This is a genomic window from Mesorhizobium onobrychidis (assembly GCF_024707545.1).
Classification (GTDB): domain Bacteria; phylum Pseudomonadota; class Alphaproteobacteria; order Rhizobiales; family Rhizobiaceae; genus Mesorhizobium; species Mesorhizobium onobrychidis.
Map to the genome: position 1 here is coordinate 173,015 of NZ_CP062230.1, position 54,213 is coordinate 227,227.

Genomic DNA, 54,213 nt, shown 5'->3' on the forward strand with positions numbered 1-54,213 from the left:
GACGGAGCAGCTCAAGATACCGTTGTGCCGGTTCCATGAATGCTCCCTCTCCTCGTCCAGAGATCGCTCGACCCGCCTGAACCGCGCGACGCGAACGGTTTGTGGTTGATATGTTTCGGCGGGATTGCTCCACCTGCTCAACCGCCTGGCGCACCGTGCGCTCTGGAATTCCGATTTCAGCTGCGAGCTTGGCTGCATTGAATTCTCGTTGACGACGGCTATTCCGTTCCGTTTCGTCCTCGATCAGATTGAGCAGCCAGTCGGGCAAACTGGCTTCTTGCCCCGCCACGTTCACCGCTTCGGCTCCAGGCTGTTCGCTCGCCCCGGTCCGTTGATCCGAGCCGGAAAATGTCCAGTGCGTTTCCCCAGCCAAGAAAGGGTCGCCACTGGCGTCCCATTGCGTCCACACGGCATCGCCGAAGAGCTTCGTCCCAAACCGATCGAGCAGGCTTCCGGCCGGCACCACACTTGCCTTCGATGCGGCGGCTCGCAATATCGCCTCGGATCCCATGCGGAACATCGGCGGCATCTCGACAGGCATGTCGGGAGCGGCGGTTCCGAATCTCGACGCGCTCAAGATCTTAAGTGCCGTAACATCCGACGAGTCTGGCAGCAGGCGTTCGAGATTTCCCAGCACTTCGTTTCGCAGTGGCTGCTCACCGCTTGGGTCCGCAAACAGAGAATAAGCTCCGATCAACCCGAGCATCGGGTTCTGAAATTTTCCGGAGAGCGCCTCCCTGCGCAGGTCGCGCGGCAGAAGGTCCAGCCCGCCTTCAAGTCCGGCAAGTGCCGCATCCATGGCAGCGGTAAGACGGCTCTCCGGATCAAAGCCATTTCCTCTAGGCGCAAGGAAAAAACTCGCCGCCGCAAGATTTGGGGTCCCGCCGGACGGAATGAACAGTTGGCTGTCCCACCGGCCGAAGACGTGGATCGGCATCACACGGTCGATATTGCCTCGATGCGCGAGCAAATAGCAGCCGGGCTGAACTCGCGCCGAGAATGCCACCCAGCCGTCGCTCACGTTCCTCGCAGTTACCCCCGCACCAAAGGAGGTAACCAAACTGCCGTCGCTGCGATGGAGCGTCATCTGTTGAGACGGATCCTTCAGATTACTCCGCTCTCTGCTCTCGGTTCTAAAGAAAATAAACAAGCGAGATGCGTTGGCCCCGGCATTGAAGATTTTGTCGGCGGCGCCAGTGGCCTTCTTGCTGAATTCAGCGGCCGTGTACGAATAGTATTCATGAGCCGTACTTGTATCAAACGTTGGCACCGCGGAGGTACGCAAAGGCTCTTCATAGAGTTCTTCTGACGCGCCAGTGTGGCGAATAACCCTTTCAAAGCTTTCGCCGCCCCGGAGAACCCGCGCGGTATAGAGGCCGGCCGGGACATTAGCCCTCACTTCCCCGTACCCTTCGGCGTTCACATTGTCCCATCCGTCGAGGAGGATGATCTTGCTGTGCCCGGACGGTGTGTTCAGGTCGCCCTGCACATGCACCGTCACGACCAGAGGAAACGATTGCGGTTGCGATACCCGCCGGGAGCGTGACGTGCGGCGCGTCGAGACGCGAGCGCCAGAGCGTGGCTTAGAAGGTGACATCGTTGAAACCTGGCACTGGCTGAAATCGAAAGTTGTACTGAGTCCCCGTTCCGATTTCTGTGAGGCAGTAGAGCCCAGGCCGGAGCCCAAGCGTCCACGGAGCCGTCGTCACATCCGCTTGATGCACGGGCGTGAGATCGGGATCCTCCAGCAGAATCTGGCCCTGGCGCGCTGCAGAAAATCGGATGGTGCAATTGGCGATCGGCTTTGCCGACCCGAACAACGTGTGGCCGGGCAAATCGGACGGAACCTGCGCAATTTGTTTGTGATTACTTGCTTTTGCCACTAGCTGTACATTTTTCTCCAAGTACTCTTGGAGGGCCGCAGCAGTAACACCGCCGGCAGGTCGCGCAGCCGCGCCTGACAGCGCCGCAAGCAGGACCTCAGTGAAATGTCCGCGCACCTCGTCATCTGTCGTGTCGGGTGCTTCAAACGCCGTGTCTCCAAACTCGGTAGCGTAGCCGATTAGGTGGCGTTTGGCGCCGGCGCCATCGACCGGTACTGCACAGCCGAGTTCGGACGCGCGTCCGATCACGCCGCCCTGCCGGATCCGGCAGCAGTCAAGAAAGACGATGACCTCCCGAAACGGGGAGCATTGCTTCAAGTATTCTAGGTATTGGTGCGAGCTTAGCGCGGCGTGCCGCCGCATGCCTGACCAGTTGGCAAGACAAAGCGCTACATTGTGGGTATCCATAGACAGACCGTGACCGCTAAAATAGAAGTACAAGCGTTCGGCGGGGCCGCCTGCTGCTGCTGCCGCTGTCACGATCCGCTCCAGCGCGTTGTCTATTTCTTCGTGGATTGGACGAACAGGATTGTCGCTTGAGACGATAAGCTCGCAGTTGGCAGGATCGAGCCCGCCGCCAATAGTTGTGTCACATAGCCAGTCCTTGAATCGTGTCGCGTCCCTGACGGCCCCCTGCAACGTTCGGCGGGAGCCGTAGCCAGGATAGTCGTTGATCCCGATCACTAGCGCGTAGTGAGTTGGCCGCTTAGGCATCGATCATCAAGCCGCAATAATCGCCTTCAGGCTTTCCAACGTTGGAACATCGTCGTCGAAATCCCCATGCGAGGTTGAAGTGCTCGTGAGCCCCCCCACGGTGTCGTCCGTAACTGAAAGGACTCTGTGATTGCTTCCCTCAGCGCTTAGCCACGTTGCAATTTCCACGAGGTCAGCCGCGCCGTACGGCGGTTGTCCCGTAAGATGCCGCGCAAGGCCTGCCAGCGGAGCGTCGGCCTCCCCCTCCAGCACCCCGGAAATGAAATACAGCAGGGAGCGCGTGTAGACGCCGGGCACGAGTTGATCCTTGACTTCAAACGCATCCGCCATGGTGAACATGCGGAACGCCGCGTAGCGCTCGGGCTGGGAAACAATCTCCTGGAGAAACAGCCCGGTCGTACATGCGGGTGCGAGGAATATGACGTTTCGAATCGATATTGTGACGTGACGTTGCGCCGCCGCGCGGAACATATGGCAGATGGCAATTGCGCCGGCGCTGTGGCCGACGACGTCGACCGTCAGTTCTGAATGGGCCGCCTGGTACGCGGCAAGCTTGTCGAGAAAATATGCCCCAACATGTGAGTCTTCGTTGATCGGAGTCTGGTTGGCGGCCCACATTCCAGCACCGACATCTTTCATGCCGGACCAGACCCATGCGCCGAAATCAGCGAGGTAAAGCTCACGCAAGACTTCTTCCACCACAGTTGGATAGAGACCGTGATCGCGTTCGCGCACAAACCGCATGATTGAGGCGTAGGCCACTTTCGCGAGCAGTTTCACGAACACCCCCAGCTCGAGCAAACCTTTGGCCCGCCCGGTGCCTTGCTGACCGATATCCGGCGCCAGGAACTCCGTTTCGGCCTGACCACTTTCGATGAATTCCGGGAAGTTGTCAGCCTCGAGCGTCTCCTCGAGGCTCAGCTCAATGTCGCCCCTCTCCGCCTCGACATCAGCCTCCGTCATGAGGCGCGCATTCCCACGTGCTCCTGGATCGAAACGGTCGAACTTGTCGATGCGTGCAAGCTCCACTTCGATTTCCGACATCGCCATCGCTTCGCCAGGACCCTTGCCTCCGATCCCGCCGCCGAGCCGTTTCGACACTTCACGCAGGACGTAAGCGACGAGCTTCTGGAACAGCTTTGTCTTGTGAATTCTGGTCAGATTGCGCGTGATTGTTTCCACCAATCCGGTTTCCCAGATGATGGTCACCGGGTGGCTCCCAGCTGCCTCATAGACAGGCGCAAGCTTGCGGGCGATTGCCAGCCCTGAACCCTCATCGATCAAGCCGCCATGAAAATGAATCGCGAGCTTGTTACGGGGATCGCGGCTAAGTTGCGCAAAAATGGCGTCAATGTCGGCGGATCGCGTTTGAATGTTTCCGCTACGTCGAAATGTTCCGCCAGGGCCGACATTTGCGTAGTTAAGCGCGCTGAATGACGCCACGTTTGCTCACTCCGGAAACGCCGCGCCTGCCGCGGACCATTGTGCAAGCTTAGATCAGAACAAATCCCCCGGACCAATGAGTGAACAGTAATGCACTCTTTGCGTCCGCTTCACAATGCAGTCACTATTTTAATTTTTGTTATAATTTGTCGATGTCTAAATCGTCGAAAGATAGTGCGTCAGAACGTTCCATAACTTAGCTGGCGAATAGCATCGGCCGCGCATCCCAGGGAAAAGCCAACAAATACAATAACGTACCACCATATTATGCTTTCGGCAGGCTACGTCGGCGGGACGCATGAGCGCTTACGAAATGAGCCCGGAGTCTCGATCGCGGCCCGAACGCGTCAGTTATCTGCCGGTGGACATCAGACGAAGATTGCAGCCGGCTGTCGAGGGACATGTCGATCGCAAGCGCGGCAACTGGAGAAGGTTGGTTTCCAGCGCCCTTCCCTCTGCCAGTGCAGCCGCGCAACTGGTCTCCAAATCTTGGCGTAGCCGCTGAGACAAACGCTAGAGCACGTCCTGTGATCGATGAATCGATTGTGATGTGACGACGGCGTTCGGTACTGATTCAACATCCACTTCGATGGAGGTGGATGATGGGAAAAGCACTGAGCGGGGATCTTCGGTCGCGGGTCTTGAAGGCTTCGGAGGAGGGCATGTCGGCGCGGCAAGCGGCGGCGCGGTTCGGCGTGGGAGTGTCCAGCGCGATCCGCTGGATTGCGCGGGCGAAGATCGGTGAACTGGGGCCACGCCCGCAGGGTGTCGATACCGGATCAATACTCCCCAGAAGTGCCGTTTGAATCTTCCCCAGTTTAGCGTTGCCGCCGGTCTTCCGGGGCGCGCCCCGGAGGACCGGCGGCACGTCATCACCGATACTGCTCTCGATGGTCGAGAGGGGAATGGCGGTGATCAAACTCGGGGAGATAGTCATGATCTTGGATATGCACCGGCAGGGGCTGTCGGTGTCAGCGATCGCCAGGCAGACCGGTGTCGATCGAAAGACAATCCGCAAATACATCAAGCGTGGCCTTGAGGCCCCTGCCTACGGACCAAGGAAGCCGCGGGCGACGGTGATTGATCCATTCACCGCCTATCTGCGTGAACGGGTTGCTGCCTATCCCGGCCTTAGCGGTCGGCGGCTCCTGCGAGAACTGAAGGATCGTGGGTACGCCGGTGGCTACACTACCGTCACGGACTTTCTCAGAGACGTTCGTCCGACCTCAGAACCCGGCTTTGAAGTTCGGTTCGAAACAGCTCCCGGCGAACAGGCCCAGGTGGATTTCGCCCAATTCCATGTCGTCTTCACCGACGAGCCGGCAACCCCCAGGATCGTCTGGCTGTTTTCTATGGTGCTGGGCTATAGCCGTCTCATCTGGGCGCGCTTTGCTATGCATCAGGATCTGCCGACGGTGCTGCGATGCCACGCCGCGGCGTTCGATGCGATCGGCGGCGTTCCGCGCGAGATCCTTTACGACCGAATGAAGACTGCCGTCATCGGCGAAGGCGAAACGGGCGGCATTGTTTATAACCGCGCTCTGCTCGATCTCGCCCGCCATTTCGGCTTTCATCCAAAGGCCTGCAAACCATATCGGGCCAAGACGAAGGGAAAGGTCGAGCGACCATTCCGCTATATTCGTGAAGACTTCTTCCTGGCGCGCTCGTTTCGCAACCTTGATGATCTTAACACCCAACTGCGGCAATGGCTGGATGTCGTTGCCAACCCGCGCGTGCACGCCACAACGCAGCGCGTCGTCGTCGAGGCCTTCGCGGAAGAGCGCCTTCATCTGCGTCCCTTGCCACTGGCTCCGTTCCGATCGGTTCTGCGGCTTGAGCGCAGGATATCCCGAGAGGGCATGGTGAGCGTTGGTGGAAACGCCTACAGCGTGCCCGACGCCACCAGAAGGCGGCTCGTCGAGGTTCACACCTTGGCCAATGAGGTTCGAATCTTCGAAGACGGCGCGCTGATTGCTGTGCATCCGGTGTTGGAAGGTCGCCATCAGCGCCGCGTCGAACCAGGACACAGAACCCTTCGCTCACCGCCGCGATCGCGATCGCGCGTCAACAATGACGAGATCATTCTTCATGGATCCGGAGACCGGGTCACACAGCGGCCGCTCGCCTTCTACGACGCCGTTGCCAGAGCCATGGCCCAGGAGAACCGCCCATGAGCGCCGCTCTCGATGCCGTGCCGTCGATGATCGACCGCATTCGCCATGACCTTGTCGGCTTGAAGATGCCACGTGCCCTTGAAGCACTCGACCATATTGTCCGCCGCCTGGAGCATGGCGAGCTGTCGGCGCTCGAAGCGATCGACATTCTCCTTTCCGAAGAGCTGACCCTGCGCGAGAACAGCCGCATAAAAACGGCGTTGAGGATGGCTCGGCTGGCAACCATCAAAACGCTCGCCGGCTTCGATTTCTCTTTCCAGCCCTCCCTCGATCGCGATCGGATCTTCACGCTCGCGCAACTGGGTTTCGTCGAAAGGCACGAGGCCGCCCATTTCCTCGGGCCGCCAGGAACTGGCAAAAGCCATCTGGCTATCGCGCTCGGCGTCGAAGCTGTCAAAGCGGGCAAGAGCGTCTACTTCTGCACCTTGGCCGATCTCATTGCAGCGCTGTCCAGGGCCGAGCGCGAGGGACGGCTGCAAGAACGCATCCGCTTCTTCTGTAGGCCAAGTCTGCTGATCGTCGACGAGATCGGTTATCTCCCGGTCATCGCCGGCGGCGGCAATCTGTTCTTCCAGCTCGTCAACGCCCGCTACGAGAAAGGGGCAATGATCTTGACGTCCAATCGCGGCTTTGCAGAGTGGGGCGATGTTTTTGGAGACGCCGTGGTCGCTACCGCGCTTCTCGACAGGCTTTTGCATCATGCCGTCGTCGTTCAGATCGAAGGATCAAGCTACAGGCTGCGACAGCATGCCGAATTGATGCCTGAACACGTCCGTTCGAAAGCCCTGATTACTCCCCCGTCCTTCGCGCCACCATCACGGCCGCGCGGTCGGCCACCGAAAAATACCCAATTCTCAATGCCGTCCGAGACGGCATAATTGGGGAATTTTACTTCGGCACTTTTGGGGAAATTTCACCCGGTATTGACACAGGGCCGCCGCCGCGCCTCCAGCCTCGATGCGCATGAAGCCTTCATCTTCGGGCTGATCGAGGAGCGCAAGGACATCACGCTGAACGAGATGGTGGAGCGGCTCGTCGCCGAGCAGTTGGTGCGGATCAGCCGCAGCGCCTTGAGCGCCTGGCTTCGCGGCCACGGCTGGACATTCAAAAAAAGTCCGCGCACGCACTGGAGCAGGATCGCCCCGACGTCCTGAAGCGGCGCCGGGACTGGTTCGACGGCCAGCGCGATTTCGATCCGGCGAAGCTCGTGTTCATCGACGAGACCGGCTTGTCGACCAAGATGGCCCGCTTGCGCGGAAGGGCGCCGCGCGGCGAGCGCTGCCGGGCCGGCGTGCCGCACGGCCACTGGAAGACCACGACCTTCACCGGAGCGCTGCGGCTGACAGGCATGACCGCCCCCTTCGTCTATGACGGCGCCATGAACGGCAACGTCTTCCTCGCTTATGTCGAACAGGTGCTGGTCCCGACGCTCACGCGGGGCGATGTCGTCGTGATGGACAACCTACCGGCGCACAAGGCCGCCGGCATTCGCAACGCGATCGAGGCTGCAGGCGCGAGCCTGCTCTACCTGCCGCCCTACAGTCCCGACTTCAATCCCATCGAAAACGCCTTCGCCAAGCTCAAGGCACTACTGCGGGCAAAGGCCGAAAGGACAATCGCCGCACTGTGGGACACAGTCGGCGCGCTTCTCGACCTCTTTACCCCAGCCGAATGCGCCAACTACTTCAAGGCCGCAGGATATGACCCGGATTAAACAGGACGTGCTCTAGATGCTCCTTTGGCCTCTATCTCTCCCAAAGGCATGCAATACAAGTCCCGGTCTGGTTCGAACATTGAGGCCGGAAATCTGCCTGACAACGAGTGCGTAGAAGAGGAGGGATGATGCCGATCCAGCCCATCTGCCTCTCGCCAATTGCACCAATCCTAGGCCGCCGAACACAAGCGCAATGTATGGATTGTTGAGAATTCGAAGGGCGCCGAAGGCATTCCAGAAATTTTCGGTGGCAGGACCGAATACATTGCCCTGCGTTGCCCTATAGGCGCCGAGACCGATCAAGCCAATTGCGGCGGCTCTGCTGCGTTCGCCAATCCTGATCGTATCGACATCGATGTGGCCGAGGGTCAGCGTTCCCGTCTTGTCGAAGCAAACGACCCGCGCTGCCGCAAGCGTCTCGACAGCATCCAGCTTGCGGATCAGAACACCTTCACGACGCAGTTTCTCGATGCCAAGAGCAAAGGTGGTCGTCGCCACCATCGGCAGACCTTCAGGGACTGCTGCGACGGCAACAGACATCGCCGAGCGGGCCATCTGGAGGAGACCGATGCCGCGCAGCCAGCCTAAAGAGAAAAGGACTGCGCAAGTGCCCAATGTCAGCCAGCCGAGCCGCTGTCCGAGGTTCTTGAGCTCCCTTTGGAGCGGCGTTTCAGGGGCGAAAGTTGCGCCGACCAGCCGCTGTATTCGTCCCGCTTGCGTGAGCGAACCTGTTGCCACCACGATCGCGCGCCCGCCGCCTCCAGTCACGATAGTTCCGCGATAGATCATGTTTGAACGGGACCCAAGAGGCACGTTCACCCGTTCGATAGCACCCACAGTCTTCTGAATGGGTGGGCTTTCGCCCGTCAGCAGGGCTTCACTAATTGTTAAAGCCTCCTCATTCAGCAGACGCGCATCGGCCGGAACAACGTCTCCCCGTTGCACCGTAAGAACGTCCCCGGGAACGATCTGCTGAACTGGGACAGTGGCAATGACGCCTTCGCGCATAATCTGGGCGGTTTGGGGCCCCTTCGCTCCCAAACTTTGGATCGTCCGTTCCGCACGGCTTTCGGTTTGGTAGCCGATGACGGCATTCAAGCCGACAACTGCGAGAATCACGGCGGCTTCGAATGCGCCGCCGGTGAGAATGGAGACCGATGCGGCACCAAGAAGCATCGCGACCGGCAAGCTTTGAAATTGGTCCGCAAGAATGCTCGCGCGCGACCGTGGCTGAATGTTTTCGAGGATGTTGGGGCCGGTGCTTGCCAACCGCCGCCGAGCTTCATCTCCTGGCAGGCCGGCGTCTGCCGAAGCCTCCAGCTTGAAACACGATTGTTTTGGCGAAAGCGTATGCCACTCCGGCCCGGCATCGGGCATCTCGCCCGGTGTAATGATCTCACCTCGCAATAAAGCTGCGAGATAGTCGATGATGGAATCAAGGCCTGACGTTGCGTCAAATTGGACGACGACATTTCCGGTCAGATCGCTGGCGGTGATGCTGGACACGCCAGGCGCCGCGTGGCCTCCCCGCTCCAGCAGAGTCTTGACTGAAACTGAGCCTTGCAATCCGCCGATTTTCAGCCTGGCCCGACCCGGGACTGATGTATGGATCCGGGTAATGGACACGGCGCTGCGACTATTGGACGACTCGGGATTCCCCGACTCGGCATGCATCGCGCGGTACCCTCGAGCTGACCGTTATATCCAACTCCACCGCGTGGGCTGGCGGGGGCAGAACGACTCTGCCCGCGGTGGATTCATCTAGACTAAAGAAGAGAGTATTTACCCCGGCGTTGCTGGCGTCGCGATAGGCCTTGTAGGGTTTGATGTCGTCGGCCCACACCGATGCGCGGATGAAGGTTTAGCGGTCGACGTCCTCGCGTGTACCATCCGGCTTTTTGGGCTCCGCAGCGAGCCATGTGCCATAGTCGGGATTGAGCTTGATCAGCCGGCTTGCCTCTGCTCTGGCTCCCGGCGTGGTTTGCTCCCAGGCCATGGCCGCGATGCGCATATGGCCGCCGTCCCACAAAGCCGCGGCCGGGGCCGACCAGATGGTCAGAATCATTAAGACAGCAAGCAAATTGCGCATGATCGCCTGCCATTCCAATCCAATCAAAGCACCGAAATGCCAAGGTCACTCAGCTCGGCATCGATGAAATATTTTCGATGCCACTGTCGTTGGAGAGGCCGATCGCAACAAGTGGAATTTCGACGTCGGAGCAAAACATTCATACGACGACGCGACACTCGACGATCACAAAACCCATATCAACTTTGCAGCGACCGCGTAGCGTCCTCGCCCGATGATGTACATTGACGAGCACGGCATGATCACACGGGGCGGGCCGGCGTGGCCAAGCAGCTCCACATGCCGGCGACCAAGTGAGCTGACGCTAGGCGTTCGATGCGGATTGGTCCATCGTCATCAAGATCGGCACGGCCGAGTATGCCGCTGTCTCGGGTCGACGGGCCGCGGCTTGCACCGTCCTTCAGATCGGCAAAGGCTCCCTGCACGGTATGTCCGATTCACGTTCCGGTAATTGGCCGCCTCCCGCGCGATCAATTTTCACTAACGTCGCGGAATCCGGCGCCAGTGCTGGCAGGTTGCTCGTCGGCCAGACGAACATCGCCTGGCGGCGAATATGACCAATGGCGAGATCATCGAGGAGAGCCAGAAATTCGACGCGCTGCGGCAGTGGCGCGGTGGCATGCAACATCACGCGCGCAGTGTTGGCCTTACCCGGAACGACCAGGCTGTAGACCGCCGGCGGCGGCGCGATGATCGGGCGTGGCACAACCTTGGCCCTGCAGGACAACGTGCGCGTCACGAGCTTGAGGACGGCGGTATTGTTCGGGTCCGGCTCCTCCCGCTCAAACGAAACCGATACGATAATCTCATCGCCATCGGCGAACGAGACCGGCTGGCCGCTGCGGCGCAACTGGTCAAAAGAGATTCCGTAGGCGTTGATCTCCTTTATCGAATAGGTTGGGATAAGGGCGTTTTGGTCCTCTGGCGTTACACCCGCGATGGAGAGCGCCTCGACCGGAGCCTCGAATTTATCGTTCTTGAACGGCTTGCGCTGAAGCTGCACCGAACCGTCAGACCTCGAGCTTGCTTTGAAGCCCCCGGTGGAGGGTTCGATCGCGCCAAACGCGAAATACAATGGCGTGTCAGCGCCGTATTCGAAACGATCAAGCGCGAGCTTCCAGAACACACCGGCGTTGTCGCGCTGCGGATCGGACGGGCCGGGTCCGGAGAGCTCGCGGTCATATGATGGATCGGCGAACACCAGCGTCGACATATCGATGTGCAGGCTGGGCCGCGCCGTCGGGCGAACCGGAAGCCGGAGCGCAATCTGACGCCGCGTCTCGGGTTCGAGGCTTTTTTTCGTCGAATTCCCGGGCTGCGTCGCCAGATCGAAGATTTTATTTTCGTCGGGAGATCCGATCGATTCGTTCTCCAGCCCGCATCGCAACTGAAGAACCACTTCAGAGTCGCCATCGACGGCGTCCAGACGCGACCGTGCACCGGTGATATCTCCGGCGTGCAACGTCAGCCTTATGCCGCCGCCCTTCGGACTTTTCGACCAAAGAGCCTTGTTGAAGGGCACGATGAATCGATCGATCGACAGCGCTGCGTCCAGCCCCGTAAGCCCCTCGCGCAATAAACCCAATGCGGCGAGAGCCTGCGCAAGCTCACCCTCCTTGCCTGGGGGATAACTCGGCGACGTGAGGTCGAGCGTCATATTGCCCTGCTTCCAATCGGCCAAAACCGGTCGATTCCAGTCAGGTGTGAGCGGCATGTCCAGCACGCGAATTCGATAGCTCTTCGCGCTCCTGCGCAGCACGCTGGCGACGCCTTCGAACAGACGGAAGGGTGCGGGGAACCGTCCGTCGACTTCGAGGTCATCGACTTCGACGAATGTACGCCGGCCGTGGCTCTTGACGAACGCCGACGGCACCCGCGGCAAGGCCGGTCCTCTCGGCGGTCGCAACTGGCGCATCAGCCGCGGTCCCCCGTGCCCGGGACGCCCGTACCGCGCCACATCCGCGCTCATGTCTTCCTGTCGCCGGTCTTCCGGCCTGACGTTCTCGGTATTCAAGCCATCGGTAAACATCAGCATGTCGAATTCCGCCTGGATGGCGCCGGGCCGCAACCCGAATGTGATGCGCTCCAAATGCGGTGGTATGATCGGAGCCGCTTTGCCCTTAACGACACGCGACAGCACGGTGTGCAGCTCGAGCGCCACCGGCACCACCGCACGCGCCTCGGAAGACGTCAAATAGCGCGCGGGCGGGGACACCAGAGGCAAATCGGCCGAGGCAGGCCGGTCAAAGATTATCTTGCGGCCAAGCGTATAAAACGGTGGCGAGACCGTATCGATCTCTGCTGCGAGACTGGCGAGCCGGTCGGCGCGTGCCGGCAGGGAAATGCTTGTGGCGCATCCCGACAGGCCCGAACCATACTCCTTGACGTCGTCGGGATTTTGCGGCTGTGCATCGGGGCTGGGGCCGATATCCTGGAACGGCCAATCCCCACCCATGCCCAGCGCACCCGAAGCGGCAGCGCGCGTGCCTTGCGCCGTGGGCCAACCCAGCGCCGGAGAGGCATAAAGGCGATCCGAAGGATCGGTCTTGATCGGCAAATCCAGCGCGGAGTCGTCGAGATCACGCGGGACCTCGATATCGATCCACAATTCCTTCGAGCTGCTCTCGGGTTTCTGGCCCTCGGCTACGACGACGATGGCGACGGCGTCGTCCACCAGCCGGTCGGCGCGTGCCACCTGTCGCATCCGGCTCAGGGCGACCTGCGTACCCCCCGACGGCTCTGCGATGATCGATTCGCCGGATGGTATTGTCTCGAATTGGGTGATGTGTCGGTCAATCGCCACCAGCTGACCGTGGAGAGCCAGCAGAAAAGAGGGTTTCTGGTCGGTACCGACGATGTCCGGCAGGAGCCTGACTCGGGCGATCTTGCCATCGGGCTTCCCCGAGGGCACCACCACCATGACGCGGTCGCCGAGCGCCTCGTTGTCCTTCAAGGTGATATTCCAGAGCGTGCGCAACGCGAGCAGACTGCGTAACCAAATCGGCCGCTCCTTCAGCGTGGTGCCGCCGCTGAACCGGCGCAGAAACAATTGCTCAGCGGCGGCAAGTGCCCGGTTCGCATCCGGTTCGATAACATTCTGCGCGACGCGCTTCAGCAGCGCGGCGATCTCGCTGCTACTGTTGCCGACTGCTTGAGCCGGAACGGCCTTGCGGCCGAGCGGCGTTGGCGATCCGGCCGCCCAGTCGACGTCGGGCGCGTCCCATTCGGCCGTGCCGCTCGCCGGCACCTGATCGAATTCCTTCAGCACATCGTGAAGCGTGAACGAATCGTCCACGGCACCCAGCCAGGGAAGCGCGAGGAAAATGCCTTGGGAATCCTTGGTGATGTAACGCGGGCTCGACGGATCAGGCCAGAACGGTCCCTCCAATTCTTCTGCGGTTTTGATAACCGACGGCCCGGCGCCGCAGACCACAATGCCTTCACCGACGTCCGTTACCTTGGCGATCTCCTGAGCGAGCGCCTCGACAGCGAATCCGGCCTGAGCGAAGGCTCGCAAGACGAGCCCCGCTTTGACCACGATCGAGTCGTTTTCACTGGTGTCGATGACCTTGTATCGCGCGGCGAACGCGAAAATACCGGTCTTGACCGGTTGCGGCAGCTTGGCGGCCGATTTCGCCGCCGCGACCAGTGCCCGCCCATCGACGGCGCTCACGTGATCGAGTGATGTCCATGTCAGTTTCCTGTCGTTGCCTTCCTTCTTCAGCATGTGCTCGGTCAGCGCGTGGAACGACCATGGTTGGGCGAAGGCGACGCGTCGGGGCTTGTCCGTCACCCCAAGCGCGCTGGTCTTTATCGGTTGCCCGGTAACCGTCATTGTGAACGTGTGCGCGAGCGAAGTAGCGGCATCGAGCGAGGTAAGCTTTCCGCGCAGGGCCGCACCGGTGACCCGGGCACCCAGATTTGTCAGCGGCACGCTCTTCCCATCCAGCGTGTTGAGGCTATCTGGCAGACTTCCGACCGGCCATCGAATCCGGTTGCGACGCTGCTTCAGCGCGAGATCTACACTTATCTCCGACGACCAAACGGGTCGCTTGCCAATGACCATATGGTCGAACCGGGTCGTCGGGCCCGGCTCCGAGGTCAGGTTGAATTCACCGAAGCCGGACGCGGATCGGAAGGCGTATGGCCCTTCTTTCGGCACCTCGTCGCCAATGGCAACCACGAGGATGGCGCGGAGCGTTGGATTCTCTGCCGACAGCCCGGCGATCGGCTGCAACTTCAATCCCTTCCCGTCGGCACGAAGGCTGACGACGCCGCGCTGATGGTCGGCCGCGGTCTTGAAACTGCCCGCTGCAATTGGCTGATTAAGCCAATCCAACGAGCCGCCGAGCGTGTATGAAATCACCTCCGTGCTGACAGGCGGCTCCGAATTTAGCTGCTGCGGGTCGGTTGCCACGATTCTCAAAACGCCGTCTAGAACCATGGTCCATTGCCTGGCGTCGGTTATCTCCACCGTGATCTTGTTCAGCAACAAGCCGCTGAAAACGGCAATGTCGACGGTCGGCTGTGCCTTGAACGTGACGGTCATCTTACCGCTGGCGGACGTCACAACGCCAGCCTTCAGTTTAAGGCTTCGGCCGAGCAACACGGTATCGAGCGTCGCCTCGGTGAAACCCGGGATGCCGTCATTGCCGGCCAGCGACTCTATCGTCAGGCCAAGAACGGCGGTCGTCGTGCCAGTGGCTTCCGTATCGCTTCCAAACTTCACGGGTATATCGGCCTTCCGGAAAAACACGCTGGCGAGGCCGCCGCTGGTGACGGCCGGAACGTGCTCCGCAGGCTCTGTCGTTGCGACCTGAACATCCTCCCATTTGGCTTTGCCAAACCCGAGTTTCGCCTGAGCGGCAGTCAGCGAAACAGCGACAAGATTGCCCGTCGCGTAAGCGAAGTCTGGCTCGAACGGACCGTTTTCCTTCGTGCTTGCCCCCGTCGCTTTCAGCGAGACCGTAAAGAGAATCTTCGCTAAGTCGATTTGCCAGTTGTCGGCTGGCTTGTTGATGTGAAGGTCCAACAGCCGAAGCGGCCGCAGCCGCAACAGGCCGATGTCAATCTCATACGCGCTTGGGGGTGTTGGCGGCGCGGGACTTACGGCGTCGTTGCAGAATCGCCATTCGTAAATTGCCCGCGGCAATTGCAACCTGTCAAAGGCCGCCTGGCGCGGACCGATGCTGAGTTCGGGCCCTTCCGGATCGAGTGCCAGCCCCATTCCGTTATTCTTGGCTTCGAGCGGAAGGTCACGAAACCAGAGACCGACTTTCCTGGCTGCATCTGCGTCTTCAATCTCGACCGGCTTGAAAATCGTCGCATAGCAAAACCGCAGCGTTTTCGCGTTCTCGATATCGATGACGCCGGCTTCACGAAACACGATCCCTTGTGGATCGCCGCCGAATCCCTGTGTCGTCGGCATGCGCGCCATCAACGCGGCACGCGTATCGCGCCACAGCAAAACGCTGCCGAATTTCTGCTCTCGCAGAGCAGCGGCCCATCCAATGACCCTGACCTGATCTCCGGTCCCGCGTGCGACATCCTGGATGTCGCCTGGCTCGAATGTCTTGGTTAATCCCTCGAGGGCGGTCCGGCCCGAGAAACTCTTACCATCCAGCGTGTAGGTGCCGAACCCATAGTCCTTTCCGGATATCTGGCTGAGCCGATCGAGGCTGAAGTTCGGTGACCATGTGATTCCTTCGACCAGCGTCGTGATCGGCATATGATTAAGTTTTTGCGCGGAAAACTTGAAGGCACTCGCAATCTGAACGCGAGAGAGGTCTAGACGGTCCACCGCCTTCTGCCAGGCGAGCAACAGCCGATCGAAATCAAGTGACGTCGGCGCGTCCGGGGGCGGCAACGGCACTGGGACGTCACCCGACGGTACGGGTGCCTTGTCAGGCAGGCGCGTATTGGCGAACAATTCGTCGAGCACCGGCAGGTCGAAGCGCAGCCGTGTCTGCAAATCTGGAAACTTTATTGCCGCAGGTTGCAATTCGATGCCCGGCAGCGTCACCGGTACAAGCGGCACCTGCGCAACAAGGCCGTTGCCGGCCAATGGCAGCTCGTCAAGTATGTCCTGCGATAGAGCGAGTGTTGGAATTCCCTGTGCGCTGTCATATTCCAGGATGATGTCGTATTTGGAAAGATCAAGCTCGCGGCACACCAGCCCGCGAGTCGCGGAGGGGGCGCCGGAGCTTTCGGAAGTCCGCGTCATGCCGATCGCCGTGACCAGCGGCATGGCAACGTAGCGCTGCCACACATAGGCGGTATCCTGGCCGCCCGCCTTCGGCAGCGTCAGTTTCAATTCGTGCCCGGGCGTGAAAGTCTTGGAACGAAGTGGCAGCAGTCCTGTTGTGGCAGCGGTCCTGCGCCTGAAGGCGAGTGGTGGGCTATCCAGCGCAGCGGGCCCCGCGTCGAAGCCCGGTAAAATATTCTCTGTCGAGGGGCTGCCGGCCGCCAGCCACAACACGCCATCGGCCGTGCCCTCCGCGCCGATCAGTTCAACACTGACGTTCTCGATCTCACCTTGCTTGAAATTCGCCGCAACACGGACATAGTCGGCGGCGGTAATCGCCATTCGACGTCCGACCGGTCCGGCTCGGACTGTTTCGTCATCCAGAACGAATTCTACCGATCCTACGAAGCCGACCGCGTCGGAAATGCTGGCTGCGGCGTCAGATTGGATATCGGTGCCGGGCAGCTTGAGCGGAAGCTGAAGCCATCCATCCGCCACCGGGAGAAAGGCATAAGTCCTGATCGCGCCATCAGGATTTACGCCTGCCTTGCTGTAGCGGTCGACCAGGCTACGAGCGAGGAGGCCCTGGTCGAGAAACCAAGTGACATCGTCCGCCGCGGCGATCGAGGCGTTGATGATCTTACCTGAAGTCAGAGTGACCGTCGGCCCTGCGATTTTGCCCGGATCACCATCCTGCAGCGAAACGTCGCGACGGTCGGCATCGAGAGCCAATCGCACGCCGTCTTTCGCACCGCTCAGCTCAATTCGGTTTGGTACGATGGTGACCTCGGTCGAGAGCTCGGCGTCGCGAACCGGCGATCCGGTCAGGCTGCCGCGGAGCGCGCTGCGGTCAACCCAGAAGACCCAGTCGTCGGCGGCTTTCCCGGGGAGCCTGACCGACTCGTTCTTCAGTTCCAGTGGCCAGCGGACCGCCAGATCGTCAGCAACGGTGTTGATGTCGAGAAACAGCGGGTTCGAGGCGCTCGATTGAAATTTCGACCGCACGATCCGGAGCGCCTGACGTATACGATTACCAATCTGGTCAGGGCGGGCTGATGCGTCGTCGTCTTCCTCCCTGACCAATTCGAGCGTCCAGACCGGCTTCTTTTGCGGCCGCAGCGGGTCGGCGATATGAACGAGTCGGAGCACCACGTTGATGCGCTCGGGTCCGGCCGAGTCGCCAAATGCCCAAAGCGGATTTATCACCGTACCGCGAAACTCGACGCCGTCGGGCGTCAGATCGAGCGCAACAAATGGACCGCCCGCGGGATCGACGCCCTTGTTCTTGACGACGGGGAGTTCGATTCGAGGAAGCTTGTTGAGATCGGTGACGCCCGCTACGGTTCCGACGAATGCCGCTACTGTCTTATCCGACATCTTGACCAGACGCAGAAAGCCAAGGGGTTTAGCCTGCGTTCCGCCCTTGGCGCTGACGAGGACGCGGAGCCTGTTTGCGGCGAGGGCAAACCGGGGCACTTCGATCTCGACCGAGGTCTGTGGCGTCGGCCAGGGATCGAGCGGCGCCACCAGCACGGTCGAGAATCCTCTGGTGTCTTTCCCGGTGTCGAAATCCCCGTCGGGTTTCGCCGCGCGCACCACATAGCGATCGCTCGCGCCCCCGAATCCGAGCGAGGACTGCCGGGCATGAACGTTTGCGGCCAGAAGATAGGGCACCCGCAAGCCGACGGTCGCCCGGACGGCGTCAATGTGTTTGTCCGCGTCAGCCTTGATATCTACCTTGATCGGCGTCGTCTTGGTATCCGACTCCGGGGCCTGGAGCACGACGCGCAGGCCGAGCGTCGAGTTGACGATGGAGATATCCGGGCGATCCTTTCCGAGATACGACACCGCTAGATCGGCGTTCCAGCAAAAATGCGTGGAATCGAGCGGGGTATCCCTCTCGAGGGCGAGCTTTGGACCGATCAGATTGATATTGCGCAGCTCGGTCGTCTCGGTCATTGCTAGCGTCCCCTCTGCACGATATCGTCTTGCGGCTCCGCGAGCCCGTGGAACGCCTGGATCACCAGATGACGGCGAGGTCCGAACACCATCGTTCGGGTTAGGCTGTCGGCCAGCGGCGGCAGATCTTGATGAGCCTTGCCGAGTGCCGCGGTCTCCGATCTGGTGGCGGGCTTCACCAGGATCATGGTCGTGATCTCGGGGCCGGAGGCGGGCTGGAGCTTGTTGAGCTCGGGCTCGGCGGCCGCGCCGCACGACCATCGCATGGCGATGTCAGCCGCGGCACTAGGTTGCGTCATCATGGCCGCCAGGCCGGCAAGCGTGTCGGCCGCGTTGGGTATGTTTTCCAGCGCGGTGAACACAGCTTTAATCTGGTCGACGGTGCGGCCTGCATCCGCCTTCAAATGGATCATGGCAAGAAAATCGACCGGGCTGTTCGATGGAAGCTTGCGAAGCTCACCAAGATTGATCCCAGCGGGTACCTCATCGCTTCGGATCGGCAGCAGATTATGCTTCGGACCTTCGTCAACCGACCGTCGTCGCGAAATGGTGCGAGCGCGCATCGCTTCGAGCACCGCGGCTTTCAACACCTTCAGCGCGTCGACGCGGCCTGTATTGCCGGCCGCCGCCGCGATGGCCGTGTCCAGCACCGTGTTGATCGCCGTACGCGCGGCCCCGCCGGTCGCCCCGGCGTCCGGATTGGGAAGCCAAAACCAGCTTACAGGCGCGGCGACCGAAATGCCGGTGAAATCTTCCGCCGGAAGCCCGGCGATCCAGCGCACGTTGAGTGTCTTGGGCAGGGCGAATGTTCCGCTCTTCGGTCCCGGCCAGTTGGCGACCCTGTCTACCGCGTAGGGTCGGACCGCGTCGGCTAATTCCTTTGCGATCTGCTTGAAGCGTTCCGAGCCGGATCCGTTTACATAATCGTGCATCGCATCGACGAAGGCCTGGATATGATTGCGGAAGGCCGTCCATTCCGGTGCCGGCGGCGGCGCGGGAGGCGGTGGAACGGGATCGGCCACGCCTTGGGGCGGCGTCACCGTCAATACCAGCGTGCCAGCTGCGCCATTCACGTTAGGCTCCGGAGCGATCACGCCCCACTGAGCGGTGTCCGCCGGCAGCAAGTGTAGGTCGGCCGGTGTCAGCATTGGTTGAAGGGCAGCAGGAGCAAAATTCTCCCATACCGGCTTCGTGATCTCGCCCTTTGCGTTCGTCGGTTCTCCCTTGACCGGGAGGTTCAACCTCGCCGCGTAGTGCGTGTAGGCCGTTGGCGGGACTGGCGCGTCCGGTCGCAGCGTCAGAGCCCGCTCGAGCTCGGGATTGACAAAACGGGCACCGATCAATTGCGTGAGATAGAGTGCTTGGCGCGGCTTCGATTTGTCGTCGGGATCGTTGGTCACAGCTCCAATCTCGACCTCGCCGACGCGCACCTGGCCATCGTCGGTCACGATCGATATCCGGTAGCTGACCGCGGGATCGGGCAATCGGTAAAGATTTGGCGCGTCCTCATTACCGAGCCAGATGTTACGGGCTTCCTCGAACAATCCATCGACAATGCGGACCAGCGGCCACTCGACCACGACCTTGACCGGTTGATTCTCATCGTCGGGTCGCAGGATCGACCAGGAAGGCGCCGGCGCCACGTTCCTGTCTTGCCACGGGCCGGTTTCGCCATTGTCCCGCTTCCATGGCAGGACCAGTTGATATCCGGACTCATCGACTGTGGCGACGCTCGATGGCGACACAACGACACCCGCGGCGACGTGCGCCGTGGCATGAAGCCGGAAGCCATAAGGCATCGCCGCCATGTTGAGCACATAGGCCCCCCGCCACAGATTGGGATGGCGCTGATACATTGCCCGGAGCAGCTCAATGTCGACATCGTCAACGGAAATGCGGCTGAACTGCTCGCGCATGGCCTCCTTGATAATCGAGAGGCCCTGGGGCAAGGGTAAACGCTGATAATCGTGCCGGTTCTGCCTGAACGGCCCGAATGCCTCGAGCAGGTCGACATCGATCGGACGCGACGCCGCCGCAGCCACATGGTCGGCCCATTGCGGCGCCGAAAATTCGCGCCAGAAGCCGACGGCGACATGACGCAGCGAAAGCCCGGCATCGACGCGGATATTGGCATCCGACAGGATCTCTTCTGGGTGGCGTGACACAATGATCTGAACGGACTTGCCGGGCCGGATCACCCCGTGTGCGTCAGCCTTATCGTTTCGACGCGTCGCCAGGATGACAGGCGCCGCCAGCGGCTCGGTGCGCTCGACGACGGCGTCGGCGAAATACTGCCGCAGCGCATTGGCGATTTGCGGTTTCGTCATTTGCCCTGGCAGCGATGCCTCGAAGGTCTGCACGGCGATAGCGGTCTTGGCGGGCTTGCCCGTTTTGGCCGCAGCGGCCTGTTGCTGCGTCTCAACCGCGTGCGCGAGATTCTCGTAGCGACCGAACGGTCGCACCGCGTATTTGCGCGCCTTGCCCCAGCGATCAGTCTCCAGCAACGTAATCGAGAGCCGACCGTCATGGTCCGGAGCAAGCCGCCAAGGATTGGGCCGCGTCAGCATCGCGAGGGCAAGGCCTGCCCGGCCGCTCACAGGGCGAGCCGGCCCCTGCTCCATGAAGCGTCGCGTCCATGGTCCGATCCGGGCCGCGAGCTCCAGACGCTTGAGTGCGGTGTCCGGAATCTTCATCGAATCGGTCTTGTTGGGGAAACGGCCAAGAATCCGCGCCAGCGTAGCTATCGTGTTGATCGGCGCGGACCTGTCGGCCATCGCTGCGAGACCCACCGGGGTTTCAATGCCGTCGCCGAACAGCAGCGCTGCGAGCCAGGCGTCAGGAAGACTGGCGAATCGGCCCCACGGACCGTCCTGTTCGATTGCCGCTTCATTCGCGGGCTCGATCCTCGCATCTTTCGACAGCTTAAGCGCCTCCAAGAAGGAGTCGCTCAGGTCGGCGGTTTCGTCGAGGGCAACTAGGCGGACATAAGCGAGTTCGGCGTCGGGAATCTTGCCCTCAGTTTTCAACATCATTGCATTGCTGACGGGCTCGCCGCCGATCGGAAATTCCTTCTTGTCGCCCCAGCCCTGTACCATCAGGACGCGTCGCTGACTGGATCCGTCGGTCGGTACCAGCGGCTCGATCTCAATCGCGATCCGCTCTCCCGTCGTTGCGGTGCGCAGGGTCACGACCTTTGCCGCTGCATTGAGCTTGAGAATGGCGTAGCGGATGCGGCGCTGCCTCAGAGGCGCGGGCAGTTCCGCCCCGAGCTTCTGCAACGGCTGTACGATCGGCCGAAGCTCGATCTGCACCAGGGCGAGCGCCTTTTCGGCGCGCAGCACGTTGGCGGCATCAGTTTGGCTGGGCGCGGGTGCGGCGCCGTGATGCGACACCAGTTCGGAAAGTCCGTCTGTGGTAAACATGACATCGACGAAAGGAGCGCCGCTTGCATCTGGCGCGCTCGCATAACGCGGCAGCACAAGGTTCAGTGCCTCTCTCAACAAAGGGAGAGCCTCATCCGATGTCAGGAAATGGCCGCGCTCCACGTCGTAAAGGCGAAGTGCGGCGGCAAGCCCTAGCGTGCGCAGGATTCCCCATCCGGCGGGATCGCGGTCCGCGGCGGTTTCGTCGAGGTATGCGGCGAGTGTCTCCGCATTGAGTTGCGGTGCGGATTCCAGCACCGGTTCGTAGCGGCGGTATGACGGCGTGTCCTTGAGGTCGTACTGGAGCACATCGAGTACATCGGCCAGGATCGGATGCAGCGACGGAGCCAGCGAGAGCTTGATGTGTGCCGAGATCGTCTTGTCCGCGTCCCTGAGCGGCTTCCCGCTCTTGTCCAGTGGCGTCAGTCTGAGCGCAAGATTGGCGAACTTGTTGGGCGTCTCATCCGCGATGGCGTCGCTGCCGCCGAGATCGCCGACCAGCACGAGACCCCGCAGCAGACGCCGGGCCTGATCGACTGTCAGGGGGTCGTTTTCGCTGGCGTTCTCCAGGTAGCGTCCCGACAAGAGGTTGTCCACGAGTGTCGTCGGAAGCTGGCCCGGGTCCTCCGATGCAAATCCGAAAGCGCTCGGCATGCCCGCGGGAGCCTCCAACCACTCGACGAGGATTTTACAAGGGCGCTGGCGCTGGAACAGCGCCGCGACGTCGTTTTCCTCGGGCATGGTCAGCACCGAACGGCGAAGCGGACGTGTCGGCCAGATCAGGAAAGATTCGGCGGGCGAGTACCAGGTGGTCCTGCGTTTGCCGAATCTGCGATCAAGGACGGGGTTGACCAGCCGCTGCGTCTCGCTCGGATATAGCACCCCGACCCGCGCGAAGTCGCCGGTCTCCGACGGCTCTTGCCCGCGTTCGAGCGCCGGCAGCCGTTGTACCCTTCCGATCGATGACACCTGCCGCAGCGTGGTCGCGGCGCCGTCTTCGTTGCGCGGCACGGCGGTTGCATCTAGCGAGAACAGATCGTAGCCCGCAATCAGTGTATGCAGGTCTTTGGCGGGGAACTGGTCGTTGCCCTGAACCGCGACGTGATCCGGACGTGCCGTCCACGCAAGCTTCACGCCAGTCCGCTGGTCGGCGTCGCACAGCAACTGAACGGTTTCGGCGTTGCCCGAAACGAAATCGTCGAACGTCGCCTCGGCAAGGGGATACCACAGATGCAGCCGGCCACTCGACGGGAAGATGTATTGCGATTTGAACGGCTCGAATTTGACGTCGACCGGATGCTCAAACCGTTCGATCGTGGTATTGACCGCGGGCTGGTCCTCGCCGCCGATCCAGAGCTGGAGCTGTACCGGCGACCATTCGGGAGCAAGTTTCGCGATCTCAGTTTTGGGTTTTGGCCTTAGATATAGCCGTGACGCACGAACGCGCGCCACATCATCCGCCTTTTGCGGCTGCACCTCAAGTATCGCCAGCAGCTTCTTCCAGTTTGCATTCGAAACGGTGTAGTCGCGGGATATCGATTCCGGTTCGGGTGGATTGTCCGGCGTGGTTTGCGTCCTGAGCCGGCGCGCGATACGCGTGATCCTGACCGGTTTGCCTGGCACGGTGTCCTTTTGCAGCGTGATGTCGGTTTCGTGCTGGCCGGGATCTTCCTCGCGCGCCGGCACCGGAGGCTCGCTGCGAGCCTGCGACAACGCATCGGCGCCGAATTGGCCGACTGCAATGGTGCGCTCGGTCCGGACGCGAAGAACATAATCGGTGGAGGGGGTCCGGAGCTTGGGCGGGACAGTCTCGTCTTTTTCCGCGGCTTTTGCGCTGACTGCGTCCTCTTCCTCCTCAACCGTCAATTCGAGGAATTTATCAGCTACCGGCGTCGGAGCCTTCTGCAATGGAGGCATGTCGGCATAGCGGATTCGCGCGATGGCCTTGAGCAGGCCTCTCTCCGGCGTCTCGGTTGGCAGAATGATCTCGGAATGCAAGGAACCGACTGGCCCGGCAGTTCCGGCGCTGTCGACCGGAACGACCGCATAAACGACACGCGTATGCTCGGTAACGGTGACAGCTTTGTCGACCTTTTCCCTGGAGAGAGCGGCCGGCAGCAACGCGGCGCGGATGACGGGGTCGAGGTCCTTGAGGTCGTCGACAAATTGCAACCGCGTCCTGAGCCGGCGCTTGCGCAGCTGGATCTTGCCGTCTTGATCCGGCAAGGGTTTTCCATCGTCGCTCTTGAGCACGACGATTGCGATATGATCCCCCGACTTGACTGTCAGCTCAACCACCCCGGGCCGCGCGGTTTTGGGAGGCAGAGTGCCCAGTCCCGTGATGCGCCGCTCGATGCGATAGTGCTTCAGGTGGAATTCCGGATCATTATATGGCGTTGTCGAGCGCGACCAAGCAGGCTCAAGATCAAAGTTCACCTTCACGCCAGTCGCCTTCCGTTCGATGCCGACTTCGTTGAGCGCGGGCGACATGCTGCGGAACATGCGTTCGGGTGGGTTGAACAGCAAGACGGGGGGCGGCACCGGATTCGTCGAAGGCCCGGGCTCGCGCGGTACGCGCGTGCGCACCCTGAATTTCTCCGATGCCGCGGGCACTTCGGCTTGCCGATCTCGGTCAGGAAACAGTTCGTCGATGCGTTTGCCTGACAAGACGAAGGTCAGTCCAAGGGCTCTGGGGTCGAATTCCAGTTTGCTCGCGATATGATCTTCAGCGGCTTTCTCCAGTGTCGGCTTGTTGTTCACGAAATTGAAAAGTGCCGCCATCTGCTGGGCGGATTCGGCAACCGTCGCGATGAAGCAAGAACGCGCTTCCTCGACCTGCTGCATCTGTTTGAAGCGCGGGCCGCAATCTGCGAGCGAGCGAGCAGCGGCGGCGAGCATGATGTTGGCGGCTTCCGGATCGTCGGGCAGGTTGTATGGCGTTTTTTCCCATGGCACCGATTCGATGTCGGTCGCGTCGTAGTCGATCCCGCCAATATTACCCGAGGCCATAAAGCAGCCGGCCTGGAAGGCTTCTTTGAGGGTTGGCCGCGATCTGGCGTTTTCATCGCCCGCGTTGTCGGTGCCATTCAGCCCGAACTTAGCACTCCAGTCCGTGAAGATATTGCGTGGGTTCGCGCTGTCGCTTTTTGCGTTCTTGAGGATCTCGTCCTGTTCGAGGCCTTGGATTATGTAAGTCGGGGTGCTCTCTGTTTCCGCGTTCAGGGGAGCCGCATAGAAGTGACTGCGAGTATCGCTATCGTGCTTGTCCAATGGATAGTTGTCGCGCGGTATGAGCTGAACGACATAGTAGTCGTCCTCCGCCGCGCCTTTCGGCCCGGAGATCGGAACCAGCAGAGCCCAGTACGAAACTTCGCCGAAACCGACGCCGACGAGTTTTTCGGCCGGCTCCTCATCTTGCGGACTCTCGCTTGCCTCGCGCCGGTTCAGTGCCTCGTCGAGGCGGTTGTCCGACTTCTTGGCGTTGTCCGCCCGTGAAGGCTCGGGCAGCGGGGCCGGCCGGGATACCGGCACGCCTGCCTCCGGGTTTGGATAGCTTGAGCCGAGGCCGAGCGCCAGAAAGCGTTCCACACGGGCCCGCGCCTCCGCAAGCCGACCGCTGCTGCCAAGCGAGAACCCGATCCCGAGCGACAAGGTGCGCCCGAACGCTCCGACCGCGACCGAGGCCTCGATCCGCGCGGCAAGCCCGCCCGGCTGGATCAGCAATTCGACGCCGATGTGGATCGTGATGGAGCGCGAGAAGCCGCAGGACAGGCTGAACCACTTGGTCCTCAGCCACATCCTCACCGAAAATTCGAGCGTTAGGTCGAGCGTGATAACGCCGTAGAACATCGACTCCGAGATGTTCGCCGACAGGTACGCGATCAGCTTCGCACCCAGCGCGAAATCGGCGCGGCCCGTTATCGCGGCGCCGAAGCTGCCGCCGGTGTCGTAGGAGAATGCAGCAAAGCCGCGAGCGCGGAACGCCAGACCGTAGAGTACCGCCGCGTCCTCGAACCGCAGCACGGTGCCTCCCTCGACCGAAAGGAAGAAGTTGCCGTTCGGCTTGCCGACTGAGAATCCCAGTTCATAAGGCCAGCCATATTCCATGTGGAACAGGCCGGGCCGGATATACAGCGTGGAGGACCAGCGCACCGCCTTCATCGCCGCCTTGAGTTCGTCAGGCAGCTTCGGATGGTCGCCGATGTCGGCGCCGGGATTGTAGACCGCACGCGCCAAGAATTCCCGCCGCGGCACCGACAGATAGAGATAGCCGGTCAGGCTCGGGTTGGATGTCCAGGGGGCATTGGTGCGGCGCCCCTCTCGCCAGTCGGCGTAGTTGTAGGCGATCCAGATCCGCAGGTTCATCAGGAAGGTCAGATCCGTCCTCAGCGCCACGACGACGTCGAACAGCGCGAGATTCGGGAGATTCTTTTCGCCTTCCTCGTTGTAACTCGACGAGGACGACGCCGAGGTCAGCGAGAACATCCCGCGCAATGCCAGCGTCAGCGCGGCATTATCATAGGTCGGCCACCACGCTTTGACGTCGGCTAGATTGCCTTGGTATTTCGAGACCTCGTCGAGAATTTTGACCAGTTCGCGGGGCGATTCGGCCTTTTCGGCGGCCGCGATCCCGGCCAGCGTGTAGCGATAGCCGAATCCGAAGCCGACTTCGCGCAGGAAGATGGTTCCGATCGGCGTCGGGATCTTCTCCGACATGTCGTTGCGCTGGATATAGAGGAAGAAGGCCGGCCGCTTCTCTGCCACGCCCTTTTTTTCGAGCTGCAGGAACCCCATCGACGCCGACATCGACGCCCAGCCCTGTATTCGCAGCGAGCCCGAAGCAAGAAACCCCTTGGCGGTCACATCGGCCGGCAGCACATCGGGCGGAAACAGGGTCGGTAGTTTATCATCGACCGCGATCGCCGTACCGGAGGCCTCGGCCATCGAACCGAGCGAAAGGCCGACGCCGAGTCCGTCGAACCGCACGCGCGGGAGGCTCTTGCCGCGTTCGGGCGGTGCGATCCACAGCTTATGAAAATCGAACCGTGGCGTCACGATATCGCCGAAGTCGGTGAAATTGACCTGGCCCGAAATCGAGAACGCCGGCGAACCTCCGAATTCCGGTGCTGACGGATGGAAGCCTACACCGCGCAGTTCGAACGAAAACAGGTCGAAGAACGTGGACCGCTTCGGTGGCTCCACCGTGACCTGGAACTGGATATGGTTCAGCAGCACCCGCGGATCGGCCGCCAGCGGCGCTTCATCGAGCACGATGCGCAGCGACGAGAGATTCTTGAGCAGGCCTTCGGCGAATGCGCTGCTGCTTGGCCGGAATTCGGCCGATCCAGTCAGCGTGAAGTAGAAGTGGTACTGTCCTTGCTGGACGAATTTAAGGCCGAGCTTAGTGACAGTGATGGTGAACTGCGTTCCCTCGCATCGCAAGGGATCTGCGCTCTTGTCCAGCACGGCCTTCGCCGCTTGCAGGGCCAACTTCCCGTTCTCCTGGGTGAAGTTGAGTTCGATCGAGGCCTTGGCTTCGCCGACCAGTGCCGGCGGCAGATTGCCGTGGCCGGTGAGCGCGAAGGTCTGGATCTGGTTGCGCTTGATCGAAAGCTGACCCTTGTCGAAGCGAAATGGCATGTCGACGCCGGCAAGAGTCACGGGATTGGATTGGACCTGGGCGCTGAGGTCGATGCCGTCGCGCGAAACGATGAACTGGTCAACTTCGAAATCGAGACTGCTGCCGCTCGTTGAAAGCTTGTCATAGGACAGGACGATTTTAGTGACCTCGCTGTTCAGCCCCAATCGCGGATCGCCGTCACTGAGATCGAGGAACAGCGGCGTGAACGGAACTTTCTCGACCAGCTTGACGAATTTGCCGCGAAGACCGAGCAAATTGAACTCATCGTCTTTCATCTCGATGTTGAATTTGCCGCCGGCGATCTTCATCGAGAGCGTGTTGAGATCGATGTCGAGGTTCAGCTTGGTGTTGATAGTGTTGTCGGATATCCTGATTTCAACGTCGAGCGGGATCCCGATTTTCGGCGGCACCACCGTGGGAGGATTGCTCGCGGTGATGCGGATGTGCTGGCTGAACTGCTGCAGCGGATTTTCCGAGGGACTGGCTTCCGCCTTCGGTGCCCTAAAAAGCGATAATATACGTCCCGTATCAACCTGCGGATCAATGTCGAAGCTCGAGGCCTTGAGTTCTTCGATCGAAGACCAGCGCGCCGCCAGCAGCAAATGGCCGATCGGAACGACGACTCCCCCGCCGGGACCGAGAATCGGCTGCGTCGTCCGTTTTTCCGTCTTGAGCTCTTGGAGGAACCTTGCCCGGCCATTGTCGATCACGATCAGGGCGACAGCGACCGCGGCATCCTTCGGCGTGACTTTCAGCTGAAGCAGCGGCTGGTTCGGGTTTCCGTTGGTATCGGGCAACCCCGATACCGATTCCGCCGGGGCCGACTCGTGGCCGAGCCATAGGTCGGTCGAGAGCGTCGCTGTCTGGTTGCCGGCGCCTTGCGACTGGACCACAAGCGCGAGCCACCCCTTTTCGACATCGCAGACCAATGCTGGGGTGAGTTCGAACGGAATTTCGAGCCGGAAGCCGAGGAGCTCGCGTGCGAACGGCAGAGCGCCGACGCCGGGGTCGCTAGGCGTGACCACGATCTGGACCACGCGCCAGTGGCTGAGATCGAGACGGACTTCGACAATGACGTGTTTGGCCACCGTCTGGCCGGCGCGGGCGATAGCTTCGGCCAGCGTCGAGATCACCTCCGATATCAGCTTGAAGGCGGCCTCGGCGAGCCCCGCCAACGCGCGGACGCCGGCGGCGCCCTGCTGTGCCAGCCAGCTCGCGGCGGCGGCGGCCAGCGCGCCGATCCGCCGCAACACGGCGAGAAATCCATCCAGGCTCGGAAGGTCCGGCGTCCCCGGCGCGTCCAGCTTCGGCACCTCGATCTTTTGGATCAGTGATAACAGCCGCCGGGCCTGCTCTTCGATGATATTTGCCGCGAAGAGAGCGAGCTTGATGGGGTAGGGCTCGACCACATCCAGCCTGATCAGTTTCGGCGTCAGCTGTCCGCCGGCATAGGTCAGTTCGATTTTAGGCGAAACCGCAAGCTGGAGGTTTGGGTCCGTGCGTGCGCTGATTATCGCTCGCGTGATATCGAACGTGACCACGACTGTCAGCGGACCGCTGGGAGGCCCGGACATCGCCACGTCGACCTTCACCCCAAACAGCACCACCACGAACGGTCCCGGCAACTTTTCCTTCAAGTCGATGGTGTCGATGGTCTGGCCTGCCGCAGCCGCGGTGATCTTGGTTGTGGTGACCGACACCTCATTGCCATTGACGTTCAGGGCAACGCCTTCGGCGACCAGAATCTCTGTGCCAGCCAGTTTGACGCTTGCCTTCGAAGCCGTCGTCAAGAGGGTCAACTTGTCGTTGGCAACCGCGAAATCGATTGCAGGCTTGGGATCGAACTCGACCTGAAGATTGAGATCGGACTGCAGCGGAATGCGTAAAAAGGACAAATCGATGTCGGGTAGATGCAGTCCGTGCAGCGACCATTTCGGCAGCGGGATGTGCGGGAAAGCAAGGCCAAGATGCGGTAGTGCCGGCACGTCAATGCGCGGCAGGACCCGCAGGACGTCCTGGCGCGTCAACTCGACTTCGATCCGTACCACTGCATCGACTCCGGCTACTGCAAAGGGCGATGCGAAGCCGGCTGAAAAAAGCGCCTCTGCGCCAGCGCGGAACACCGGCTCGTCGCCGCCCACGTTAGCGAGCAATCCCGCGGGATTAATTTCAAGATAAAATTCGGTCGTGATATCGGCGACGCCAACAATCCCGACAAAGCTGGCCACTTCGCCGTTGTGCGTGCTTCCGTCGGCCTTGATGGCCAACTTTCTCAGCGCGTCGTGCAGCCGGTTGAGTTCCAGCGCCGCTATGCGCTGGGCTTCGCCGCTCGCGTTCTCGACAGCTTCCTTCCAGGTGACGAGGCGTTTGTCGGCGCCGTCATCGGCAACGGCGGCTTCGTTGACAATAAGTGGCGTACCGAGAACGAATGTGCCCTGCGCGTCCTGCTGGGCACCAAATTTGACCTTGAACAGTTTGGCCGTGAACGGCGCGCGAGTTTCGTCCGCCTCAAACCACGCCGAGCCCGCCCCCGTAGAGTGCAAAAGAATCTTAGTCATCCCGCACCCTCGGGAATGAAGACAAGAAAAAAAGCTTCGGCATTTCAAAGAAATGCCAATCGAAAACAAATAACAGTAGAATACCGTTGCGTTACGCTGTCAATCCTGAACCGTTCCCTTTCGACGAATATTTTACCTTTCTACATGATTGTAAAGTTTATACAGCCGTATGAAACAAGGTAGGGACCTCAAACAAGAGATGGGCTCTTACAGCCCGGCCGGAAGGGAACGGGACCCAACAATCGCATGAACAATCGCCGGTCCGTTGACGTTTGCCTTTGCTGCAGCCAGCGCCTTCTTAAGGCTCGCAACAGTGTCTGCGCTCGCCACCATCCCGACACCCATCGACCTTGCGAGACTCTCGTATTGCCAACGCGACAGCACGGTATAGGGAAGCGGTTGACTAGAGCCACTGTAATAACCGGGAGCCAATAGATACTGTTCGTATCCGTAAAGCCCGTTGTCGACGATCACGATGACTGCATTGAGACCGTAGCGTGCCATCGTTGACAGCGCCTGCGGGATCATCTGAAACCCACCGTCACCGCAGACAACAAGCGGCCTCTTCTCCCCCGGTATTGCTGCGCCGACGCCAGCACCAACGGAATGACCAATGGATGCCCAGATCGCGCTGCTGATGAAGCAGTTCTGGCTTGGCATTTTCAATTTGGCTGCGGAGTAGATTCCGAGAAAAGTGTCGGGGATGACTGTAAACGACCGATCGAGAAAGGTTTTCGCTCCGATTTCCGCAAAAAGCTCATCGTATGTCAGTGCGTTGGCAATCGGTGCACGTGGCACATCGCGATCTTCCGTATTCTCTAATGGCCCTATGTCAGATCCGCGATCACCATCCCATGCCCGCTCGTCTATTGCGGAAAACACCTCGGAGTCGCCCGTGTCCACTTCAACTTCTCGACTATTCAGTGCCTGCGCTGCCAGGGGCAACGTCAAAGCTTGTCTGTCGAGTTCTGCTACGAGGTGGTCGATGCTGGCGGGTTGAGGGGTCTGCATGGGAATATGGACCAAACCGTCCCACACACGAATAGTCCTAGGATGTGCGACAAGCATCAGCCTGGCATGTCCGGATCCAAACACGGCGCCCAAGGAAAGAAGTAGGTCTGACTGAGTGATTGCGTCTCTCAAAGGCTTGGGCGCATGGTTTCCATTAAAGACACCAAGAAATCGTGGGTCGTCGGAAGGCCTTGCTGGCTCGGGTAACGTGGACCGCGCCAACAAGGTTGTTGCCCAATTCAGATCCAACTTCCGAATGATAGACATGACTGACGACGCGAGGCCAAAGCGTTGCACCTCAATTCCGACCATTAGCAGTGGCTTCCGCGCGGCTTTTATCTGTCCGACAATGGTCGCCGCAATGGCCTGCTCGGCTCCGTGCGGTATCGATAGATCGAGCGTGCCAGACGGCCGAGGACAGCTTCCACCCAACCAGTCTTGCGGGATCTCGAGATAGACAGGATGCTTGCGGGTCAATGCAACCACCAACGCGCGGTCTACAAGCGATGGTACATCTGTCTGTCTTGCAGGCCTTTCGCAAAAGGCGGTAAACGGCCTAAAGGCTTCCAGATCACTGTGGGGCCTACCCATCGAATGCGAGAAGAGAATTCCCTTCTCGGTTTGAATCTGGATATTGGCATCGGTCGGGCCGCCGTTGATCACAACCATGGGGCTCCGCTCGATGTATGCCCCGGCGACGGCGTTGATCAGGCTTAGCGTTCCAACCCCGTAGGCCACCGATACCACGGAGAGGCCGCGAACACGTGCATAAGCGTCGGCCGCATAACCTGCCTCAAGATCGCTCGCTGTGACAATCGTCCGAAAGCCCCGAGCGCGTGCAGCGGCAGCAAACATGGGCGCGCAATAGACCGCGGGAACTCCGAACAGGGCTTCGACATTGTGCTGGGCCATGCGCTCAATAATGTAGTCGGCTGCTGTAGGCATGTTCTTCTCCCGTGCTGCGGATGAACAACTCCGACTCCCAAATCCTAGCGCTACTTGTTCCTTAGCATCCAAGGCTTGCGCCTGATCGTACTCATGGAGCTCCCCATGAACGCATTGACCGCCAACTGAATTATGTCCCGGCACGTCGTGAGGTCGGGAATACAATCATCGACATTGTCCTCCTGCGATCCCCCCACTACGACGTGGTCAGCCCGAGGGAACACATATGTCCGTCCGGTACTGTAGAGGTAGTCCAGAGCAGGTTGGGCCTTGAGTAAGGCAAGTTGGCCCTTGATCGGCTTCATATTGAGGTCGTTGAAAAGAACCTTCGAACCAAGGCCCGTGCAGTTCACGATGATCGCCTCTGGAAGGGTCAAAACGTCGGCTTCAGACGCAAACTTTCGTTGAACGAAAGGGACCTGATTCTGCCGCAGATCGTGCCGCAGCTTTTCAAGGAAAATTGGCGGTTCGACCAGTAAGGTGCTGTATGCGTAGCCAGGTCCATTAAGGTACTTGAAGGGCAAGTTCGCGAGGCGGGTTCGAGCAATGATCCCTGCATTTGCTGCTTTGTCGAGGCTTGGCCCTCGCCGCTTGCAGAAGTTTGTGCGCTCCGAGATACCAAATTGGCTGCCAAGCCGGAATTTATGCATGTCAAATGACTTCTTCAGTATTTCAAAGAATCTATGGCAGGCGACGGCGCTGGTTTCGTCATATGCAACTATGGATGGAGCCCACTGCCCTCCTGCCACATCAGACGTCGTGCAGGAAAACGCTTCACCATAGATGCTGACCGTGTAGCCAGCTTCCTTGAGCAGCGTTGCTGCCGTCAGCCCATCACGCCCGCGCCCAGGACTGCGATGGGATGTTTCGCATCAGGCGAGTACTTGTTCGCCACGATCGTGCGCATAGCGTCGGCACACCCCCAACACATAGTTATACCAGCTCCGCCGTGACCGTAATTGTGAACGATGAGCTTGTTGCCAATGGGTATTTCTTCGAGACGGTACGTCCCGTTGCGGTACGGACGGACACCAGCGACAAACTCGCAGCCAGCATTGAGGTCGCACGCGAAGTCGGGGCTGGGGAGGAACGTCGAAGGTGTTACTTTTGTCATTCATGGCCTTCCTTGCCCACACCTTGAATCCAAAACGGACGCGATACCGTCGCTGAAAGGGTGCGGTGAATGGTCGATATAACCAAGCTGCTCGGCATCGCAGTCCAACCGATAGTCTCCTATGCTATCAATACGGGAGAACAGAATGTCAGCGAGCGGATCCACCGCGCTTTCCTCGGTCGTACCAATTACAGCCACCACCGCGACTACCGGTCTCTTCTCGGCGAGGGGCGAAACCAGTTCGAGACTGATTAACTCGCTGACTAGCCGCATCGTGTGGGATTTCCATCCTGGTCTCCTCAAAGGCGGGTCATGTCAGACTTCGGGTGCCAAGGTGAAGTCGGCGACAATACTATCGACGTCGTCCGCATCCCCGGACGTCGCGTTCACCCCCATGCCAAAGTGCGCGAATGCTTGCCACGCCGCCTTCCGCGCGAGGTTATGAGCGGCAGGTGGGATGTGGTTTGCGGTACCGAGGTCGTCGAGTGCTCGCAGGATCGCGTCTCGGGCGTCCAGAAAAGTAGGGTTTGCCGGAGTTAATTTCAGTCCGTCGGTCACCATCCGCCACGCCAAGCGGTAGCCCTGCTGATCGTTCCCGAGCGCGGTGCGCAGCTTCCGGGTCATCATCATCAGGGTAGCGCACCACACTTCCCCGATATCATGGACCTCGGGGAAGTTCGACAGGTCCCCATAGTTGAAAGGGTACGAGTCATCATACGGAGCTCGGCGAATACCTGCAGGGTTGCTGACCACCCAATCTCCTGTTACTGTCTTCTCATGTGTACGGAAGTAGTTCTGAACTGTTAGGGCATAGTAATCGCTCCACCCTTCTCCCATGCCGCCGCTTTGGAGTTTGTCCAACGAGTGCCCGTTCAGCCTTCCGCCTACCAGACGGTTGGTCAGACCGTGGACATACTCGTGGAACACCACGTCTGCGTCGAGGGCGGTGTGATTGCCGGTCGACACAACTAGGCCCATATTCATCAACGGCGGCAGCCCATCGGGACCGGTGGACATGTTGGCAGTCCCATTTACGGCGCCGCTGTGAGCCCTCGCCCGGACCGGATCCTTGTCCGAACCAGTGTGAGTAAAATTCACCTGCTGGAAGTTCCCACTCGCCTCATCGAACCCGAGGATAACCAGGAAGTCGTGCATATAGCTGCAGAAGTAGAAAATGTTGAGCAGCTTTTGCTCGTCTCCGGTGGGACTGGCGGGCTCGAACAATATCACTCCATTTTGAGAACTTCCGGTTAAAGTGCTAGTTGTGAAGTTAAGTGTCGCGCGAGTTGTGTTGCCGATGGTTTCATTGACGTCGACCCAGTCAGTCGGGAACCCCGTTACCGGGCTGCTTGGCATTATAGGGTAGTCGGCCAGTGGACGAGGGAACTCGATCAGCCGGCGGTCCGCAACCCCAGGGCTGAATTCGAACACACTGCCGCGCGCGGAGGCGTGGCGCATCGTGCCCTTGCAATAAAGAATTTCGCCCTTGGTATTGTCCGCCGCTACGATCATCGCATACTGATCGGAATACCCCGGGAAAGTGAAGACCGCGTGCCACGCTAGCCGCGCCAACCCGGGTTGGTTGAAAATGAGTAGGTATGCGGGGATCGGGTTTTCAAACGGACCCTTGTCCAGCACTGCTGCCCGGGATGGGAGCGGAAACCCGGCTATGACTTCGGGCTTGAAGTCTTTTACGTCGATAGTTGGGAGCTGGGCTTCCTGTCCGTACGCGTCTCGTACTTTTCCCCCACTTCCCGTCGAGGCCAAGTGCGTAGCCATCGCCAGAACCGCATCCTCGACGGCTAACTTCGGCTCGACATCCACCCCGTCAGGAATAGCGGCAGTATCTCCTGTCGCATCAACGACCTGGCCGGAAGGGCTAAATCGGACGGCGCGGGACATTTGGAATACCGTCAGGCCGCGATATTGTTGCTTCAAGTGAACTGCCGCAGCGCCGGAGCTAGTCCGCTGGATGACCGGATCGGGAACGAACTCGGCTGGGGACCCCGCCGCAAATCCGAGATTCGTCGATTGCGATCTGGCGAACGTGAGAGCTCGCTCAATCAGGGACTTGTCCGTTGGAGTTGAGCCGGGTCCAGAAACGACGGCCGGCGACCCGGTGAGCGCATTTGTCCGGCTTTGAAGAGGACGGCCACCCGCGGACAGTTCGCCAGGCGGGGTCGAAATGGTTTGACTGCCAGATCGTTTCCGAGTGTCGAGTTCGCGTGTCACAGGCATGGTTCGCTCCTTTGTTGTAAGGAAAGCTCGGTTAGGTGAAGTTGCGCCGGGAACTTGCCAAGCCGAGACCCAGGCCGCGGCACCGACCGCACGTGCAATATCTGCAGCAAACGTTTCGTCTATGGCTGTATCACCAGGTCGATGGTAGTTCGGATTATCCTCCGGTGATGGCGCATCCGTTCCAGGGCCGACGAAGAAATCCTCGGACACTACTATGGCTGGGTAGCCCTGGGCATGGAACGCTGCATGGTCGCTGCGCCCGGCGGCCGGATCTCCTACGGGTTTTGATCCACTGTGATAGATCTGCGCTACAGGAAGATCTGGTGAAACTTGCGTCGCAACCACTTGAACTAGGTCGGCGAGCCGCCGCGACAGAGCCTCAACCGGAGGAGAGAACTCGAAACCGGCATGCGCCTCCCAGCTCCGAGGAGATTTCTTATTGTAGCCGATCATATCCATTTGCCAGACGGCGGCGATTGCTTCTCCGCGGCTCTTGGACCGACGAGCATACGCCTGGCTTCCAATCAGTCCTTGTTCCTCAGCGTTGAACAACACGAACCGGACTGTTCGGGCCGGTCGTCCGGTCGATGCGAGTGCGGCAAACCGCCCGGCTATGGCGAGCACCCCGGCGATCCCGCTGGCATCGTCGTCGGCACCTGGCGCCGGGTCAGAACTCGGCGAATAAGGCTCATGGAACGCGGCGGTAGAATCCAGATGCGCGGTCACGAACACCAATTCCGGCGATTCGCCAGTTAGCTCAGCTTCGACGTTGAAAAGTTCTAAGCCTACGTGAGTGAACCGATGAAGCTTTACTTGAAATCGGCCTTGCCCGGCGGTCTCCAGATCGGTCGCGAGCTGGGCTATCGCCCGTGCATTGTCAGAGTGCCGGATATGGCGGCTCGTGACCGAAGCCCCGACCGCCCCGTCCAATGCGGCGGCCCCACTGTACCGCTTGACGATGCCAAGAATTTCAACCGGGGTGATTGTCGCAAGCGATGCTGCAGCAGTCGGAATTACCGCAGGGATCTCAGGAGCGAACCCACTCGGCGGAGCCGTAGAAGGGACCGTTTCCCACAACAGAGGATCAGCAGCGAGTTTCAGATTGTGCCCATGCCGCGCTCCGTGAAAATGGAAAGTGTCTAATTCCGCGATAGTTTCCGGCGGGAAGGCCGCGATCACCCCTTCAGGTGTGGCCGAAACGATCAGTCCCTCCATTCCAGCGGCACCGAATACCCGGGCTGCTTCCCCCGCGGTAGAAAGGAAACCCGACCTCTCGGCGACATCGTCTCGGAGCAAATAAAGATCGGTCGTCAAAGGAAGGTTCGGGTCGCCGAGGAACTCAACTCCGAAACGCATGTTCACCAGTTCCAACGCGACCCGTTGGCTTGTCAGGCCGTAGACGACTGTGCCGCCACGCCCAAACATTTGCATCGGTAGAAATGCCCGCTTCTGCAGTTCCTCGCGCCAAGGCGCGGTTGTGTGAGCAAGCTGGATGTTAATCCGCACGAAACGGAGCGGTTGTCCTGCCAGCACTTCACCAACCAGTAGGGGATGAGGGCAAACTCGCCACCCGGCGGACACGGCGACCTGCCGTTCACCGGCGTCTTCGCCGACGAACAAGTTCCGGGCAGGAGAAGCTTTTAGACGGGCTCGCTGGGCGGCCCGCCGAAAGATTTCTGGATGGTTCTTAGTAACAGAAGTGCCGTCTTCGAGCGGTGGTTCGTCACCACTGTACACAATGAGCTCAGGGTTAAAGTGAGCGAGCAGTCCAGTTGGTTCAATCACGCCGTTGATCGCCGGCCCCTTCTCTGGGCCTGTGTTTGAGATCACCCCCAGCTTCAATCCACGGGCCTTCAAATCTGAGAGGACCCCCGGGGCATACGGAAACACGTCAAATCCAGTGAGGCGCGGCGGCCAACCGCCAACAACTGCCGTCCCAAGAGTGTCTCCGAGATCGAAGAAAATCGCTGCAATGCTCGAATCTGGCATGAGACACCTCCAATTGCTCGACGCTCTTAAACCTGCCCCGGCTCTATCTTGTCTTTTCGCTTCAAGGATCTCTAAATTGAACGTTCGGCTAGTCCGGTAACCATGGCTGAATTCAAACGTCCCTGTAGTCGGCCACGCTGGATATCACCACGCCACCTTGTGCAAAGTCGGAAGCAGATCGGATGCCCGCCTCGGCGGGATCGATAAAGTCGGGCGGGGCAGCGCCAGGTTCGCTGAGATTCCAGTCGGCATCGAAGAGCTTTGCAAAATAGCCGCCGATACCCGCGTGCTCGAGCAGCAGGCTGGCTTCGCGGTTGGACACCAGGCCGGTCGTCGACCAATTCTGCGAGCCGAGCAGCACCTTCTTCTCGTCGACGACAATCAGCTTGTTGTGGCAGTGGACGAAATGGCGCAGCGAAAGATACCGATAGTTGGTATCGAACAAGAATTCAAAATCGTCCATGGCCTTCAGGAATTTTACTTTCTTGTCTCCATCGAGAAACTTTTTCGAGACGATGATACGCACGTCCAGACTAGGATGATCGGCGCGCGCTTCGGCGATTTGCTGAAGGAGCTCCTCGACCGCGGTTTGGCCGCCGCGAATATATTGTTGCTCGATCCTGACGCTGTGCCGCGCCGATCTGAGCAGAGCCTTGACCGTCTTATGGAAGTTCTCGGGCGTGACGACTGGGGTGACGTCGATCGGCGTATCCGGCGTGACGGTGATGCTGGAGAACAGCCTGGTCGGGACCTCCGGCGGCGCCGCCTCGAAGAAGATGTCGCTGGCCGGTGTGGCCGCCGCCGGCGCATCGGGCGGAACCGCGTCCGGCGGCTGCCCTTGCGCGAGCCGCATGTCGCGGGCGACAAGGCCGGCGAAGAAGGCGGCGAGCTCGCGCGATTCGACCGCCAGTCCCATGTCGCGATTGCCGGGCTCGAACGCGCCTATTACCACGCCGTCGCCCTCGTTGAATGGAATGCTGTTTTCCGACCAGTTGCCGCTCTGGATCATGACGATCTCGCCATCGACCACGATGATCTTCTCGTGCGCGTTGCCGAAATAGGCCACGGGATTTCCGGACGAGCTGGACGGTGCCTTGACGCAGTTCGCGCCGAGCCTGGTCAGATCGTCCAGCACCTCACGCTCGTCGGCGGAATTGGTGTCGAGCATCAGCGACAGCGTGACGCCGCGCCGCATCGCGCGCTTCAGGTGCTCCATCATGTAGGCGGCGCTGAAGTCGTAGATGCCGACGACGAGCGACGCGGTCGCGCTGTCGATCAGCTTCTTGGTGACTGCATAGGTGGAGTCCGGCGACGCATAGGCCATGACCCTGCCGGAGACGGGCCGCGCAATGAAGTCCGAGTCGGGCAATCGTGGATAGGGCAGCAAGGCCGGCGGGGCGGCGCCTTCGTCGGGCGGGGCGGCCTCAAGGTCTGCGCGAAGCCGCTCGGGCAGCGCCTCGAACACGGCGCGTTGGGCGGCTGCCTCGTCCGGGCGCAGATCATAGGCCGCGGCTCGGCGGGAGGGCAGCGCTTGCGCGGCAACCGCCACCGCCGCCGCAGGTGGGGCGGCGCCCTCGCTCCAACAGCCGTTGAAAGGTTGAACCGTGCTCTGGCCGATGCGGGTCGCGACTCCCTCCAGTTTGATGGTGATGAAGTCCGTAATCTGCGCGCCGAACTGTATCGCCCGGCCGTCGATTTTGATGTCGCCAACGACATATCCGCGCTCGGGCGGAACCTCGTAGCTCGCCCGCACGAAATGCTCGTCGCGGCCGCGCGTGAAGCGCCAGAAGTCGCGTGCATTGGCGCCGTCGGGCGTCGCCCAGCCGACCGGATTGAACTGATGCAGATAGAGCCCGACTGGGTTGTTCAGCGTGACGTCGGCGAGCCGCCTCGCCTGCGCATTGACTTGCTCCCCAATGAACGGATCGCTGTTGCGCTCCGGCTCGCCGAAACGCGAGCACCTGATCAGTCCCTGGGCGTCGGTGACGTCCTGACCGTCACGTCTGCGGCGGATGGTTGCGGCTGCGCCGAGCTCGATTTCCGCCCTGAGCGTATTGGCGCCCTGGACCAGATGGACGATGCCGCCGCTGGTCAAGTTGTTGAACCGGTTCCTGCGTTGATAGCTTCCGCCGACAAAGAGATCCTCGCGCCGCACCGTGGGCGAGACAAGCTCGCGATAGAGTGCTACGACCTTGTCTGGATCTTGGCTGGCGAGGAACTCCCAGTATTCGGGGGCTTCGCAAGTGAAATCGACCCGCACGATCTTGCCGGTCGCGGGATCGCGGACAACGCTCCATTCGCAATATTCGTCCTGGACGTCGCGGCTGGCATCGGCCCGGCGCCAGCGCTGCATGTCGCTCAAGGAATTGATGCGGACCTGACGCGGAAACGCGTTCCAGGAAATCACCGCCACTTCGACGTCGCCGGCGGGCGGATTGGCGAGCGGATTGAAGAACTGGTTGCGCGGCCCGTCATTGGCGTCGGGATTTCCCTCTCGCGCCGCGTCGAGCCAACCGGAGACTAACTGGCTCCAGTCCTCCTTGCCGGCTGAATCGAGGTCATCGACAAATCCGGGCGGATCGAACAAGTTCATGAAATCTCTCCTTGGGGCGGTTGAGTTTCGTCGGGTTCGGATGGGTGAAGAGGTTCCGCGCGGCCGAGCGCCGTCATACGCAGCGGCGCGGCGGTCGGCGCGATGTTGCTGCGCGGCGTGGTTAGGGCGAATTCCGCCAGCGGCTTGCGGCGAAAGCGCCGCCGCCGGTACTCGGCGAGGCGGAACCAGCCGTCCCATGTCTCGGGATCGGCCATGCCGCTCTTCAAGTGCCTGAGATATACGGCAATGCGTTGCCTGAAGGTGGCATCGAAATTGTCCGTGTCGTAGTTCGACAGAAACTCCCGCTCAGGACTGTCGGCTCGGTTGGCCTGATGGTCTGCGGCCGCGCGCACGGCTGCCACGAATTCCGACTCCAGCGCTTCTGCGGCATTCGGTCCCCGAGCGAGAGTCGGCACATGGCGAAGCAGGGCTGCGCGCCGAGGCGAGAACACCGGATTGGGGAAATCCGTCATCGTGAGCGCGGCGACGAGGCGTCTCGTCAGCAAACCCGCCTGCACAAGCGCATCGATGAGGTGAGTGTCCTCGAAGGCTGGTTCGGGCGTCAGGAACGCGAAGTGCGAGTCCCCTTCGATCCTCAGCGCGCCGTCGGAGCGATGAATGTCATAACGTGCGAGACATTCGCGATAGAGCCGGCCCGGAACCGAGATGTCAGCGTCGGACGGATCATTGGGCTCCAGCCCTAGCGTTCCGAAGAGCGTGTCGCTGTTGAGAAAGAACGTCAGCGGGGGCCTGAGCGGCGTGGTGTCGTCGATGAGATGGCTCGCGGTTTGCGAGGTGGCGAGATTCACCGTCGTGTCCGTCACCGCCTGGCGCAGGAAATGGCGAACGTCGCGCCAGGTGCCGTCGGCATCGACCGCCCGGGCGATGCGCGCGGCATTCCAGCGGCGTACACCCGGCCGGGCAACCTCCGCCTCCATGCGTTCGGCGCTCACGCGGCCCATGAACAGCGGATCGTTGCGCAGGGGATCATCGGGCGCCAACGCGTTTTCGTTGATGCCGGCCTGCGGCGCGTGCCAATGGACCCACGGGGTGCGCAGCTCCTTCATGACGGTCGCGCCGTTGACATGGCTGTCGAAGGGTCCCTTGCCGCGCGTGCCGGTCTGCAGCGCATGGGTCGACATTCCCGCCCAGAAGTAGGTGCCAGCCAGCCGCTCGTAGAAATGGAAGACCTTGTTCGTGTCGTCCCAGCCGATGACCTGCAGAAATGCTTGGTCCGCAGCAGAATCGGCCACCGTGCTCGAGGAAACAAGCAGCGTGAAGTCGCCTTTGCCGCGCGCGATCACAAAGCGGAACCCGCGCCGAAGCTCTTCGGTTTGCGGCGTCCACGGGATGTGCCCGCCGTCCGCGACCAGAAAGACCAGCTGCTGCGGGAGCTCGTCGGCCGTGCCGGCGATTGCATCGAAGGCCGCAATCAGCAGCCGTGTCGTCAATGGAAACGGCTTGCCCGAGCGCAGCAGTCGGCCGAAAGGATCGTCCAGTCGGCCGAGTTCCGTGGCGTCCATCGGTCGCGGTTCGACGTCGATCCCACCGACGCGGCGGTAAAGCACATTGGCCAGAGCCGGCACTACGTCGGGAGCCGCGGCCATAGGCACCGCACGCTTGCGGTAAGGGTAGCTGCGCGTCGGGAAACGCTGCTCCTCCCGAAGGACCGTCAAGGTAAACCCCTCCTCCCGTCAGCCTATCAAAAGTTCCCCCCGCAGGTTGGCGCCAGGCCTATGAAAGAAGGGCCTCTACGCCACCTGCCCACGATGGACCGCAACAGCGACAGGATCGTCCGGTCCGATAAACCCCGCCAGATGGATGTTCGACCCGGCCTTCATGGGCAGCGTCAGCGTGGCCTTGCCTGCCGCGTCCGGATTGAGATTGACGTTCCCCTCGGGCCTGTCCTCGACGTAAAAATCCAGCCTAGTCAGTCCGACTGTGTTGATCGTCACCAGGCGAAAGCCCGGCTGGGCGGGATCGGCGGGGCCTATAGCGACGCCGATCTCTCGACGCGGTTCCTTCGAGAGGAGTTCCGCCGCGCGGGCGAGCAACTCTCGATCGCCGTCCATGACATCGGCGCGGGTGGGTCTGTGTACCTCATCGGGGACGACACCGAAATCTTCGAGCAATGCTCCTGCGCGCGGTCCGACTCTCAGGCACTGTCGTATGGCTACGCGCATGCTGGCTTCGTTGGGCAGCGGCCTCAGGCCCCAGCCCGTCGGCAGGACAAGGTTCAGGAGCCAGTGCTCCCAGACATTCGCCCCGCCCGCGCCCGTATTAGTGGCAATGCCCAGGATCTTGCCGACGCGGTGGTCCTGAAACCCGGCCGCGAACATGTCCGTTGCGGAATAGCAATTGCCGTCGACCACCAACACGACGGGCCCGTAATAGCGCTGCCCGATCGCATTGGCGCTGGCCGGATCCGTCAGCGGGAAGGCATGAGAGTACAGGGCACCCGTCTCGACCGCCTCCTCAAGTGATGGGCGCCATTGATCGAGCGGAATCTGCGAACCGGCCGGGTTGTTGCGCGACAGATCAAGCGTGCCGGGCGTCACGACGAACTGCAGGCGTTCAGGTTCGATTCTTGTGGGCGTGAGCGTCTGGAGCACCCGTTCCGCCGCCGGGATGCTGCCGCCGCCATTGCCTCGCACGTCGAGGATCAATCCGCTTGCCGGCGTGCTGGCGAGCAACCGGATGAACTCCGCAACGAAGCCGTCGGGATCTTCGACGTAGAATGTCCTGATCTGGATATGGCCGTAGGTCACGCCGCCAATGTCGATGGTGCGAGCCCGGAACGCCACGTTCCAGGGCGCTCTGACGCTGATCTCCTGGCCGGTTTGATTTTCGTGCAGTGACTCGGGCGACGCGCTGGCAAAGAAGCCTGCGCCCGCGACCTCATCGCCGAAGTTGGCGCTCTGCAGGTTCCGCAAGGCCTCCGAATCGAAAATGATCTGTCGCGCCTCCCGCACCGCGTCCGCCGAAGTGTCGAGGCCCAGCACCGCCGCCAGCGCGAGGTTTCGCGACACCGTCGCTGGGGCTACGGCGGCTGCCGCCAGTTGCGGCGCCTCCGGCGGAGCCACCATGGCGGCCGGTTGATCGAAGATGATGCTCTTCGATCGCGCCACGCTGTGTCGGCTGAAATCCACAGACGAATTCGCCGCGAAGGAGACTGCCTCGGGCGTCGGCTGCGGAGATTGCGGCTGAATTTGCGCAGGCGGCGACGACACGGCCGCCTTGTCGGAGCCGGCGGACGTGGTCGGCGAATAGCGGACCAGCCATTGCTGCCGCATCTGCTGTCGCTTTGACAAATCCTGGGGGTCGCCGCCTCGCGGCAGAAATTCTATGTCGACGAAATCGGCATCCGGCGGCAGGGCGGTATTCATGGGCCGGATCGTCAGCGAACTGACCCCCCGGGCGTGGCGCGCCGCGTCGTTGCTCCCGGCGGTCTGATCGGCGTTTGCGCGTACGGCGCGCTCGATCGCCATTCCGTTCCAGTAAAAGAGTTCGCTGCCCGGCCCGAATTCGGGAGCGGCGAATTGATGGCCGGTCAGCACACGCGTCACCAAGTACCTCCGCACGCCGTTCTCGTAAAACGGGGCGACCTCGAAAGGCAGGTAGGCGATATAGTCGCGGTAGGGACGCGGAAGCTGATAGTTCGTATGGAGGTCGCGTACCGAGTTGAAAACTTGAGTTAGGGTATTGTGAAACGCCAGTTCGTCCTGTTCGCCGGCAGGAATATTGCTCTCCTGCAGCAGCCGGCGCTGGAGCACGCGAAGTCGCTGGATCGGGCGCACCGCGTGGATGGCTTCCTTCAGCGGGCGATGGACGTAGAAATTGTCGAGCATCTGGATTGCCTGCCCGACGATCAGAATACGATCCTGCTGCGTAAGGGTGCCCTCGACGCTTTCGCGAAAGCTCCGAAGCGTCTTGTCGCCAGCCGGAAGGTGCTCGCCGGACGCCGCGTCGGCAACAATCGGAGTTTCGGCCACTGTCTCCCAGCTGATCGGCCCGCCGGTGTTCTTGGGCAGCACCAACTGGCTCTGGCGACGATTGATGCCGTGGACCTGCTTCGTTCTCGGCGGCTCAGCCACCTTCAGTCCCGCCGGCGTCCGCAGTGCCTCCCCAGGCTGGCCAAGGCTGCGGCGACGCAGGGCCTCGGCCACTGCTGCCTCGGCGTTGAGGAACGTGCCGATCGGCTTGCCGGGATCCTCAACCAGCGTCGAGCCCGTTCCGGAAAGAATATCCCGGACGTCGCCATGCGTGAGATCAGGATTGACTGACAGCATCAAGGCGACGGTGCCGGCGACTTTCGGCGTCGCGCCAGAAGTGCCGCCGAAGCCGTTGCGGTAAGACGAGTCCGACGCATGACCGCACGTCAGGTCGTGGTTCAAGTCCCCGGGCGCCGAGACCACGACGCGGCTGCCGTAGTTGCTAAAGAAAGCGCGCTTGTTGGACGTGGCATCGAATGCGGTCGCTCCGACGAGGATCGAGCCGGTCGGATCGAACGGCTCGTTGGAATCGGTCCTGTCGGCCGGGCGATTGCCGTTCCCTGCGGCCACGCAGACGACGCAGCCGTCGGCGATCGCGGCCCGGATCGCCCTATGCACAGACGGGATCTGCTCGAAATTGCCACCGAGCACGGTCTGGATCTCGACGATCACTACTTTGCGCCGGTTCGGCGTGACGGTGCGGCGAACAAAGTCGATCGCCTCGGCCCACGGCTCCTCGAAAACCGGCGGGCTCGGACCGCTGTCGCCCTGGACTGCCCAGAGCATAGCTTCAGGCGCGTAGCCGGCCATGCCGACGCCGTCAGCGCGCGCTCCAGCTATGCCGAGCACTGCGGTTCCGTGCGCCGCGTGTGATCCTTGCGTAACGTCTGCGCCGCCGTCCACTGCATTGTAGGTGCGATCAATGGCCGCCGAAAATTCTTGGTGGGATGTGCGGAACCCCCAGTCGATGTCTGCCACGATGACATTCGCGCCGCGGGAATACTGCCAGGCCTCCGGCACGCGGGTGCGGTGCAGATACCACTGCGATTCCAGTCCGGTCGCAGGATCCGGCTGCAGCGGCCCTTCGCCGATCTGGGGATCAATCGGCACGGGCTCCGACAGGGCAAGCATAGGAGGCGCGGCCTTCGGCACGATGACCGCCTTGTTGACCTCCGGCAGCCGCTTGAGCGCTGTCATCACCTCGGATGGAGGCGTGCCTGGCGGAAAGTGCAGCCGGAGGAAGCTCGACAGCGGTGGCAGGCGCTCGAGCGCACTCGCCTGCTCGGCCGATGCGGAGCTGGCCGATGCAGCGCGAAGCGCATCAAGACGCGCCTGCTCTGCCTGAACCTGCGCTCCGGTAAACACTGGGCGCGCCTCGCGCAATCCGTACTGACGCAGCACGCCACGCATCGCTACGTCGGAAGGCGCGGCGCCGGCAGTGTCAGCCAGATAGCCTGCGGTGTTGGCCGCAAGTGCGGAACCGATCGCGTTTGCGTTCGGCGCCAATTCAACTTCGACGACGAGATCTCCCTCTGGCGCGGGCGGGCGACCGGCGGCAGCGCCAGATAAACCTTCGCCCACGCCGGCCGGTATGAACGGCGACCCCGTGTCGACGGTATCCAGCACTGTCGTATCAGGCGTCGCGGCCTGCGTGCGCTTCGATCCCCGCGTCTTCGGTTTCTTGCCCATTTAATTGCAGCGTTTTCGCCACCCCTAAGGCGTTATGAATACTTAATTTTTTCACCGCCGATGGGGCATTTACTAGCCCACGTCGACACACGCCTTCAAAAATACAATACTATCCGCCGAATTTGTTCAACTGGTATCTGACAAATTTTTCTTTGCTCGTCGCACTCGAATGGGTGGCGATCGAGAGAGTTGGCAGCCCGCCTACACGCCTGTTGCTCGATTCACTCCAGGGGCTGTTGCGCTCCAGGCGACGGGACCATTTCGCGCTAGCACCAGATAAGGTAATCCCGGCGAGTTCGAAAACACTATTTATTCATGGTTTGTTCCAAAGCTCCAGACGCAGCCTGGCGTTCGCTGAGCGCAGAACATCGCGGTGGGCTCAGCAGAATTGACCCAAATTGCTCCGCTGTCGTCGCCCTGTTGCCTGACATAAGATGGAGGTTGCGCTGTCCCTGATTTGTAAGGGACAGCAGCAGGTAGGAGCGGGGACCAACCCAAGCCCCCGCCTGGGTCCTGGCTGCTACTGCCGTCACTCTAGCGACTTTCAATTGTTGTCGTCTCTAGCAGGACATCGTCGACGATGAATTTCAAATCGTCGTAGCAGCGCTCTTCGGCGTATCCGGCCACGGTGCAGAATCGGATGTAAGTGGACAAAGAGCCGCGCGAGCGCAATCACCTACGAATTCCGCAAATATTCGTTCAACTGATATCGGGCGACACGCTCAGCAGTTCCAGAGGCCGAGGCAGTGAGAGCCTTTTCGAGAAAGCGTACGATTGTATCTTCATAGTGCCGACGAGCGGACGACATAAAGTCAAAGGGTTCCTGGTATTTGTGCTCTTCGTCCAAAGTGTAAAAAAGCACGCGAACCTCGCCACTGGTTTGCACCTCGAAATGCATGAAGCGAACGGTCGGACATCCGTTTTTTCTTTCACTCAAGTTTCTAAGTGCAATGTGCGCCTCAACAAACAGTGGCGGCGTACAAGCCTCCGGTGGCAACGTTGACAGAACCACTTCCTCGCACTGATCGTCCGGAGTAACTCCTTCTGTGCCACCAAGCTGGGGGCTAACCTCTGCCACCACGTCGCTAATATCTTTCAAGACGAGATTCCATTTCTCCAACATGGACGCCGTGCGTTGCGCCGCCTCATTGAGCGGCTTCGGGTCTTCCTTCGACGATCCTCTGCGCTGTAGGGCGTCACGAAGTCGTTTCTGGTTCTCAAGGTCCACAAGCATGACTTTCTTTATGGCTCACCTCCGTAGGAGGCGCAAAGCCCGATAAACCGACATCCACCCGATGACCGGTCTTTGTTGAGCCGAGACTGTTACAAAAGGACGGGGTCGGCAAGAGCAAACCGCCGTGGTGAGCGTCCACCTGCTCCAAGCTCGGCGACACCGAAGTTTGTTGCGTGCCGGAAACTCCAATTTAGCCCTCCTCAAGACGCACTTCTCCCTTGGTTTTCGCTGGTACGCCATGACAACCGAGCCGCTCACGCAGGCGCTGGTGGGGTGGGGTTTTGCGGTGAAGCGATTTGTGATTCAAGCTCTGAATGTGGAGCGAGCAGAGCCGCGGGCGAATGGCCCAGATCGCCAAGAAGACCAAGCGCTACCCATCCGATTTGACGGACGAGGAATGGGAGCAGATCGCTCCGCTAATGCCCAAGCCTGGGCGCCGCGGCCGTCCGCGCGAGGTTGAATTCCGGGAGGTGATCAACGCCGTGCGCTACCTGGTCCGTTCCGGTTGCGGTTGGCGGATGGTGCCGATCCATTTCGGGCCGTGGCAGACGGTCTACGGCTGGTTCCGCGAGTTGGCGCGGCGTTTTCTGTTCCAAACCATCCACGACATGGCGCTGATGCTGGATCGCGAGCGGGCTGGGCGCGAGGCCAGTCCCACGGCTGGCGTGATCGACAGCCAGTCGGTCAAGGCTCCGCAAGCTGAAACAAGGGGTTACGACGCCGGCAAGAAGATTGTCGGCGCAAGCGACACATTGCCGTCGATACGGATGGGCGGCTCTTGATGGTCAACCTCACCACCGCCGACATCTCCGACAGTGCCGGGGCTCAGGCGGTCCTGGACGGCATCCGCAAGCGTTGCCCCCTGGGTGAAGCATCTGTTCGCCGGCAGCGCCTATGACCGGCTGAAGCTCATGGACAAAGCCGCCTATCTCGACTTCGTCGTCGAGATCATCCGCCGATCCGACCAGAAGGGCTTCCAGGTCCTGCCCCGTCGCTGGGTCGTCGAGCGCACCTTCGGATGGATGACGCGCTGGCGACGCCTCGTGCGCGATTATGAACAGCGCATCGACGTCTCTCACGCCATGATCCTCGTCGCCATGGGTGGAAACATGATCCGACGAAATGCCCATCCTGATTTTCAAAACGGACTCTTAGAGCAACCAATTGCCCCCAGCCCATAAAGGGGAGGCCCGATCCCCTCCCGCCTAGCAAACACCGGTTTGGTTACCCGCACCGTTGTCTTGCTTACGTCCATGTATCCGAAATGGTATCACGCGCGCAGTGCGCAAGGGAGGGACTTGGGATCGAAAACACGCTGAGAGCCAAGCAAACGGCCCTGTTAGGCTCCGAACCGGTTTTGTCTGCTACCGATGGTAGTGCAATTGTTGCGCCATTTTGGCTATTCAGGTTATGGTTCTGCAAATCACTCGGAATCAATGATTCCGGGCCACGCAATCTAGCGCTTACGACGGAGAAAATAGACCGACCAGAAAAAGAAAAACCGCCCCGAAACGAATCCCGGAAGCGGTTTGCGAATAAATCAATTTAGCCAAGACCTTGTCGCAAACCTCCCTTCCTCTGTCAACCTGAAAAACGCCGTTTCGGTGAACGGGATTGCTTTGCCTGGTCTCCAACAAAAAGGAGACGAGAATGGGAGAAACTGTGCCACTGAAGCTGCCGATCGGCCGCAGAGTGACGCCCCAGCGCACTGAATACCGGCGACTGTCAGAGTCAGCCGAGATGGGATCGGTGACACGCGGGCAGCTTGCCGTGCTCGCGCACAACCTGCCTTGCACGGGCTTGATTAACGCGAGCGAAAGCCATCTTCTGGTCACGTTGGTCAACACGGCGTCGCCTGAGGCCTTTGACAAAGACGGGCGGCCGATCATCTTCAAGTCCAACCAGCAGCTCGCCTTCGAGATCAATCGCTCGGTCGGACGGGTCAGTCGCATGCTGTCGAACCTCTTCGACGCCGGGCTCGTCACCATGCAGGACAGCGGCAATTACAAGCGCTATCCGCACCGCAACGCCGACGGTCTGATTGTCGACGGTTGCGGCATCGATATGCGCATTCTGATTGTTCGTTACCGCGAGCTCGATGGGCTGGTACGGCAGGCGAAAGCCGAGAAAGCAGCCGCAAGCGCTGCGCTGCGCCGTTATCGTGGGGCGCTGCGCAATCTCCGGTACGCTTTGGCAACCGCCACCGGACTCTCAGAGCGCGCCCGATCACGGCTTGAGGCGCGACTTGAGCGGGTCGTTGCGGTTGTCGGTATTGCCGCAAAGGCGTCGAGCGCAGTTTTGCGCCGCGCTACGGCGCTGTTCGAGTGGCTCATCGAACGAGCCCTGCAGCTCTGCCGTCGTTCGGAATCCGCGTTGGTGACAGAAAATTCGGCAAGCGCGAATGCCGAAAACGACATGCACAGACAGATTACAAACCCTGATCCTATTGTGAACAGTAACGAGAATCGGCGTTCGGCTCACGCCGAACAACTCAGTTTGCTAGAGGCTGGGTCTGCCAGCCAATGGGCTTATGAAGCAAGCCTGGGGGGCGGCTCGCGCCAAGTCAACGAACCGAAGCACCCGCCACAGGCGCTTGTGGCGTTGCAGGACTTGGTGCGGGCGATACCGGCGCTAGACACCTACGGCTTTGCCCTGCCCCATACGTGGGCCGAATTGGCGCGAATCGTGCCCCAAATGTGCCGAATTGCTGGAATTTCCGACGATGCGCGCCGCCGCGCGGTCGACCAAATGGGCGAGCAGCAGGCGGCCGTGGCGGTCGCGGTGACGCTGCAGAAGTTCGACCGGCAAGAAGTTACCTCGCCGGGCGGCTATTTGCGGGCCATGACAGAGCGCGCGGCCGCCGGCGAGCTTCATCTTGCCCGGTCAGTGTTCCGGCTCTTGGCGCGCAACATGACGGAGGCGTTGAATTGAGGTTCCGAGCGGCATTGGCGGCTGCGGTCGCGATAGTTTGCATCGGCGTCGGCGCAGCCGCGGCCGATCCAGCCACCTGGTCCGGCACTGTCCGGGTGATCGACGGAGACACGATCAGCGTGCGCCAGCAGCGCATCCGGATCGCGGCGATCGACGCTTGCGAGCTCGGCCAGACAGGCCTTCGCAATGGCAAGGTCTGGCAATGTGGCATTGAGGGCCGGGCCTTTCTTCGGCGAATGATCGATGGGAAACACGTCAGCTGCCGGATCATCGACCGCGATCGGTATCGCCGCCGGGTGGGGCACTGCTTCTACAAGGAAACCGATGTCGGGCTGGCGATGGTCCGCGCCGGGCTTGCCGAGTCGATGCTTCGATATCTGCCGTCGTCCCATCCGATCAACCTGGTCGAGTATGGCGATGCCGAGAACAGCGCCCGAGACCGAAGGCTTGGGCTCTGGTCGGCCGAGATCGAAAGTCCGCATCTCTACCGGCGCGCTAAAAAGCCTCCAGCTCATTGACCTGGCATATATCCAAATAGGCGCTATAAATTGGCATAAGCGGTGAAGCAGTTTGCTTCTCGATTTCTGCGTTAAGTGGCAGTAACCCGTTGTAACGGCGCAAATTGTGAATAGAATAGGGTCACTTCTTGCCGCTTCAGGCCGTCACCGATCCGGAAGCAGATAGCCAATGATGTTCATCCCTCACCCCTCCATGGCGGTTGCTTTTGACGCTCGTTCGCACGTCGACGGGGCTTGCGCAAATCCGGGGTCCGCAAAAATTTCCCCGCCTGCGGCTTCCTCGCGCAGCAAATTTTTCCGGCCACCGGCTTCCTCCGCTGTGCTTCGGCCTGCGGTGCGCACCGCTTTCTGCCGTGCCCGTGAACAATCGTCGCAACCACCAAAGAGGAGTGACTGACATGACCACCACCAACTTCATCCAGTTCGACACCGACGACCTGGACGCCGCCAAGGGCAACGGCCTTATCTCCACCATCGATCGCGACCTGGACATCCACGTTGTCCCGTTCGACTCGAGCAACGAGAAAGCCCCGACTCACCGCGTCTATGCCAAATCCCCGCGCGGCTATGACATCGAGGTCGGCGGCATCTGGAAGAAGACCAGCGAGGCGAAGAAGCCCTACTACACGCTGTCGATCAAGCGTCTCGGCTTCAACGCCAATCTCGGCCGCTTCCCCGGCCAGGACGATCCTACCCTGCAGGCGATCATCGAATGGGATCCCCGCGATTGATTGACGTGAAGCGCCCGGCCCTGAGCCGGGCGCATCCCTTCACAGGTCGATAAATGCCGCAAACCGCTCGATTTTCGGCGGTTTTTCTGCTAAAGTTTTTTGCCATTGGAGATCTGTTGATGAACATTCATTCGACCCGTCCCGACCGCTCGCCGGAGGCCGTTGTCCGGCGTCGCAAGGCGACGGATCAGGCTCGCGCGGCCAATATCCGGCAGGGCTACACCCACGATCCGGTGCTGGAGGAAGCGACGGCGGCCTATGTCGCCGGCGACATCACCCGCGAAGAGTATCGCCTGCTCGTCGTGCGTCCGGCGAAACGGGCGTAATCGAGACTCCCAACCTCTAGAGGCGAAGGCCGCCTGCCCTACGCAGGCGGTTTTTTTTGTTGACCTTGCCCATGTCCGACAGCCCTGCCCAAGGTTCTTATTTCTATCCGAACACGTCGGACGATCCCGATCGCACCGATGTGCTGCGTAATAAGTTCGGCATCGAGACTCATTCCGAACTCCGCATCGAAGAATACCGCGCCACGGCTTTCCGCATGGCGGAAATTGCCGAAGGCGACGGCCCGCAAGGGCAATTCGACAAGGCGCATCTTAAGGCTATTCACGGCCATATCTTTCAGGACGTCTATGAATGGGCCGGGCACGCGCGCAATGAAAGCCCGATCGTGGACGGGCAGCGCGTGGAGCCGATCGGTGGCCTCTCCAAAGGCGGCACGGCATTCCTGCACGGCTCCCGCATCGAGATGGGGCTCGACGAGGCGTTGAAGGCTATCCGTGATCCAGACGTTTTGCGCAATTCAACGCCAGAGCAGTTTGCCGAGCGTGCGGGCCAGGTCATGGCCGAGCTCAATTATGTACATCCCTTTCGCGAGGGCAACGGACGCACCCAGGAGGCGTTCATTGCCGAGCTTGGCCGTCACTACGGCCATGAGGTCGATTTCACCGTCATCACCAAGCCGCGCATGATCGAGGCGTCGATCGAAACCACGAACGACCCGTCAAGCGCTGCCATGAAACATGTGCTCGAGGACGCGGTAGACCCGAATCGCCGCGAAGCCCTTCGCGCCGCGTTGTCCGACCTCGAGGTGCGCGGCGAGGTACCGTTTGAACACAACGTTCGCACAGCCCGCCCAGGCGAAGAAGTGACCGGCCAGGTGCTCGGGCACGACGACCGTGTCGCCAGCATCGTCTCGGACGAACGGATCATCGCCGTCGATCGCGCAGACCTCCCGGAGCGACTGCCCGATGATGAAGCGGAAATCACCTTCACCGCCCGATCCGACTTTTCCCGCCTTGGCCGTGAGCCACAGGCCATCGAGGCGCCCGTGCAAGCCGAACGCGCCGAAGCGACCCGGCAAGACACGCCTCCTGCCGAGCGGAAGGCCATCGAGACGGATATCGCGGCGCAGCGGGCTCGCGAGCGCGATAGCGATGACCGCGAACGGTGACAGCGTCCGCAGGCGGCAAGCCTCTCAGCAACAGTAGTTGACCGGCCAGGCGTGATCGATGCGGCCGGCCGCCTCAATCCGTCGGGTGATTTGACGGACAAGCTACGATAGCCCCTCCCCCATGCAACCGCTGTCGCGGTCCTCCTCTCCGTTGCGGCCCCTTCGGGGTGCATGAGCTCGTTTCGGCTATCTCCGGTCTTTGCCGTCAACCAACGGATGGAGACGGCCATGACGAGCATCAAGGACACCTACCAGCGCATCACGGACACCATTGTCGAGCAGCTTGAAGCCGGCACCAAACCCTGGATCCGCCCCTGGCGCGGCAATGCCCGCCGAAGCTCGATCATCCCGCGCCGCGCGACCGGCGAGGCCTACCGCGGCATCAACGTCATCATGCTGTGGGTCGCAGGCCAGACGTTCGGCTACGAGGAAAACACCTGGATGACCTACCGGCAGGCCCAGGACTTCGGTGGTCAGGTCCGCAAGGGCGAAAAAGGCACCCTTGTCGTTAAGTACGGCACGTTCACTCCGAAGGATAACGAAGACGACGAAGACCGCGCGATTCCATATCTGAAGGGCTACACCGTCTTCAATGTTGAGCAGATCGAGGACATGCCGGACAGGTTCTTCAGCCCGGCCGAGGAGCTGCCGGACAATCCGGTTCCGCACATCGAGACCGTCGAACGGTTCGTCCAGAACACCGGCGCAAGCGTCAGCTACGGTGGCACCAAAGCTTGCTACCGGCCCAGCATCGACGACATCCTCATGCCTGACCGCGGGCGTTTCGACAGCGAGGTGCACCTTTACTCAACTTTGCTACACGAGGTTTCGCATTGGTCCGGCGCAAAGCATCGCCTGGACCGCGATCTGACGGGCAGGTTCGGCAGTGAAGGCTATGCCGTCGAGGAGCTCGTTGCGGAGCTCGCGGCGTCGTTTCTGTGTGCCGACTTGGGCGTGGCGCATGATCCGCGCGGCAACACAGCCGCTTATCTGGCGAGCTGGCTCGCTGTCCTGAAGAATGACAAGAGGGCCATCATTACGGCCGCTGCGAAGGCGCAGGTCGCTGCCGACTGGATGCACGCTCAGCAGTTGCATGTAAGCCAGCCTGAGCTGCAGGGCGCGTCGCAATTGGCGCCCTGCACCGACTCATTGGCGTATGCAGCGGGCGTTGAGGCTCGAACCATAATGCAATAATGCGCATCGCGAGCAGGCTCCGGGGCGGCGGCCCTTCTTAATCACGATGCGAAGCTCATGTGCCAAAGCAGGTACGTCACCGCCTCGGATCAGTTGGGAACCGGGCGCGATTGGCGCCCTCGGCTCCGTTAATTGATCCCCGACCCCGGAGGAAGTTGCCGATCTTGACAGCATGACATTAGCGTATACTAATATTATCTGTGAGCAGCGGCCCGCCCCGCGTTGCCCGCCACAAATCGGGGCCCAACCCGATCGGCCCGCGCTCTCCGCCCGAGGCGCGGGCTTGTTTTCGAAAAACAGTCGGACATGCTGCAATCGTCATTGCAGGACAACATTCCCGGATGGGGTGATCGACACGGCGCCATCCCCCTGCCCTGCCCTGGATCCGAAAGCTTCGGTGGTGTGTCTTCTTGGCAAACGCAAAGTTTCACGTGAACTCGTCTTCCCCTAAGTGGAAGGGGTGAGCAGCACCCGTGACGGCTTCCCGCACGGCATGATGATCGGCGATATACTTGCGAAGACTAACTGACGGCTGCAGAAAGCAGGAAATTTGTCCGCTGACAAAATCGGCAAATTGTGTAGCCTATTCAATTGCATGAATCGGATCACGTGATTCCGCTGCCGCGAGGCCGTTAACCTTTTGTTAACTTAAAATTTCTTGCCGGATCGAACGAATCGGACATAATGACGCTTGCTTAGCGTCTTTGCGCCAAAAATCGTTTTTAGAGAGTGTCGATCTA

General features: G+C 60.8%; 24 protein-coding genes and 3 pseudogenes (1 of these 27 running past the window's edge). 12 read left to right on the top strand and 15 right to left on the bottom strand.

Features of this window, described 5'->3' with window-relative positions:
• The 3 genes from IHQ72_RS36715 to IHQ72_RS36725 form a co-directional block, all read right to left on the bottom strand.
• On the bottom strand, positions 1–1,489 hold the start of the coding sequence (locus IHQ72_RS36715; protein ID WP_258124191.1) for a phospholipase D-like domain-containing protein. Its footprint begins 2,861 nt before the window's first position; the window shows 1,489 of its 4,350 coding nt (coding positions 1–1,489); its start codon is at positions 1,487–1,489; its stop codon lies beyond the left edge, outside the window.
• A 94-nt stretch (positions 1,490–1,583) separates the two neighbouring features.
• The gene (locus IHQ72_RS36720; RefSeq protein WP_258124192.1) at positions 1,584–2,597 is read right to left on the bottom strand and encodes a caspase family protein; all 1,014 of its coding nucleotides are present in this window, start codon (positions 2,595–2,597) and stop codon (positions 1,584–1,586) included.
• Between the two features lie 6 nt (positions 2,598–2,603).
• Positions 2,604–4,040 (bottom strand): lipase family protein, encoded by a 1,437-nt coding sequence (locus IHQ72_RS36725; RefSeq protein ID WP_258124194.1) that lies wholly within the window; start codon positions 4,038–4,040, stop codon positions 2,604–2,606.
• A gap of 602 nt (positions 4,041–4,642) precedes the next feature.
• Here IHQ72_RS36725 and IHQ72_RS36730 point away from each other — a divergent pair.
• From IHQ72_RS36730 to IHQ72_RS36745, 4 genes and pseudogenes are all read left to right on the top strand, one after another.
• Positions 4,643–4,807: pseudogene (locus IHQ72_RS36730) on the top strand (helix-turn-helix domain-containing protein); the annotation flags it as partial.
• 144 nt (positions 4,808–4,951) lie between these two features.
• Complete coding sequence (istA, locus tag IHQ72_RS36735; protein WP_258123774.1) at positions 4,952–6,214, top strand: IS21 family transposase; 1,263 nt, start codon at positions 4,952–4,954, stop codon at positions 6,212–6,214.
• Complete coding sequence (istB, locus tag IHQ72_RS36740) at positions 6,211–7,092, top strand: IS21-like element helper ATPase IstB (RefSeq protein ID WP_258118938.1); 882 nt, start codon at positions 6,211–6,213, stop codon at positions 7,090–7,092. Before istA ends, istB begins: the two co-directional genes overlap by 4 nt.
• A gap of 51 nt (positions 7,093–7,143) precedes the next feature.
• Positions 7,144–7,928, top strand: a pseudogene (locus tag IHQ72_RS36745) (IS630 family transposase); the annotation flags it as partial.
• A 12-nt stretch (positions 7,929–7,940) separates the two neighbouring features.
• Here the strand turns inward: IHQ72_RS36745 and IHQ72_RS36750 are convergent.
• The 7 genes from IHQ72_RS36750 to IHQ72_RS36780 all read right to left on the bottom strand — a co-directional run bounded on the left by IHQ72_RS36750 (position 7,941) and on the right by IHQ72_RS36780 (position 32,911).
• Positions 7,941–9,434, bottom strand: coding sequence for an HAD-IC family P-type ATPase (locus IHQ72_RS36750; RefSeq protein ID WP_258124196.1), 1,494 nt, complete (start codon positions 9,432–9,434; stop codon positions 7,941–7,943).
• Between the two features lie 355 nt (positions 9,435–9,789).
• Positions 9,790–9,993 carry a hypothetical protein gene (locus tag IHQ72_RS36755; protein ID WP_258124198.1) on the bottom strand — a complete coding sequence of 68 codons (204 nt, stop codon included), beginning with the start codon at positions 9,991–9,993 and terminating at the stop codon, positions 9,790–9,792.
• A gap of 424 nt (positions 9,994–10,417) precedes the next feature.
• Positions 10,418–18,220, bottom strand: a complete 7,803-nt coding sequence (locus tag IHQ72_RS36760; RefSeq protein WP_258124200.1) for a hypothetical protein — start codon at positions 18,218–18,220, stop codon at positions 10,418–10,420.
• A gap of 2 nt (positions 18,221–18,222) precedes the next feature.
• Positions 18,223–29,841 carry a hypothetical protein gene (locus IHQ72_RS36765; protein ID WP_258124201.1) on the bottom strand — a complete coding sequence of 3,873 codons (11,619 nt, stop codon included), beginning with the start codon at positions 29,839–29,841 and terminating at the stop codon, positions 18,223–18,225.
• Between the two features lie 207 nt (positions 29,842–30,048).
• Positions 30,049–31,797 carry a thiamine pyrophosphate-dependent enzyme gene (locus IHQ72_RS36770; protein WP_258124204.1) on the bottom strand — a complete coding sequence of 583 codons (1,749 nt, stop codon included), beginning with the start codon at positions 31,795–31,797 and terminating at the stop codon, positions 30,049–30,051.
• Positions 31,798–31,847: 50 nt separating this feature from the next.
• Entirely contained in the window at positions 31,848–32,627 is a 780-nt protein-coding gene (locus tag IHQ72_RS36775) for an FAD-dependent oxidoreductase (RefSeq protein ID WP_309508991.1), read from the bottom strand.
• Positions 32,624–32,911, bottom strand: coding sequence for an FAD-dependent oxidoreductase (locus tag IHQ72_RS36780; protein ID WP_258124205.1), 288 nt, complete (start codon positions 32,909–32,911; stop codon positions 32,624–32,626). Before IHQ72_RS36780 ends, IHQ72_RS36775 begins: the two co-directional genes overlap by 4 nt.
• A 69-nt stretch (positions 32,912–32,980) precedes the next feature.
• Between IHQ72_RS36780 and IHQ72_RS36785 the strand changes: the two genes are divergently transcribed.
• The gene (locus tag IHQ72_RS36785) at positions 32,981–33,166 is read left to right on the top strand and encodes a hypothetical protein (RefSeq protein ID WP_258124206.1); all 186 of its coding nucleotides are present in this window, start codon (positions 32,981–32,983) and stop codon (positions 33,164–33,166) included.
• 60 nt (positions 33,167–33,226) lie between these two features.
• Here IHQ72_RS36785 and IHQ72_RS36790 read toward each other — a convergent pair whose 3' ends face one another.
• The 5 genes from IHQ72_RS36790 to IHQ72_RS36810 form a co-directional block, all read right to left on the bottom strand.
• The gene (locus IHQ72_RS36790) at positions 33,227–37,138 is read right to left on the bottom strand and encodes a M20/M25/M40 family metallo-hydrolase (protein ID WP_258124208.1); all 3,912 of its coding nucleotides are present in this window, start codon (positions 37,136–37,138) and stop codon (positions 33,227–33,229) included.
• Positions 37,139–37,250: 112 nt separating this feature from the next.
• A complete protein-coding gene (locus IHQ72_RS36795; RefSeq protein ID WP_258124210.1) occupies positions 37,251–39,731 on the bottom strand; it encodes a phospholipase D-like domain-containing protein in 2,481 nt (826 codons plus the stop codon).
• A complete protein-coding gene (locus tag IHQ72_RS36800; protein ID WP_258124212.1) occupies positions 39,728–41,407 on the bottom strand; it encodes a hypothetical protein in 1,680 nt (559 codons plus the stop codon). Before IHQ72_RS36800 ends, IHQ72_RS36795 begins: the two co-directional genes overlap by 4 nt.
• Before the next feature lie 75 nt (positions 41,408–41,482).
• Positions 41,483–45,412 (bottom strand): S8 family serine peptidase, encoded by a 3,930-nt coding sequence (locus IHQ72_RS36805; protein WP_258124215.1) that lies wholly within the window; start codon positions 45,410–45,412, stop codon positions 41,483–41,485.
• A gap of 676 nt (positions 45,413–46,088) precedes the next feature.
• The gene (locus IHQ72_RS36810) at positions 46,089–46,646 is read right to left on the bottom strand and encodes a hypothetical protein (protein ID WP_258124217.1); all 558 of its coding nucleotides are present in this window, start codon (positions 46,644–46,646) and stop codon (positions 46,089–46,091) included.
• 314 nt (positions 46,647–46,960) lie between these two features.
• Here IHQ72_RS36810 and IHQ72_RS36815 point away from each other — a divergent pair.
• The 7 genes and pseudogenes from IHQ72_RS36815 to IHQ72_RS36845 all read left to right on the top strand — a co-directional run bounded on the left by IHQ72_RS36815 (position 46,961) and on the right by IHQ72_RS36845 (position 53,473).
• Positions 46,961–47,827: pseudogene (locus IHQ72_RS36815) on the top strand (IS5 family transposase).
• 469 nt (positions 47,828–48,296) lie between these two features.
• Entirely contained in the window at positions 48,297–49,577 is a 1,281-nt protein-coding gene (gene repC, locus IHQ72_RS36820; RefSeq protein WP_258124218.1) for a plasmid replication protein RepC, read from the top strand.
• On the top strand, positions 49,574–50,095 hold the full coding sequence (locus IHQ72_RS36825; RefSeq protein WP_258124219.1) for a thermonuclease family protein: 522 nt from the start codon (positions 49,574–49,576) through the stop codon (positions 50,093–50,095). The genes repC and IHQ72_RS36825 overlap by 4 nt, the downstream gene beginning before the upstream one ends.
• A gap of 398 nt (positions 50,096–50,493) precedes the next feature.
• Positions 50,494–50,826 carry a DUF736 family protein gene (locus tag IHQ72_RS36830; protein WP_258124220.1) on the top strand — a complete coding sequence of 111 codons (333 nt, stop codon included), beginning with the start codon at positions 50,494–50,496 and terminating at the stop codon, positions 50,824–50,826.
• Positions 50,827–50,945: 119 nt separating this feature from the next.
• Positions 50,946–51,152, top strand: a complete 207-nt coding sequence (locus IHQ72_RS36835) for an antitoxin VbhA family protein (protein ID WP_258124221.1) — start codon at positions 50,946–50,948, stop codon at positions 51,150–51,152.
• A gap of 71 nt (positions 51,153–51,223) precedes the next feature.
• Positions 51,224–52,279, top strand: a complete 1,056-nt coding sequence (locus IHQ72_RS36840; RefSeq protein WP_258124222.1) for a Fic/DOC family protein — start codon at positions 51,224–51,226, stop codon at positions 52,277–52,279.
• 228 nt (positions 52,280–52,507) lie between these two features.
• Positions 52,508–53,473, top strand: coding sequence for an ArdC family protein (locus IHQ72_RS36845; protein WP_258124223.1), 966 nt, complete (start codon positions 52,508–52,510; stop codon positions 53,471–53,473).
• The last annotated feature ends 740 nt before the right edge of the window (positions 53,474–54,213 follow it).

Excerpts from the sequence above, each read along its gene's own strand:
- IHQ72_RS36720 (WP_258124192.1), bottom strand. The coding sequence starts at position 2,597 with ATGCCTAAGCGGCCAACTCACTACGCGCTAGTGATCGGGATCAACGAC.
- IHQ72_RS36790 (WP_258124208.1), bottom strand. The coding sequence starts at position 37,138 with ATGCCAGATTCGAGCATTGCAGCGATTTTCTTCGATCTCGGAGACACT.
- IHQ72_RS36830 (WP_258124220.1), top strand. The coding sequence starts at position 50,494 with ATGACCACCACCAACTTCATCCAGTTCGACACCGACGACCTGGACGCC.
- IHQ72_RS36840 (WP_258124222.1), top strand. The coding sequence starts at position 51,224 with ATGTCCGACAGCCCTGCCCAAGGTTCTTATTTCTATCCGAACACGTCG.
- IHQ72_RS36755 (WP_258124198.1), bottom strand. The coding sequence starts at position 9,993 with ATGATTCTGACCATCTGGTCGGCCCCGGCCGCGGCTTTGTGGGACGGC.
- IHQ72_RS36785 (WP_258124206.1), top strand. The coding sequence starts at position 32,981 with ATGGTCGATATAACCAAGCTGCTCGGCATCGCAGTCCAACCGATAGTC.
- IHQ72_RS36765 (WP_258124201.1), bottom strand. The coding sequence starts at position 29,841 with ATGACTAAGATTCTTTTGCACTCTACGGGGGCGGGCTCGGCGTGGTTT.
- repC (WP_258124218.1), top strand. The coding sequence starts at position 48,297 with ATGGGAGAAACTGTGCCACTGAAGCTGCCGATCGGCCGCAGAGTGACG.
- IHQ72_RS36760 (WP_258124200.1), bottom strand. The coding sequence starts at position 18,220 with ATGACCGAGACGACCGAGCTGCGCAATATCAATCTGATCGGTCCAAAG.
- IHQ72_RS36810 (WP_258124217.1), bottom strand. The coding sequence starts at position 46,646 with ATGCTTGTGGACCTTGAGAACCAGAAACGACTTCGTGACGCCCTACAG.
- IHQ72_RS36780 (WP_258124205.1), bottom strand. The coding sequence starts at position 32,911 with ATGACAAAAGTAACACCTTCGACGTTCCTCCCCAGCCCCGACTTCGCG.
- IHQ72_RS36795 (WP_258124210.1), bottom strand. The coding sequence starts at position 39,731 with ATGAACTTGTTCGATCCGCCCGGATTTGTCGATGACCTCGATTCAGCC.
- IHQ72_RS36835 (WP_258124221.1), top strand. The coding sequence starts at position 50,946 with ATGAACATTCATTCGACCCGTCCCGACCGCTCGCCGGAGGCCGTTGTC.
- IHQ72_RS36845 (WP_258124223.1), top strand. The coding sequence starts at position 52,508 with ATGACGAGCATCAAGGACACCTACCAGCGCATCACGGACACCATTGTC.
- IHQ72_RS36805 (WP_258124215.1), bottom strand. The coding sequence starts at position 45,412 with ATGGGCAAGAAACCGAAGACGCGGGGATCGAAGCGCACGCAGGCCGCG.
- istB (WP_258118938.1), top strand. The coding sequence starts at position 6,211 with ATGAGCGCCGCTCTCGATGCCGTGCCGTCGATGATCGACCGCATTCGC.
- IHQ72_RS36770 (WP_258124204.1), bottom strand. The coding sequence starts at position 31,797 with ATGCCTACAGCAGCCGACTACATTATTGAGCGCATGGCCCAGCACAAT.